The organism is Clostridium sp. AF29-8BH, assembly GCF_003478145.1.
Taxonomy (GTDB): domain Bacteria; phylum Bacillota; class Clostridia; order Lachnospirales; family Lachnospiraceae; genus Otoolea; species Otoolea fessa.
On record NZ_QUEL01000021.1, the window covers coordinates 1 to 55,259 of the forward strand.

Sequence of the window (55,259 nt, forward strand, 5' to 3'; positions counted from 1 at the left end):
TGTTAGAGATCAAAGGTGTGGGAATCAGGACAGTGTCAGGATTCCTTGCAGAAGTAGGTGATATCAGCCGCTTCAACAATCCGAAGGAACTGCAGAAACTTGCAGGATTGGCATTGGTTGAAAATAGTTTGGGAAAGCACAAGGGCGAGACAACAATAAGCAGACGAGGGCGAAAGAGACTTATATATCTACTCTTTGAGGTTGCAATGTCACTTGTGTCGAAGAACCAGGAGTTCAGGGAACTCCATAATTATTACACAACCAGAAGACTAAATCCATTGAAGAAAATGCAGTCACTTATGGCAATTGCAGCCAAGCTGATACGAGTCTTTTATGCCATGCTGACGAAAGGTGTGGATTATGATCCGAAAAAGATGGTCAGTGACATCAAGAAACCAGCAGTTTATCTACAGGCTGCGTAAGAAAGATAAGTAACTGTAATGGAGGCTGTCATGTGGACAGCCACTGAATCAAGCGGAATGTAACAGATAACGTCCACTGTTCACAGTGCTGGAACAGGAAGCGAGTCAGTAATCAATAATACAAAGAATGAGCCAGTAGTCGGCAGAAATCATCACCAAGGGGCATGACCCCGTAAAGGAGCATAGCTGACACCCTGGTTATGGGTAGGCAGAACGAAGGAAGTTAGGACCTCTGGAGACAGAGATGATCCTGGTGGATATAGGAGGTTAGCTGCCATAGAGGGAAGGGCATACGCAAGGCCAGTAAAGCGAAAATCAATGACGTTTTATTTCGTATACCATTCAACCGCTATTTCAGTACCTGATACATCGAAATGCTCATAGCTGTGGCTTATTCACTGAGATATGAAAGGTTGAAAAACCTTGAATTTTCAATAAAAAACACTTGATTATATGAGGAGGAGATCTGTATGCGACTGGAAGAACATCCTGTCCTAGATTTTGACCGGGGAGAAGAGGTCGTTTTTTACTATAACGGTCAGCCCATCACCGGCTTTACCCACGAAACCATCGCCGCCGCCCTGCATGCGGCTGGCATCCGCACACTGGGACACAGTCCCCAGCTGCACCGTCCAAGAGGTCTTTTTTGTGCCATCGGCAACTGTTCCTCTTGTTTCATGACTGTAGACGGTGAGCCAAATGTCCGCGTCTGCGTGACCCGCGTAAAGGCCGGCATGAAAGTGGAAGAACAGCACGGAAAGGGGGTTGTCCTATGATCAAACAGACCGAAATTCTCGTCATCGGAGGCGGACCGGCGGGTCTCTCTGCTGCCTGTGCCGCCGCCGAGCTGGGAGCCAGCGTCCTCTTATGTGAGCGCGATTACCTCCCCGGCGGTCAGTTAGTCAAACAGACGCACAAATTTTTTGGTTCCGAAAAACAATATGCCGGAGAACGCGGCATCCACATCGGAAACCTGCTGATAGAAAAAGCGAAACACCATCCAAATATTGAAATTTTGACAGAAGCAACCGTGCTGGGAATCTATGAGGACGGCATCGTTACTGTTTTTTATCACGGAAAACACATGAAAATCCGCCCATCCAAAATCATTCTCGCCACCGGCGCTTCTGAAAAGTTTCTGGAATTTCCCGGCAATGATCTTCCCGGTATCTACGGTGCCGGTGCCGTGCAGACCCTCATGAATGTCGCCGGCGTCAAACCGGCTGAACGTGTTTTAATGGTCGGTGCAGGCAATATCGGTCTGATTGTCTCCTATCAGCTGATGCAGGCAGGGGTTGAGGTTGCCGGCATTATCGAAGCCGCCCCCAAAATCGGCGGTTATCTGGTCCATGCCTCGAAAATCCGCCGCGCCGGTGTTCCTATCCGGACTGGCTATACGATCGAAAAAGCGTATGGAACCGATGCCCTTGAGGGCGTTGTCATCGTACAGGTTGACTCCCAGTTCCAGCCTGTCCCCGGCACGGAAGAGACGATTCCCTGCGATACGCTCTGTCTGGCAGTCGGACTGGCTCCGCTGACCGAGCTTTGCTGGCAGGCTGGCTGTGATATGGCATTTATCCGCGAATTATCCGGGCATATCCCGCTGACCGATGAAAACCTGGAAACCTCGGTTCCGGGCGTCTATGCAGCCGGCGATGTTTCCGGAATCGAAGAAGCCTCTTCCGCTATGGTGGAAGGCCGTCTCGCCGGATGTGCCGCTGCCGAAAGCCTCGGCTATGAGCCTGTCCGGGCGGCAGCCGAAAAGGAAGCTGCCCGTTCGGAGCTTTCTGAACTGCGCTCCGGTCCTGCCGGTGCCAGAATTTTAAGCGGTCTGGAAAAAGCCCGTAAACTTCGCCTGGAGCATGACATATGCAGGAAAGGAGGCGCATCCGTATGTTAATTCAGACAGGAATCCCGGATAAAGAAGCCATTGAAGCAGTTACGCCGGATGAAACACGTTTTTTAAAGGGCGCCGTTGCCATCGCAGAGTGTTTTCAGAAAATCCCCTGCAATCCCTGTACAAAGGCCTGTGTAAAAAAAGCAATCCACATCGAGCCGGATATCAACGAGACACCCAAAATTGATTTTGATGTCTGCAATGGCTGCGGTGCCTGTATGCTGAAGTGCCCGGGTCTTGCCATTTTCATCGTTGATAAAACATACAGCCCGACCGAAGCCCTCGTAAAGCTTCCGTTTGAATTTCTGCCGCTTCCTAAAAAAGGAGAGCTTGCCTGCGGTCTGAACCGCTCCGGCGAAGCACTCGGCTGGTTCCCGGTCGTACAGCTCATCCAGGGCGGCGCTAAAAATAAAACCAACATTGTCTGTCTGGCGGTTCCGAAGGAACTTGCATGGACGTTCGGGCAATCAAAGTAGGGGGGTATCAAAATGGATGATAAAAACACAATCCTCTGCCGATGTGAAGATTTAACCCGCGAGGACATTTTAAAATGTATTCAGGATGGTTACCGCACCATCGACGAAATTAAACGTGTAACCCGTGCTGGAATGGGTCCCTGTCAGGGACGTACCTGCCGGATGTTGATCGCACAGGAACTCTCTTCCTATTATAAACTTCCTCTGGAAGAGGTCCTGATGCCAACCTTCCGCCCTCCTGTCAAACCTATCAGCATGGGCGCTCTGGCAGACGCCTGGGAAGAAACCGTCCGGGACGGGGATGAAGGTTCTTACGGATCCTACGATCCATCTGCTACAAAAGGAGGTGGCTGCGAATGAAAAAAGCCTACGATGTCATCATTATCGGCGGAGGCATTATTGGATGTGCCACCGCATTTGAACTCGCCAAGCGTGGAATCACAGACATCCTCCTGATTGAGAAACGCTTTCTGACCTCCGGCGCAACGGGCCGCTGCGGCGCCGGTATCCGCCAGCAGTGGGGATCCGAGCTGAACGCGCGGATCGCTCTGGAAAGTACCCATATCTTTGAACATCTGGAAGAATATACCGGCTATACGCGCAGCTGCGGTCTCCATCAGGGCGGCTATCTTCTGGTTGCTTATACAGAAAAAGAATGGGCACAATTTCAGGAAAACCTCAAAGTCCAGCATAAGCTCGGCATTGATTCCCGCGCCGTCGATTTAAAAGAAGCAAAAGAGATTGTTCCATACCTGAATACCGACGGTATGTTTGGCGCTACCTTCTGCCAGAAGGATGGTCACGCAGATCCGTTCCAGTGTACACAGGCCTACGCACAGGGTGCCAAACGGATGGGTGTTGAATTTCTGACCTACACCGAGGTCACCGGGCTTCAAACGAAAGCCGGACGCATCCACGCCGTTGAGACAACAAACGGAACCTTTGAAGCCAGAACCGTCATCAACTGTGCCAACGTCCATGCGCCAGAGCTGGCTAAAATGGTTGGTGAGGATATTCCTGTTACCTCGGAACGCCATCAGGCGCTGGTAACCGAGCCGGTTGCACCTCTCATCGACTGCATGGTCATGTCCTTCCACCGTTCCTATTATGTCCAGCAGACACCGCATGGAAGCTTCGTCATGGGCATCGGCCCCCACGAAGCCCCCAGCTACAATTTCAATTCTTCCTGGCAGTTTCTGGAAAAGAACTGTGCTGTCATGTGTGAGGCACTTCCGATTCTGCGGAAACTGAAAGTGGTCCGCCAGTGGGCTGGACAGTACGATTTAAGCCCGGACTGCAACCCTGTCATCGACGAGGCGGCTGAGGCAAAAGGATTTTACAGCGTCTGTGGGTTCTCCGGACACGGTTTCATGGTCTCCCCCCGCATTGCCATCCTCATGGCAAACCATCTCGCCGGGCAGGAGGACAGCATGGATATCAAGTTATTCAGCAAAGAACGCTACAAAACCGGCAAGCTCCTCCTGGAGCCGGCGGTTGTATAGATATAGCATAAACGCAAAAATCGGCAGTAAACGAACCAATTTTCGTTTACTGCCGATGCTTTTACGCCTCTTTCGTCCCTTTATTCTTTCGATCCAGAATAACCAGAACCACAATCAGCGCTGCGAATCCCACGCCGGTTCCCACCCAGCCATTGGCGGTAATTCCGGCTGCCAGATAACCGAGGAAACAGCACGCTGCTACGCACAGCACATACGGGATCTGGGTCGATACGTGGTTGATGTGGTGGCACTGGGCGCCAGCCGACGCAAGGATGGTCGTATCCGAGATCGGGGAAACATGGTCGCCGCAGACCGCACCTGCCAGAATCGAAGCCGTCACGATCGTAAGTGTTCATATTTTCAGCGCCGACCACCGCAAATGCAATCGGAAGCAGAATACCGAAGGTACCCCAGGACGTACCGGTCGAGAACGCCAGCCCCGCCGCGATGACGAACATCAGGGCCGGCATCAGGGAGCCGACCAGCGCATTGCCGCCCACTACCTCTTTGACATAGCCGCCGATGTTTAAGTAATCCGCACTGCAGATACCAGACAGAGTCCAGGCAAGGCACAGAATCATGATCGCCGGGATCATTGCCTTGACGCCGATCGTGAAGGATTCACAGAACTCATTGAACCGGATGACACGGCGAATCATGTAAAATACAAAGATAAACACCAGTGTGAAGAAGGAACCAAGCACCAGGCTCAGTGCCGAATCACAGTTGGCGAACGCCTCGACCAGACCAACGCCGTCCAGGATGCCGCCTGTATACAGCATACCGCTGACGCAGAACGCAATCAGAACCAGGATCGGAAGAATCAGATCGATAACCTTTCCGTTGCCGGAGATCTCCATCGCCTCCGCCTCGACCGTCGTCTCTTTTCCAGTCTTTTTCACCTGTTCTTCATAGCGTTTCATCGCCGCGAAATCAAAATCGCCTGCTACCAAAAAGAGCATGAAGCAGATCGTGAGAAGCGCATACAGATTAAACGGAATCGTGTGAAGGAACAGACTGAAGCCGTCCACTCCGCTGTCCTCCGGAAGCGAAGAACCGACCGCTGCCGCCCAGCTTGAGATCGGCGCGATGATACAGATCGGCGCCGCCGTCGCATCGATGATGTAGGCTAACTTCGCACGTGTGATCTTGTGCTTGTCCGTCACCGGACGCATAACCGTGCCGACGGTCAGGCAGTTAAAATAGTCATCCACGAAAATCAGCATTCCGAGGAACATGGTTGCAAACAGTGCGCCCTTCTTCGTGCGGATCGCGTGGGACGCCCACTCACCATAAGCCTTCGACGCACCAGACTTTGTGATCAGTGCTACCACGATGCCGAGAAATGCCAGGAAAAGCAGAATGTTGACATTGCCCCCGATCTTCTCGCCCATGATCGCGATCATGGTTTCCACCGCATGAAGCGGATTTGGACCCGTAAATAAAAACGCGCCCGACATAATACCTATCAGCAGAGACAGGTACACCTCTTTCGTAATCAATGCAAGCGCAATGGCTACGATAGGCGGTATTAAAGAAAAAATCGTACCGCTCATAATTACCCCCTTATGGATTATCTGTACACATTCGGGCAAATTCTGCCCGTTTTTGAGCATACTATACTTACATAATAAATGCCCCCGGGCACTTTGTCCAGCGTCCGGGGACATTTTTTCATATTTTCTCTCTTTTTACTTTCTTTTCCTGCTTTTTACTCTGTTTTCTCCAGCTCTGCCAGTTCCAGAGCTGTCGCCTCGTATTTGGCAAGAATAACATTCTGAATCATGTCTCTGGTTTCCGAATTAATCGGGTGGGCAATATCCCGGTATTCTCCATCCGCAGCCTTACGGCTCGGCATAGCAATAAAAAGTCCTTTCTCTCCCTCAATAACCTTGATATCATGAACCACAAATTCATTGTCAAGTGTGATGGATACGATGGCTTTCATCTTACCTTCCTTCTCTATCCGCCGCACTCTTACGTCTGTAATCTGCATACCCATTTACCCCTTCCGTCTGTTCTTTGATGTACCCTATAATGTAAACCGCTCGTTCTTCTCAATGACAATCTTTACATCTTCCGGCGTACCGATGTGCGTCGTGTTGGCGCGGATCGTATCACGGCTCTCTACAATACAATTCTCAATCACTGTATTGTCCCCGATGTAAACATCATTTAAAATAACAGAATTCCGGATGATACAGTTATTGCCTACATATACCTTCTTAAACAGAACCGAGTTCTCCACCGTACCATTTAAGATACAGCCGCTGGATACCAGGCTGTTCTTGACATTTGCACCCGGATTGTATTTTGCCGGCGGAAGATCATCTACCTTGGAGTAGATCTCCGGGTATTCCTTGAAGAAATAGTGGCGTACATCCGGTTTTAGGAAATCCATGTTCGTCTTGTAGTACGAATCAACCGAAGCGATGTTGCTCCAGTAAGTTCCTAACTTATACGCGTAAATGCGTTTGAGGTTCTTATATCTGACTAAAATATCGGTAACAAAATCATACCGATCCTCTGCTGCACAGCGCTCCAGAAGTTCGATGAGCTGACGGCGGCGGATTACATAGATACCGCAGGAGATCATGCTGGAGGTCGCCAGCATCGGTTTTTCCTCAAAATCTGTGATACGTCCGTCATCGTTTAACTTCACCAGACCGAAGCGGGTAACGTCCTCCTCCGGAGGCATCTCCTTGCATACTACGGTAATATCCGCTTTCTTTTCAATATGATACTCCAGTACCTTGCCGTAATCCAATTTATAGACACAGTCGCCGCCTGCAATGACCACATACGGCTCATGGCTCTTCTTTAAGAAATCGAGGTTCTGATACAGCGCATCTGCGGTACCGCGGTACCAGTCGCTGCTCTCTGCCGTGATCGTCGGTGTGAATACATACATGCCGCCCTGCTTACGTCCGAAATCCCACCACTTGGAAGAACTCAAGTGCTCATTCAGGGAACGGGAGTTGTACTGCGTCAGTACCGCCACACTCTGGATGTGGGAATTGCTCATATTGCTCAGAGCAAAATCGACACTGCGGTAGCTGCCTGCGATAGGCATCGCTGCGATGGCTCTCTTATTGGATAATTCTCTCATTCTCTTGCTGTTGCCGCCAGCTAAAACAATCCCGATCGCTCTCATTGTATTCCACCTGCCTTTATGATATAATCGCCGCTCTCCAGCTCGCCGCCGTGATAATCTTCTGCCGTCGTCACGCCGGAAATCGCTGTGTTCCGTCCTATCTTCACTCCATCCGGTATCACGGAGCGCTCTCCGATCGTTACCAGATCGAACTGATATACCTTCTTGTCGTACTTGCTCTCGGCATATTCTCCGACGCCGACCTCGGCATTCTCACCGATGGTAACGTCCTCCGCCACGATCGCCTTATCCACAACCGTGCCAGCGCCGATCGTCGTGCCCTTCATGATGATCGAATCACGGATCACCGCACCTTCTCCGATCGTAACGCCTGCTCCGATGACCGAGTTAATGACTTCGCCGTATACCTCGGTGCCCTCGCCGATGATACTGCGCTCTATCTTAGACTGCTCCGATATAAATTGTGGGGGAATAATATCGCTCTTCGTGTAAATCTTCCAGTATTCTTCATACAGGTTGAACTCCGGAATGATGTCGATCAGTTCCATGTTTGCCTCCCAGTAGGAGCCAAGGGTTCCGACATCTTTCCAGTAGCCGTTGTACTCGTATGCGAAGATACGTTTTCCAGCTGCATGGCAATACGGGATAATGTGCTTTCCAAAGTCACATCCAGGCTCGTCCGAGAGCTTGATGAGCGCTTCCTTGAGCACCTTCCAGCTGAATATGTAAATACCCATGGAAGCTAAATTGCTGCGCGGATTCGCCGGTTTCTCCTCAAACTCCGTAATGCGGTTGTTGTCATCGGTTATAACGATACCGAAACGGCTTGCCTCCTCCATCGGAACCTGCATCGCCGCGATCGTCACATCCGCATTGTTTGCTTTGTGGTATTCCAGCATTACCTCGTAGTCCATCTTGTAGATGTGGTCGCCGGACAAAATCAGCACATACTCTGGATTGTACGTTTCCATGTATTCCAGATTCTGGTAGATCGCGTTCGCCGTACCGGTGTACCAATCGCTTCCTTTGCTCCGCTCATACGGCGGAAGTACCGTCACACCACCTACGTTGCGGTCCAGATCCCACGGAATACCGATTCCAATATGTGCATTCAGCCGCAGCGGCTGATACTGGGTCAGAACGCCTACCGTGTCCACTCCCGAATTGATACAGTTACTTAACGGAAAATCGATGATTCGATACTTTCCTCCGAAAGAAACCGCAGGTTTTGCTACTTTTTGAGTTAAGACACCCAGACGACTGCCCTGTCCGCCTGCTAACAGCATAGCTATCATTTCCTTTTTAATCACGATATCACCCCTCGATGCTCACATATAATGTGTATTTTAAACCTGTTTTTATTATAACATACTTCACGAAAATAGTGAACAAATTTTTAATAGAATTTGTCCCAATTTTGTACATTTTCCGACATTTTTCGTTCCTTTTACATAATATTTTCGTAATTCCGGGATGTGGAATCTACCTTTGATTTTCCCATGGATAACCCCGCGCTTCGCTTGGATATGCAGATGCAGTATTAAGTTCCCGTCATTTTGCTGCCCAGTGAAAAAGACTGATAATTTTTTCCTTCTATCCCCCCAGATTTTCCCTCCGTCCCTTGAATCTACAAGAAAAATACAGTATAATGAAAGTTAAACACGGTCTGCACACTGCAGGGCAGTCCGCATGAGAAAGTTTATTTTGCAAAATAAGGAGTTTACTGAGATGAATTTAACCACTGTAAGAGAAATTTACCGTTCCAGAGAGACGTATCTGGACAAAGAAGTTCAGATCGGCGGCTGGGTACGAAGCGTGCGCGGTTCCAAGAACTTTGGCTTCATCGTTGTGAGCGATGGCAGCTACTTTGAGACGCTTCAGGTTGTTTACCATGATACAATGCCGAACTTTGCGGAGATCTCCAAGTTAAACGTAGGCGCATCCATTATCGTAAAAGGTACCCTGGTTGCGACCCCGGAGGCAAAGCAGCCGTTCGAGATTCAGGCGACCGAGGTAGCCGTTGAGGGACCGTCCGCTTCGGATTATCCGCTTCAGAAGAAACGCCACAGCCTTGAGTATCTGCGTACCATCTCCACCTGCGTCCGAGAACCAACACCTTCCAGGCTGTGTTCCGTGTACGTTCCCTGGCAGCTTACGCGATCCATCAGTATTTCCAGGAGCGCGATTTCGTGTATGTCCACACTCCACTGATTACCGCAAGTGACTGCGAGGGCGCCGGTGAGATGTTCCAGGTTACCACGATGGATCTGAACAATGTTCCGAAAAAGGATGACGGCACGGTTGACTACTCCCAGGATTTCTTCGGAAAACCGACCAACTTAACCGTCAGCGGTCAGTTAAACGGCGAGACCTACGCGATGGCATTCCGCAATATCTACACCTTCGGACCGACCTTCCGCGCAGAGAACTCCAACACGACCCGTCATGCAGCTGAGTTCTGGATGATCGAGCCGGAGATGGCATTTGCGGATCTGAACGACAACATGGAAGTTGCCGAGGATATGTTAAAATATGTCATCCGCTACATCTTAGAGCACGCACCGGAAGAGATGAATTTCTTCAACCAGTTCATCGACAAGGGACTCCTTGACCGCTTAAACCACGTATTAAATTCCGAGTTCGGTCATGTAACCTACACCGAGGCTGTCCGCATCCTCGAAGAGCACAACGACGAATTCGACTACAAGGTATTCTGGGGCTGTGACTTACAGACCGAGCATGAGCGCTACTTAACCGAGAAGATCTTCCAGAAACCGGTCTTCGTTACCGATTATCCGAAGGAGATCAAGGCATTCTACATGAAGATGAACGAGGACGGCAAGACCGTTGCAGCGATGGACTGTCTCGTACCGGGCATCGGCGAGATCATCGGCGGCAGCCAGAGAGAGGACAACTTAGAGAAGTTAGAGGCGCGTATGGACGAGCTTGGACTCAAAAAGGAGGACTACGGTTTCTATCTGGATCTGCGTAAATACGGTTCCGCAAGACACTCCGGATTTGGTCTTGGATTCGAGCGCTGCGTGATGTACTTAACCGGCGTTTCCAACATCCGTGATGTCATCCCGTTCCCGAGAACCGTAAACAACTGTGAACTGTAAACAATAAGCAACTATGGGGCTGTCGCAAATACTGGAATCTGCTTTCTGCTATTTGCAGCAGTCCCTTTTCTATTATTATTTTAATATGTACATACGGAGTGACAGACTCCTGAAAGGGGGAGAGAATGTGAAATTTATCCATACCGGCGATATCCACTGGGGCATGTCCCCGGACAGCGACAAGCCTTGGAGCCGGGAGCGCAGCCGCGATATCCGCGATACGTTTACCGCCATCATCGCCAAGGCAAAGGAGCTGCGCGTGGACTGCCTGTTCATCGCGGGGGATCTGTTCCACCGCCAGCCGCTGCTGCGCGATCTGAAAGAGGTCAATTACCTGTTTTCCACGATCCCGCAGACACAGGTTATCATCATCGCGGGCAATCACGACCGGATCCGCAAAAATTCAGCCGTTTTAAGCTTTTCCTGGGCTTCCAACGTGACGTTTCTGGAAAGTGAGGATGTCTCATCCGTCTATTTTGAGGATATCAACACCGAGGTGACCGGCTTTTCTTACTATACTGCGGAGATCCCGGAGCCGCGCCTCGATGCTCTTGAAGCGCCGGAGGATGGAAAAATCCACATTCTGCTGGGGCACGGCGGCGACGCGAACCACGTCCCGATCGACCGGGCGGCGCTGGCTTCCTCCGGATTTTCATATATCGCACTGGGGCACATCCACAGGCCAGAGATCCTACTGGACAAAAAGATGGCATACTGTGGTTCCCCGGAGCCGCTTGATAAGACCGAGACCGGCAGGCACGGCATCCTTTACGGCGAGATCGACCCGGAAAGCGGTCAGGTAACGACACTGGACTTTATTCCGATGGCGAAGCTCCGCTACATCCCGCTCATCGTCCGCGTCACGCCGGATACGACCAACACGGAGCTGTACTTAAAAATCGCCCATGAGATCGAACAGCGCGGCAATGACAATATTTTCCGCTTCAAGGTGCAGGGCATGCGCGATCCCGATATTTCCTTCGATCTGGACGCCTTAAAGCTGCGTTTCCGCATCGCGGATATCATCGATGAGACGGAACCGCAATACGATTTTTCCGCCCTGTTTGCCGAGCATCCAAGCGATATGATCGGCTTTTACATCCAGGCACTGAAAAAACCGGACATGAGTCCGGTGGAGAAAAAGGCGCTGTTTTACGGCATCCACGCCCTGCTTCTCACCACCGATGAAAGGAGTTAGCTTCCATGCGTTTTCTTGATCTTTATATCAGTGGGTTTGGAAAATTTCATGACACAGCCGTCTCCTTTGAGGACGGGTTAAACGTCATTTACGGTAAAAATGAAGCTGGCAAATCCACGATCCACACCTTTATCCGCGGCATGCTCTTCGGCATCGAGCGTCAGAGGGGGCGCGCCGCCAGAAACGACATCTACAGCAAATATGAGCCGTGGGAAAACAGCGGCACCTACGAGGGGCAGCTCCGGCTTGAATCTGACGACGGCACCATTTACCGGATCGAGCGCTCGTTCCAGAAAAATAAGAAGGAATTTACCGTCATCAACGAGACGACCGGACGCGAGGAACCGGACGGCCGCGCCGTTTTGCAGGAAATTTTGGGCGGCATGAGTGAAACCATGTACAACAACACCATCAGCATCAGCCAGTTAAAGAGTGCGACCGATGAAGGCATGGTTTCAGAACTGAAAAACTATATTGCTAACATGAATACCTCTGGCAATATGGCGCTCAATATCACTAAGGCAACCGCCTATCTGAAAAATCAGCGCAAACAATTTGAATCCCAGTTAAGCCCGGAGGCTTCGGTCAACTATACCTCCCTTCTTAGCGAGATCCGCGCGCTGGAACGCGAGCTTTCTTCGCCAAAATATGAGAATCAGTTACAGGAATACTCAAAGCTGCGTGACTCGGTTCGAAATGAACTGGAACATCAGAAAATAGAAAAAGAAGATTTATCCGACCGGCTGCAGAAGAGCCGTCAGGTACTGGATGAGTTTTCCTTTACGGACGAGGCGTCCATCGAGGCGTACCGCAGTCAGGCTGAAACACTCTACCAGGACTATCAGCATGCACAGGCGTCTTCCTCCAGCAAGGGATCCCGGTTTTTCCAGGTGTTTTTCTTTGTCGCAGCAGCAATTTGCGCTATCTGCGCGGCATACTGCGGATATCTGGCGTTCTTCCCGCTTCCGTCCCCATGGCTGGGAGCTGGTCCCACCGCCCTCATCTTTGGAGGCGCCGCCCTTGTGCTTCTCATGCTGGGAATCTGCGTCACACGGCACCGGAGCCGCCGCAGGCAGGAGGCGGAGAAAAGTGCCTCTGTTTTATCGGAGATTTTGCGCCGCCACCTGGGCGAATCCGAGATTTCGGATGAATCCATGAAGCTTTTATCCCAGCGGTTGGACCGCTTCATCACGCTCTGCCACGCCGTTACAAACTCGGAGGATTCACTGGTAAAACGTTCCGAACAGATCTCGGCGCTGATGGCAAAGCAGAATGACTGCAGCCTTGTCATCGAGGAACAACAGCGCGTCCAGTGGGAGTTAGAGAAAAAGCTGGAGCACCTATCCGCCTGCAAAGATCGGGCAGCGGCGCTCAAACACATTTTAAATGAAAATGAGCGCATCCATCAGGAGATCGCCTCCGTGGATCTGGCGCTTGATACCTTAAAAGAGCTTTCCACCACCATCCGGGATTCTTTCGGCCTGTACTTAAATAAGACTGCGTCCGACCTGATCGCCGGAATTACCGGCGGAATTTATTCCAGCATCAGCATCGATGAGAACTTGAATGCGTTTTTAAATACCCGCCGGAAGCTGATCCCGCTTGAACAGGTCAGCAGCGGCACCGCCGACCAGATCTATCTGGCGCTGCGCCTCGCCGCCGCCCACTTTATCCAGGGCGATGCAGACCGGCTGCCGCTCATCTTTGACGACAGCTTCGTCCTCTACGACGACGAGCGCCTGAGAACCGTCCTCAAATGGCTGCCAACCGCCTATTCCGGGCAGATTCTTGTATTTACTTGTCATGAGAGGGAGATGCGGGTGCTGAAGGAAGAAGGAGCTGCGGTGCATGAAGTGCGGTTGTAGGACTCTTTTCGTACATAACCGTGACATTGCCTGTTTCCTATGACATTAAAAAGAACGCCATTTTCTGACATGTATTGGTCCGGAAATGACGTTCTTTTTGTTTCTATTTTAAAGGTCTATTTTTAGTCCCGTATTCCCGCCCGATACTTCGCCAGCAGCTTATTGATACGTCCAGTCGGATTTAACAGCTCGCTTAAGGAGGCATCGTGGTTCAGGTTATCGATGATGAGCGCGATGTATTTGCTCATATCGACGCTGATATAGTACGGTCTGGAGAGAAGCTCCGGTGTCTGGTATACCAGGTTGGTGGTCAGGACGCGGTCGATCAGACCGTTCTCATAGTACTCGTCAAACTTCTGCAGTCCGTTGGTAAACAGACCGAAGGTCGCGCATACGAATACCTTTCTCGCCTTGCGGCTCTTTAATTCCTTCGCTACATCTAACATGCTCTCGCCAGAGGAGATCATATCATCGATGATCAGGACATCCTTGCCCTCTACGCTGGATCCCAAGAACTCATGGGCAACGATCGGGTTGCGTCCGTTGACGATCCTGGTGTAATCGCGGCGTTTGTAGAACATACCCATGTCAAGTCCCAGCACGTTGGAGAAGAAGACAGCGCGGGACATACCGCCCTCATCCGGGCTGATGACCATCATGTGATCGCTATCGATCTCCAGCTCTTTCTCATTTTTCAGCAGATATTTGATAAACTGGTAAATCGGCTGAACGGTCTCAAAACCCTTGAGCGGAATCGCGTTCTGGACACGCGGATCGTGTGCGTCAAAGGTAATGATATTCTCAACGCCCATATCTACCAGCTCCTCCAGTGCCAGCGCGCAGTCTAAGGACTCACGGCCGGAGCGCTTATGCTGGCGGCTCTCATACAGGAACGGCATGATTACGTTGATACGGCGTGCCTTTCCGCCTGCTGCCGCAATGACACGTTTCAGATCCTGATAATGATCATCCGGGGACATATGGTTTACCATGCCGCACAGAGAATATGTCTGGCTGTAGTTGCAGACATCCACGATCAGATACAGATCATCGCCGCGCACCGACGCCTTGATCTCGCCCTTTGCCTCGCCGGAACCAAATCTCGGTGTGTTTGCCCCGATGATGTAGGAGTCTCTCTGATAACCTGAAAATGCGATCGACGTCTTGTGCTCGCTTTCGCGCTCATTTCTCCAGTCCACCAGATATTTGTCTACCTTGCCTACCAGTTCCTCACATCCCTTTAATGGAATCAGTCCCAGCGGACCTACCGGTATCGTCTCAATGATTTTCTCTTCGTACAGCATTTTCCATTTTCCTCCAGCCTGTTTACTCTCTGTTAATTCGTTTTTTTGCATATGTTAGCGCATTCTAACGTCTCTTTTATATCATTATGTCCCTTATAAGTCAACCCATTACCGGTTTTCCAGCTTTTTTCGTATCCGGATATCCTCGCCGTAGAGCGGAATGATCTGATACTGGCTTATGATCCGTGACATGACGCGGTCGGTAAACTCGTCGCGCATCTCATTGACCGGCAGATTGGTGGAAATGATCGTGCCTTTCTTCCGGTTTAAGCGCTCGTTGACCACATAGAAGAGCTGGGAAGTCGTAAACGTATTCACCAGTTCCGTCCCCAGATCGTCGATGATCAGCAGATCGCACTCTAATAAATACTGGGAGCGGTCGCGATCCTCATCGGTCGCATCATTTGCGAAGCGGTCCCTTGAAAATATCTCATACATCTCCACCGCTGGGAGATACACGACGCTGAAACAACGCTCAATCAGCTCTTTCGCGATGCAGTTGCTTAAAAACGTCTTTCCGAGCCCCGTTTTTCCGGTAAATAAGATATTTCCCTTTTCTTCTTTAAATCCGTCCACATAGCGGTGGCAGAACGCCGTCACCTGCTCCATATACGCGCGGGCAGTCTTGCCGCTACGCGGATCGATCTTCGTGTCATCAAAATAATCATAGGAAAAATGAGAAAAATTCTCCCGCTCCAGCACTTCCCGGATATTCGACTGGGCGTATAACAGATCGATCTCCCGCTGACGGAAACAGTGGCATTTTATGCCGTCTTTGTACCCGGTATCCTTACAGTCCGGACAATTATACTGCATCTCCAGATAGTCCGCCGGATAGCCGTAGGCGCTCATCAGCACCTGACGCTGCTCTTTCAGGTCTGCGATTGTCCCTCGCAAACGTTTCACCGCGTCCGCATCGCCCGCCAGAAGCTCTTTCGCGCTCTTGACCGCCGCGGCGGCGATCGCATCGTTCATCTCCCGGACCGCCGGTATTTTCTCATAGACCTCGTCAACCCGCGCGTCCAGCTCATGTTTCTTCTGAAGCTGTGTCCGGTTATAAACACGCATGATCGATTCATACTGCGAATTACTGAGTGCCATCGTCCCCTCCTGTCTTCTGCGCTCCGTTTATCATGCTCCATACCATCTCGTCGTAATCATATCCGTGTTCCTCTAGATTGTGGAACCGGTTGGAAGAACGGCTGCTGCCTGCAGACGCCTGCCGGCGCTTCGCCCCGCCTTCTTCCTTCCGTTTTTTATCTAGCTCTGACACATCCCGGAAGCTCTTGACGCCGGCATTTTTCCAATCCCGCAGGATCTTGTCTGCATAGTCAAACGACGGTTTATGTATCTGCCGGATCGTGCGGCTGCACGCCTCGACGATCAGCTCGCGCGTGAAACCGTACTCCCAGAACCATTTTTCGATAAATTCACTCTCGACCTCCGCCGGACTCCGGTCCGAAAGCCCCATCGCCCGCATAACCGCGAATGAACCCTTCGTGTAGCCCCTGCCGCTCGCTTTCGCCTGTTCCACATCCTTGATGCCGCGCTTATGCCAGCCGAGCGCCACCTTTTCCATATAGCGCAGGCTGGTGTGGTGGTTCTGCACGCAGTACTCAATCAGGTATTCCAGCAATTCCCCGGAAAATCCCAGATTCGAATAGAGATTTCCAAGAATCTGGCAGTCCGTCGGTGTGAGCAGCTTGTTTAAATACTGCTGGGCAATATAGATGAGCTGCTTAAACGACTCATCCGAGGTCAGGCGTGACATATCGCAGGCTGCGGCTTCCCGCGCGGCAGTTTTTGCAGATGGCGCAAAGGAACCAGCGCCTGCCAGGGATTCCGTTGAAGCAAAAACCGGTGAAATTTGCTGTCCCGGCGTCTCCTGAAACGATCGCTGTGCCTCTTCACCGACTTCCGTTCCCAGCACCCCGGCTCTCTGCCAGTATGCCAGCGCGCGCTGCACGTCCGCCTCCGTGTGGTTGAGCGCGTCCGCGATCTGTCCGATCGAGACTTCCTCCTGCTGGTGGCGGAGCAGGTACAGATATACCTTCACATATTCTCCACTGGCTCCCGCCATATATGTATCAATAAATACGTCCGGAACCGGCGTCGCGCCCACCGCCAGCCGGTTTTTGAATCCTATTCCCATCGTCTAACTTCCCTCTTAGCCATTCTGTGTCCTCACATTTCCTGTTACCATTTATCTATCAGCAGCCTGCGGCTGTGTAAACCATTCAAACTGCTGTATTTTACTTTTATTTTGAAATGTTCTCTATTTGTTCCATCCAAATCTTCCTGTTTTCTTACTTTTCCACCGTTTTGATTTTGTTTCCGGACTTTTCCACAATTTTGCTCCGGACAAGACAGTTTTCATCCATTTATCACAGGTTCACTGCGTCTGTTCCTATCATAACATACCTTTTTTTAAAAAGAAATACTCCTAATTATGGTTCGCGGCCGACACTTTTAGACCAATTTTTCCACTATTTTGATTGTGGATAATGTGGATAATGTGGAAAAAGCCTTCAAAAATCCTCAAAAAACAACCCTTCATCCGACAAAATCCTTATTTTATCAACATTTTCGGCATTTCCCCATTTCCGCATTTAGGCGCAAAAAATCCACATAGTTCCTTTACATAATATGTTGAAAACTATGTGGATAATGTGGATAACTATATGTACACTCGGAGTGCATCTATTTCGCAAGGAGGTTTTCCCCTACATTTACAACGTCTCCGGCGCCCATGGTTATCAGCAGGTCACCCTGTGCACAATGTTCCATGACAAATTTTTCTATTTCATCGAACGTCGGCAGATACCAGGCTTCTTTTCCTTTTTCTTTTAGAAGTTTCACGATATCCTCTGAGCTGATGCCGAGCGTGTCCGTCTCGCGCGCCGCGTAGATATCCGCCAGAATGACTTTATCTGCCAGTGAGAGCGCCTCGGCAAACTGCGGCAGAAATGCCTTCGTCCGCGTGTAGGTGTGCGGCTGGAAAATACACCAGAGTGTCTTGTGTGGATAGTTCTGCGCCGTCTTTAAGGTAGCCTCGATCTCATGCGGATGATGCGCATAGTCGTCGATGATGGTAAATCCATTTACCTCACCCTTCTTTTCGAACCGGCGGTTGGTTCCGGTAAAATGTGCCAGTCCCACGCGGATGGCGTCCATGGAGATGCCATTTTCCAGGGAAACTGCAATAGCTGCCAGCGCATTATATACATTGTGCTCACCTGCCACACCGAGCGTCAGGCGCTCTTTCTTCTCGCCGCCGATATAAAGGTCGAAGGACGGATGCGCGTAAGCGTCATACTGGATATCACCAGCGCTGTAATCGTTGCCGCGGCTGTGACCAAAAGTAATAACCTTGCCTTTTGCCGCTTCTATGATCTCCTGATAGTTCTCGATATCGCCGTTGATAACAACCGCGCCCTGAGCCGGTACGCGCTCGGCAAACAGCTTGAAGGAGCGGCGGATATCCGCCAGATCCTTGAAGAAATCGAGATGGTCTTCTTCTATATTAAGAATGACCGCCATCGTCGGGTAGAAGGATAGGAAGCTGTTGGTATACTCACACGCCTCCGTCACGAAAAATTCCGGTCCGCCGACGCGGATGTTGCCGCCGATCGCCGGAAGGATGCCGCCGACCGAGATCGTCGGGTCATTTTTCGCCTGCAAGAAAATCTCCGTCACCATTGAAGTGGTTGTCGTTTTGCCGTGTGTTCCGGCAATCGCGATCGCATTTTTATAGTTCCGCATCATCTCGCCCAAGAGTTCCGCACGGGTCAGCATCGGGATGCCGCGCCGTTTTACTTCCTGAAATTCCGGGTTATCCGGGTGAATCGCCGCCGTGTAGACTACCACATCGATGCCATCCTGGATATTCTCCGCTTTCTGTCCGATATATACCTTCGCGCCGCGCGCCTCCAGGTTATCGGTCAGCTCCGAACGGTGTGCGTCCGAGCCGGACACAGTGAATCCCTCGTCCATCAAAATCTCTGCCAGTCCGCTCATGCTGATACCGCCGATTCCGATGAAATGGACGGATTCTGGTTTATTAAAATCAATCTGATATACATTCTCACTCATATTTGTGCATTCCTTCCCCGCCGCAGGCGGTTTTTGTTTTCGCAGACGCCATAGAAAAACGATATGGAACCGCGAGGCATTGTGTTTTCACGTCCTTTTAATTTAACTTCTTTTACATGAAATTGTCAATATAAGGCAAAAAAAAATAAAAGATACACGCCAGCCATCGCACTGCGATCCGTCTGTAACATGCATCTTTTATATCATTTAAGTTATGTCTTTTTCTTAGCGTCCCGTTGCCAGACACTTGCCGAACAGCATGGTTTTATAACGGTTTAACGCCGCCAGAAGAATGCTTCCCAGCACGCCGATTGCCAGCACCTCGCCGATCCCGACGGTCAGCATCATGAACGGAATCAGATCCTCAGAGCCGTATGCAAACCGGAGCACCCACGGTACAATGATCGTGTTGGCCAGGATCGGCGGTACACATACTAAAACCTTGCTTCTGCGAAGCGCATAGGAGCCGACTGCCCCGATCAGGGTTGCCAGGCTTCCGAATACGATATCCAGTCCGGCTGCCCCGCAGAACAGATTGGATAAAAAGCATCCGACAAAGAGTCCCGGAATCGCTGCCGGGGTAAAGAACGGCAGGATGCAGAGTGCTTCCGAAATACGGAACTGCACTGGTCCGAAGCTGATCGGTTGGAATGCCATCGTCAGCGCTACGTAGATGGCCGCGATCGCCGCGCCATACGCCAGAAAATACGTGTTTTTCAGGTTGTTTTCTTTCATATTCAATTCTCCTTTAGTTTTGTTTTACGAGTGGAAGGTCACGAACACTCGATTCATTTTACGCCGGGAATCGGCGGCAGCCCTGTAAGACCTTGTTTTTATGGGCTTTGCAACGGGTATGAGTATAACATAGAGCAGATAGAAATACAAGTTTTCTTTTCGCTTATCGCCACTGCAAGTTCTGCCACTGGCCACACGGAACACGGGCAAAAATTTTTTCTCTATTTCTCTATCACTCTGCCATAAAAAAGCACTTTCCCTTTCTTTCTATCTCCTGTATAATAGAATCTACATGATTTTGTGCCGGATGCTGCACAGACAGTTGAATCATTCGGGAGATATTGCATTTGCACATTTGACTCAGCTCCCCGACACTCGTCAACCCCATTTCATCATCACAAAGGAAGTATGTATTTTATGAAAGCACTCTATGAACGCTGGACAGCCATCAGCCTGCCTAAACGAATTCTGGGCGGCATGATTCTCGGCGCTGTCCTGGGAATGATGATTCCGCAGGCAGTCGGACTCTCAATCCTTGGAAATCTATTTGTCAACGCATTAAAGGGCATCGCGCCCCTGCTCGTATTTTTCCTTGTTATCAGTTCCCTCTGTCAGGCAAAGCAGAGCCACGGCGGCATCATCCGCACCGTTGTCTGCCTTTACCTGTTCAACACACTGCTCGGCTCTGTGATCGCGGTCGTCGCAAGTAAACTGTTCCCGATCACCCTGACACTTGCACAGGCTGCAGAAGAAACCTCTGCCCCGCAGGGAATTGCAGAAGTTATGCAGACACTTTTATTAAATGTCGTAAGGAATCCGATCACCTCCATCGCAGAGGCAAACTACATCGGTATCCTGGCGTGGGCGGTTCTCTTCGGCGTGGCGATGCGCGGCGCCAGCGAACGCACGAAAGAAATTATGGACAATTTTGCGGCGGCACTGTCCAAGGTTGTTACCTGGATCATCAACTTTGCCCCGTTCGGTATTCTCGGACTTGTGTTTGACACTGTATCCACCAACGGTTTACAGGTATTTACCGAATATGGACGGCTTCTCGCTGTGCTGGTTGGCTCGATGCTGTTTATCTACTTCGTAACCAACCCGATTCTCGTATACTGGTGCATCCGCCAAAACCCGTTCCCGCTGATTTTCAAGTGTCTGAAACGAAGCGCGGTCACCGCCTTCTTTACCCGGAGCTCAGCGGCAAATATCCCGATCAACATGAAAGTCTGCGAGGAAATGGGACTGGACAAAAATACCTACTCCGTTACCATCCCGCTCGGTGCGACCATCAATATGAACGGTGCGGCTGTTACCATCACCGTCATGACGCTGGCGGCAGCCAATACGCTGGGAATTCCGGTGGATATTCCGACCGCCATCATTTTAAGCGTCCTGTCGGCACTTTCCGCCTGCGGCGCATCCGGTGTTGCCGGTGGTTCCCTGCTCTTAATTCCGCTTGCCTGCTCCTTGTTTGGCATCTCCAGCGATGTGGCCATGCAGGTCATCGGTGTCGGATTTATCATCGGCGTGGTGCAGGATTCCGTCGAGACCGCCCTCAACTCCTCCTGTGATCTTCTGCTTTCCGCAGCGGCACAGTTTAGGGAGTGGAGAAAAGAAGGACGGGAGATTACCTATTAAAATTATATTATATGCATATTGAAATCAATTTTTCCATATGCTATAATGCCAATAGGCAAACGAATGACAGTACTCACAGAGTACACAAAAAGCCCCCGGTGTGTGCTGACACCGGGGGCTCGCCTTTTTTGAAAAGGAGGCTTAAACCTTTGCTACCTACTCATCTCCATCCAGCCACTTACAAATATAGTAAGCCACAATGCTGGCTATCACAGAGAGCACGAATGACAGTATTCCTCCCACACAGTACACCCCCTTTCCGCACCTGTCTAGGGGTGGTAGCTGTATCAGTATAACACAGAAATTAATCACTCGCACTATATTTGTGCTTCTGCATCTTTTTTAATTGCATTTTAAAAGCGGCTTGATTTTTTCCAGCCGCTTTTATCTTATTTATTCTTCTTATAGATAATCCACAACCCCCGCAATAACAATTCATCATCTAATTCTATCTGATGCCGGCACAGCGGAATGATTTTTCTGGCAAGACCGCCGGTGGCTACAACGGTGGCTTTCTGGCCGAGTTCCTCTTCAATCCGATCTACCATGCCGTCGATGCAGGACGCATTGCCATAGAGAGCGCCGCTCTGCATACATTCAACCGTATTCTTGCCGATCAGGCGCTTTGGCGGGTCAAGGCTGATGCGCGGAAGCTGGGCAGTCCGGCTGGTCAGGGAATTCATCGATACACCTATTCCCGGCAGAATCATGCCGCCGATGTACTGCTTGTTCTCATTCACCACGCAGATGGTGGTTGCCGTTCCCATATCGATCAGAATGAGCGGCACCGGATACCGGTTGATTCCCGCGACGGCACCGACGATCAGATCGGTACCGACGGAGGATGGATTGTCCATCAGCACTTCCAGACCGATATTCATATCCACGTTGACAACCAGGGCTTCCTGCCCCGTCACCTTGCGGATCGCCTCCCGCATCAGGGATGTAACCGGCGGTACCACCGAACCGATGATCGCGCCGGTGATTTCGCTTACCTTGATTTCCCGCAGCTCCAGCACCATTTTCAGGGAAATCGCATAGTCAAGCTCTGTTTTCCCACTGTCTGTCGCCATCCGCTCGGTAAAGAGGATTTTCCCATCCGCAATACAACCGAGAACCACATTCGTATTTCCGATATCCAATGCCAAAATCATACTGTCTTACCCCCTGCTTTTTTCCAGAGCCGGTACAAATTTTGCCCGGTAAAGCGCTGCACCGACTGCACCGGTGAGGATTGTGGACGATACCATCTCGCATACTGCATTGATTCCTACGAAACCGCATACGAACAGGATGATATTTTTTCCGCCGATCAGCCCCTGCATATATTCGGTATTGCCAAACAGAACGACTAAAGCCGTCATAAAGAAAACTGTATTTAAAAACGCGGAACAGAATCCGGTTACCAGACTTGCCATGTACGCATCAGTCTGCGGCGTACAAACTGGAAAATGTAGCCTAACAGAAGACCATCCAGCATACGCGGAACGAATCTCTGTACAAATGCCAAAAACGGGTTAATGCTGAAAAGCATCGCGCCCATCGCACTGCTGCCGCCGATGCCGATGCACTGTAAAAAGCTGGTCATGCCGAAGACTGCACCGATCGCTGCGCCGCCTGCCGGTCCCAGTGTGATCGCCGCGATCGCAACCGGAATCACATTAAATGTAATCGCCAGCGGCCCAATATTCAGATATCCGAGGGGAGTGTACGCCATCAACAGAAGAATGCCGGTCATAAGACCTAAGATGACAAGTTTAGATGTGTTGTTTGTTGTGTTCATGAAATTTTCCTCCTTGTTATTATTCCCGTTCGAAAAACCTGCTGCACCTTTTGTTCACCAGACTGCCGCTTACCTGCGCCAATATCATGTGCATAAAATCCTTACAAATTCCGTTCTTTCCGGCGATACCATCCAGAAAAGCTGCGAGCCAGGGCATTTTAATTCCCCGTCTCTTCCGGTATGATTCTCCATCTCAGATACAGATCCGTATGCAGATACGCACATTCCGGCAGAAGTTTCTTCTGCCGCTTTCCGCGGATTTGCTGCCAGCACGTTCAGTGCCTGTTTTCTATGGGATACAATACAACTGCTGCCGCCTGTCCCTGTTCACATCCAGTGAAAACCAGGCCAGTCAGCAGACACTTCCACACTATATCACATCACTTTTCAACATACAACCAACAATTCTACCAGAATATGTACTGTTTTTTATTGTCTTTTCACAAAATAGATATTTCTTTCCTCTCCTGTTATATGCGCTTACCAAAGAATCTGGCAGAGAACGGAAGCCAAAAAGGGTTTACAATTTTTCCTCCAGATGCTATGCTGTTCGAAAATGACCCAGAAAACCAGAGTACAAACCGAAAGGATATATATTATGTTAACTGGAAAAACGATTATTTTGGGAGTAACCGGCGGAATCGCCGCATACAAGGCGGCGAACCTTGCCAGCCTTTTAAAGAAACAGCACGCGGATGTACACGTGATTATGACTAAAAATGCGATGGAATTTATCACACCGCTTACCTTTGAGACCCTGACCGTCAATAAATGCCTGACGGACACCTTTGACCGGAATTTTAAATTTGAAGTGGAACACATCGAGCTGGCGAAAAAAGCGGATCTGGCGATCATCGCCCCGGCGACTGCCAATGTCTGTGCCAAACTGGCACACGGACTTGCCGATGATATGCTGACGACCACGCTCTTAGCCTGCCAGTGCCCGCGCATCATTGCTCCGGCGATGAACACACGGATGTATGAGAATCCGATCACACAGGACAACCTGCACCTGTTAAGGCATTACGGCTTTACCATCATCGAACCGGCAAGCGGTCTGCTCGCCTGCGGCGATTCTGGAAAGGGCAAATTTCCGGATGAGGGGCTGATCCTGGAATATATTCTCCGCGCGATCGCCTACCCGAAGGATCTCGCTGGAAAGAAGATCCTTGTGACCGCCGGTCCGACCCAGGAAGCGGTCGATCCGGTGCGCTACCTCACGAACCATTCGACCGGAAAAATGGGCTATGCGCTGGCACGGATGGCGATGCTGCGCGGTGCTGACGTGACACTCGTCACCGGCGAAACTTCACTGACTCCGCCTCCATTTGTCAATACTGTCCACATCAAAAGCGCACACGACCTCTTTGAGGCAGTCACCTCCCGGAGTGAGGAACAGGACATTATCATCAAGGCGGCAGCCGTCGCTGACTACCGTCCGGCAGTCGTTTCTGATGAAAAGGTCAAGAAATCCGACGGCGATCTGAGCCTGGCGCTGGAGCGCACTGAGGACACTTTAAGCTACCTCGGCGCACACAAACGTCCGGGACAGCTGCTCTGCGGCTTCGCGATGGAGACCTCCCAGCTCGAGGAACGCGCCCGCGGCAAGCTGGAACGCAAAAATCTGGATCTGATCGCTGCCAACAACTTAAAGGTAGCCGGCGCCGGATTTGGCACCGATACGAACGTCATCACGCTGATCGATAAGCAGCAGACCCGCCATCTGGAGCAGATGAGTAAGGAAGCGGCGGCAATGGAGATATTGACTGTTTTACGCGATATGATGAAATAGATTTTGATTGAAATAGATAGAGAAAGAGGAAGCAACCGAGGTTGATGGACGGATGCCTCCTCTTTCATTGAATATGGAATATATCATAAGCGTTATTTTTAGAATGTGGCTATTTAAAACGAATCCGCCATACTCCTATGATCAAGATAATTTCAGAAAGCAATCGCAATACTTTCGTGATTCGATAAGCTGTATCCTCTTTTATCTCTGGACTCTCCTGCAAGTATTTGCATTCAATAAAAGCCCTTGCCGCAATTTCTCCAAAAACTGCCAGCGCTAAAAATAAAGAAAAGCCTGCCATGCCTTTTGCATAACTGTACAATGACAGTAAGAATAAAATAGAGACGCCTATATTGTATAATGTCAGCCAGAATTTTTTCTTCATATCGATCACCTCTCGATTCAATCCAAGTGTAACAGAGTCTTTTATTAAGCAAAAATGTTCTAATGACGAGGCCATACTCCTACCACCAAAATAAGACCACAAAGATATCCGAGTGTTTTTGCGATCCGATAGGTTTTATCCTTTTTGATTTCCGGATTCTCTCGTAAAAATTTCCATTCAAATTTTGCCTCTATAATACTTGCTGCCAATACCGGTATCGCTAAACATAAGGTCACCGTTGTCAAGCCTTGAAGAGACGTGTACAGTAACAATAAAAGTACCACCGAACCGCCTAAATGGTATAATATCAGCCAGAATTTTTTCTTCATATCGATCACCTCTCGATTCACTATCCTGACAGGGCTGAAATCTCACAAAACAGCAACCTCTCTTTATTTTTGCAAAACCAGACATGTCTCTTATTTATTCTAATAATATCAGATTTATGTTCCAAAATATATAGACATTTTCTTACTTTTCTTACAAAATAGTTACAAAAATAACTTTACCAAAATGAAAAGGTACTTTTATAAATGAGAATATCCGCCCTCTTTTAATATCTGCTCTCGAATATCCCTTGCCTTTGGATATCCTTCTTCCATAAGCTGGATGGACATTTCATTCAGCGCTTGTCGATGTTATTTTCATTCCAAATCACCCTATTTTTTGTTCGAACGGCTATATAATTGTTTTGGTGAAATAATAAAGCCGTTCGGCTATGTCAACATTTTTCAGTTTTACTCTATACTCGCTTCTTGCCCCTGCGTAATCAGTTCCGCGATCAATCTCGCCCCATTCACAATATCCCCCACCTCGCATACTCCCGCACGGAATGAACATCGTACATACCGCAGGAAAGCACCGCGCATGGGATTCCGTGCTGCATCATCGTGTTTCCGTCGCTGCCGCCGAAGGTGCTGCCGAATTTCGGCTCGATTCCCAGGGTGCGGCAGGCCCCGGCAAAATGAACTGCCACCGGCGAGTCCGGTTCCAGATGGAAGGCTTTGACATGGAGGCGGTGTGTGAAGGAAAGCTCTGCCCCCGCCTCTTTGACGGCGGTTTCAAAGACATGGCGGACATCTTCCAGGGTCTCTATCGCCTTTTCATGGCTGTAGCTGCGGATCTCGCCCCGGCAGGTGCAGAGTTCCGGCACTGCATTCACGACCGAGCCGCCCGAAATCATCCCCACATTCAGGGTTGTCTCCTCATCCACATGTCCCAGCCGTAACGCGGCGATCGCGCGGGCCGCAGTCTGGATCGCATGAATGCCTTTCTCCGGCTCAAATCCAGCGTGCGCTGCGCGCCCCTTGACTGCCGCCTCAAAGGAAAGGATCGTCGGTGCCTGCAGGATCGCTGTCCCGACTGGTCCAGTTACATCCAAAACGTAAGATTCCTTCGCTTTCATCTGGCTGAAATCGAACTCCGAGCTTCCTCTTGTAAACGGCTCTTCCGCCGCCGCAAAGAGGATCTCGATATCCCGGTGCGGGATTTCTGCCTCCTGCACGGCACGGATGCCTTCTAAGATGGCGATTACCCCGGTCAGATCGTCCGCGCCAAGCACGGTGGTTCCATCCGAAGTGATGGTTCCGTCCTCATGAAAAACCGGCTTCTTTCCGATTCCCGGCGCGACCGTGTCCATATGCCCGGACAGCAGGATCGGCGTGCCAGACATCCCGCCCTTTAACGTTCCAAACAGATTTCCCGCATTGCCTCCGATTTTCTCGGCTGTGTCATCTTCCTTTGCCTGGATTCCCAGCTCTGCGAGCTTTTCCTTCAAGCGATCCGCCATCTCGCGTTCCCCGAAACTTTCTGAGTCGATCCGCGCCAGCTCATCAAATTCAGCGCGGATGCGGGCTTCGTTTATCTGGATTCTATCTGGATCAGCCATGGGTGAGTCCTCCTGTAAAAAAAATTATTTGCCTATCATTTCTATTTGTTTATGCCCCTTATTATATACCCAGACAATACATTTGTGAAGCAGATTGATTTTACCTTTCACTTTAAGTCCTAAAATGATCTGACCAATCTCTTTCTATTTCCATATCCGCTTTTCCTCTATATTTTTCTCAAAAATTTGATATACTAAATATACTAAAAACAGCAAGATTCATTTCCACTTTTACAATGATGCAGTTGAGTATAAAGCATACAACAAATAAATAGAACATTGATAAACACCATCTGACCCACACACTTTGAAACAGAAAAAGGAGAAATGACCATGTGTACAGCCGCAACCTACAAAACCGCCGATTTCTACTTCGGCAGAACCTTAGATTATGAATTTTCTTACGGGGACGAAGTAACCGTCACACCTCGCAACTATCCACTTACTTTCCGCCACGCAAGCGCGGTTTCGACCCACTATGCCATCATCGGCATGGCACATGTGGCGGGGGATTATCCGCTTTATTATGATGCTTTTAATGAGAAGGGGCTTTGCATGGCGGGACTGAATTTCGTCGGCAATGCCTCCTACCAGAAGCCGCAGGAGGATCATGACAACATCGCACAGTTTGAGTTCATCCCCTGGATTCTCAGCCAGTGTGCGTCCGTGAAAGAGGCTCGCGTCCGCCTCGCCCAGATGGTACTGACCGACACTCCATTCAACGAGCAGTTTGCCCCGGCGCAGCTTCACTGGATTCTTGCCGATAAAAATGAATGCATCGTCATCGAGCCGATGGCGGACGGACTGCATATCTACGACAATCCGGTGGGTGTCCTGACAAACAATCCGCCGTTCCCGCAGCAGCTGTTCTCCCTCAACAATTACATGAACCTGTCCCCGAAGCAGCCGCAGAATACATTTTCTGCCGATCTGCCGCTTACAACCTACAGCCGCGGCATGGGTGCCCTCGGACTTCCGGGAGACCTCTCCTCCGCCTCCCGGTTTGCACGGGTCGCTTTTACAAAATCAAATGCCCGCTCCGGCGCATCCGAACCAGAAAGTGTCAGCCAATTTTTCCATATCCTAGGTTCGGTTGACCAGCAGCGCGGATGCTGCGAGGTCTCCGATGGAAAATATGAAATCACACTCTACACCTCCTGCTGCAATGCGGATAAGGGGATTTACTACTACACGACATATGAAAACCATCAGATCACGGCAGTGGATATGAACCGGGAGAACCTGGACGGGGAGACGCTTTCGCGGTTTCCGCTGGTGCAGGGGGAGCAGATTCGATGGGAGAACTGATCTTCTCTGCTTCCAGCTTGCCCCATCCTCGTTGCAAAAACTGACAATATTGGCACCGGAGAGACAACATTTCTCTTCCCATTCGCCTTGTTTTCTAGTATACTGATAAATATGCATCTGAAATCACTGGAAATTGTCCGTTTGAGGAAGATTGTCCATTACCGCATATCAATATCATTTGGAGGATTTTAAAATGTCTGAAATCACAGGACGCAACGTCGGCAAAACCTGCCGCACACATTACAGAGGTACTTTTAACGATGGCACACAGTTCGATTCTTCCTACGATCGCGGCGAACCGCTGGAGTTTGTCTGCGGCGCCGGTCAGATGATCAAGGGCTTCGACGCCGCTGTCGCTGATATGGAAGTCGGCGAGGTAAAGGAGATCCACCTGATGCCGGAGGAAGCTTACGGCATGCCGGATCCGAACGCAATTCTGGAGCTTGAGATTGCCAAACTGCCGGGTTCCGAGGAACTGCAGGTAGGTCAGCAGGTTTACTTAACCAACCAGATGGGACAGCCGTTCCCGGTAAAGGTTATCGCAAAGGATGAAGTAAATATCACGTTTGACGCCAATCATGAGATGGCTGGTAAGGAGCTGAACTTCAAGATCGAATTAGTTGAAGTAAAGTAATTACTATTATTTATGGTAAATACCATGGAAAGTGAACGTACTATCCAAACACATTGCGGCTATGGAAATTTTTCATACTTCATAAAATGCCACGCCGCTGCATTCTGTGTTGCTGCCCACCTACATACAAACAGCAACACAACTGCCCTTACATTATAACAACACGCGCCGTCAGCGCCCATCCCGGGAGCTGGCGGTATTTTTTTCTTGACAACTTCTCATTTCCCTATATAATTATCTATGGTAATTATCGCAAGCAACTATTTGATAAGGAGACTTTCTATATGACCATCGAAACAATCAAGCGGATGTTGGACGCCTGTTATCAGGGCAAGCGGATCCGGGATATGCTTCCGCCGCTGCCGAAGGGAGTCACTTCCTCCTATATTCAATATCTGGATGTCATCCAGTCGCTGGAACGAAACGGCGTCCACGTGAAAATATCGGACATCAGCGATGCGCTGAACCTGCCGCGCCCCGGCGTGACCCGGACCGTCAAGGAGATGGAGACGGGTGGTTATCTGCAAAAGAAAACCTCGCCGGACGACAGACGCATCACCTACATTTCCATCACCGAAGCGGGCAGGGCGCTCTCACAGACGTATGACGCCGAATATTTCAGCGCGCTCGCCCCATCTTTAGATATCATCTCTGAGGAAGATGCCCGCCAGATGGTTCAGACGATGGAGACATTTTATCAGATTATGTGCAAACGGAGGGATTCCCATGAATAATGATAAAGCTGATTTTACACAAGGCAGTATTCTGAAAAAACTGATTGCCTTCATGATTCCGGTACTCGGTACACTGATTCTGCAGGCGGCATACGGCGCGGTCGATCTGCTGGTGGTTGGACGGTTCGGTTCGACTTCCGGCCTTTCCGCTGTCTCCACCGGCAGCCAGGTCTTAAACCTCGTCACCTTCGTCGTAATCCAGTTCGCTATGGGTATCACGGTTTTGATCGCCCGCTATCTCGGTGAAAAGAAACCGCAGCAGATCGGCGCGGTTGTCGGCGGAGCTTCGATCGTGTTTACGCTCATTTCCGCCGTTTTATTCGTCGTCATGGTCTTTTTTGCCCGCCCGATCGCCATTCTCATGCAGGCGCCCGAGGAGGCGGTGGATCTGACCGCCAGCTACATCCGCATCTGCGGAGGCGGCATTTTCTTCATCGTCGCCTACAACCTGCTGTCCGCCATCTTCCGCGGGCTCGGTGACAGCCAGTCGCCGCTTCTCTTTGTCCTGGTTGCCTGCATCGTCAATGTGATCGGCGACCTCGCACTGGTAGCTGGTCTTCATATGGACGCCGCCGGCGCCGCCATCGCGACCGTCTCCGCGCAGGCGCTCAGCGTCGTATTTGCTATTCTTCTTTTAATTAAGAAAAAACTGCCATTTACGATCACCCGGCATGATTTCCGGTTCAACACCCAGTGCCCGAAATTTCTTTCCATCGGCCTGCCGCTCGCGCTCCAGGAATTTTTAACCCAGCTTTCCTTCTTAGCCCTGTGCGCGTTCGTCAACCGCCTGGGACTGGAGGCATCCTCCGGTTACGGTGTAGCCTGCAAGATCGTCAATTTCGCCATGCTCGTCCCGAGCGCCCTGATGCAGTCGATGGCTTCCTTCGTCTCCCAAAACGTAGGGGCAGGGAAAGTCAAGCGTGCCAAGCACACCCTTTTTACGGGAATCGGCGTCGGTCTGTGCGTCGGCTGTATCGTCTTTACCCTGGTTCTCCTAAAGGGCGATATCCTGTCCGGCTTCTTCTCGACGGATGCGGCGGTCATCCAGAACAGCTATGATTACCTGAAAGGATTCGCACTTGAGTCCATCGTGACCGCGGTTCTGTTCAGCATGATCGGATATTTCAACGGAAATAACCAGACACTCTGGGTTATGACACAGGGACTCATCCAGACGCTTCTGGTGCGTCTCCCGCTAGCGTATTTCATGAGTATCCAGCCGGACGCCAGCCTGACGAAAATCGGTCTCGCAGCCCCGGTTTCTACGATCGTCGGCATTGTACTAAATATCGGATATTATATCTACTGGACCCGGAAACAGCAGCACCCGCCAGTGGAAGAAATCATATAAAAACATAGGAACTGCTCCGTAACAGGCAGGCACTTTCAGAGCGAAGGTGTCTGCCTGTTATCATTACGGTACTTTCGGTTCCAAAAGTGCCTACCCGTGAATAATTGCGTTGTTCACAAAAACTTCACAGAAAATTAGCACTCACCTCTTGACAGTGCTAATTATGTGTGTTATATTACAGCTAGAACAAAGGAAAGGACAAGGAAATGAATGAGTTCCCCTTTTCCTCCCAATGTTTTTACATAGATGATAACTACAAAGACATTTACAGATAACTAAAAGGAGAGATGACTTATGTATATGCCGAGTATTTTTAATAATAGTGTATTTGATAACTTTGATAACTGGATGGATTTTTCCTTCCCGAGCTTTAACCAGAGACTGTATGGCGCTTCCTCTTCCCAGCTGATGAAGACGGATGTCAAGGAAACCGATAAGGATTATGAAGTTTCCATCGACCTGCCGGGATTTAAGAAAGACGAACTTCAGATTGAGCTGAAAGATGGCTATCTGACCGTCAGCGGTTCGAAAGAAGTTACATCGAAAGATATGCCGGAGGAGAATCAGAAAGATGCAACGACCGCAGAAGCAGATGCTTCCAAGAAGGACGCTAAAGCCGAGCAGAAAACCGTTAAATATATCCGCCAGGAACGCTACAGCGGCAATGTAAGCAGAAGCTTCTACGTCGGCGAGAACTTGGAAGAAAAGGATATCCATGCCAAATTTGAAAATGGCACTCTGACCCTGACCTTCCCGAAAGAGCTGGAAAAGAAAGCGGTTGAAGAGAAGCATTTCGTTTCCATCGAAGGTTAATAATCAGATAGGCAGCTGCGGCTCACACATTGTGTTGCCAGCAGCCAGATAGCTTCAGAAGCTGTCGCAGGAATGCGGCAGCTTCTATCATACCCAATCTTTTATCATAACAATAATTGAAACTTAAATCACTGCATCTACGGAGGTGATAATCAATGGCAGAGAAAAGAGACTATTATGACATACTGGGGATAAAGCGGGACGCCAGTGCGGAGACGATCAAAAAGGCATTCCGGAAACTTGCCAAAAAGTATCACCCGGATTCCAATGCCGGTAATCCCCAGGCAGAGCAGATGTTTAAGGATGTCAACGAAGCCTATTCGATCTTAAGTGATCCAGAAAAAAAGAAACTCTACGATCGCTTCGGTCACGCCGCATTTGACCCGAACAGCGCCGCATACGGCGGAGCTGGCAGTGCCGGCGCTTCTGGAAATGGTCCATTTGGCTCCGGCTTTGGCGGTACCGGTCAGGGCGGTGCCTGGCACTATCAGAGCGTCCGGGCGGTTATGCAGAATACCATTTTACCGGGGATGACATGGACGATATGGGTGACATTTTTGGAGATATGTTTGGCGGCATGTTCCACGGCAAGAGTTCGGGCGGCAGTTCCCGCAGCCGACATTTCACGGGCGGTTCCGGGTTTGGCGGCTCTGGGACTCATTTTACCGGTGGTTCCAGTTTTGGCGGTTCTAGCGCTCATTTTGGCGGCGGGTCTGGCTTTGGCGGCTTCGGCGGCAGTCAGGGCTTTCACAGCGCCGATTTCCGTGAGAAAGGTTCTGACCTCACGTCCGATGTAACCATAAGCTTTGATGAAGCCGTATCCGGCTGCGAGAAGCTCATCACTCTGCAGAACCCACAGACCGGCAAGCGCCAGTCTTTACAGGTTCACATCCCAGCGGGCATCGATACCGGTAAATCTATCCGTCTGAAAGGAAAAGGCATGCCGGGAACGGGCGGCGGCGAGGCGGGCGATCTTCTTTTAAATATCACCGTCACCGCGAAACCGGGATGGGAGCGCAAGGAGATGGATGTTTACTCGACCGTCCGCATTCCGTTTACCACCGCAGTCTTCGGCGGTGAGGCGCTGGTTTCCACCCTGTACGGCAATGTCCTGTGCAAGATCGCAGCCGGGACGCAGTCGGGAACCAAGATTAAATTAAAGGGAAAAGGCATTGTTTCCATGAAGAATCCGTCCATCCATGGCAATCAGTACGTGACGGTCCAGATCGATGTCCCGAACCATCTGACCCCCGAGGCAGAACAGAAACTTCGCGAATTTGAACACGCCTGCGGACTGAACAAAAACAGTCAGGGCGGACCCAACGGCAGGAGCGCAGCTTGACGGCTCCTGCCGTTTTTTACTGAACGTCTGTAAAGCCAAAAATATCATAGAATTTTCGCCATATTATTTTCATATATATGGCTGTGGTTTTCATAAATATGATATTTTAATTGTAAATAATCCATAATTTCATCACCTTTTAATTGTCATGAAATTACCGCAGCTATATATTCAACATTCTTTCACACTTTATGCCTATCTTTCTTATCTATTTTATCTGTTTTTACCTCACTTTCATTTCTTTTTTTAGATATTTTGCAATAAATACCTTGTGTTTTTTATTCGTTTTATGTTATAGTAAACACATAATTGCATCGAAAAATATAACGCATTTTATTTCACATTTATGAAAGGAGTTTATACCTTATGAGCAGACTCGTTATACCTACTAACAGCGAGGCTCAGAATGTCGTAGAAGGGCTTTACAAAGATCTGGAACGGCGCATCATCGCCAGCCCGCCAGGTCTTTGTCCTGTCGACCTGACCGCTGCATTTTTAAAAATGTGCCATGCACAGACCTGCGGCAAATGCGTTCCCTGCCGAATCGGTCTCACACAGCTCTCCAATCTTCTGGAAGACATCCTAAACGGAAAAGGAACCATGAAGCATTTAACCATGCTGGAGGAAACAGCCCGTGTCATCGAAAGCACGGCTGACTGTGCCATCGGCTATACCGCTGCCCAGATGGTTTTAAAAGGACTGGACGGCTTCAAAGAGGATTTTATGGAACATATCTTACACAACCGCTGCCGCAGTAATCTTGATCAGCCGGTTCCCTGCGTAGCTCTGTGCCCGGCCGGAGTTGATATTCCGGGTTACATCGCCCTGACCGGCGAAGGACGCTATGCCGATGCAGTCCGCCTGATCCGCAAGGACAACCCATTCCCAACCGCCTGTGCGCTGGTATGCGAGCACCCATGCGAGTCCCGCTGCCGCCGCAACATGCTGGATAATTCTATCAATATCCGCGGTATCAAACGTGTAGCTGTGGATATGGCAGGATATGTACCAGCACCGGCCTGTCCAACCTCCACCGGCAAGCGCATCGCGATCATCGGCGGCGGCCCCAGCGGCCTGAGCGCTGCTTATTATCTGCAGCTGATGGGACATCAGACCACTGTATTTGAAAAACGCAAGAAACTCGGCGGCATGCTGCTGTACGGAATTCCAAGCTACCGCCTGCCACGAGAGCGCCTGCAGGATGATATCAATGTCATTCTGGAAACCGGTGTGGAAGTCCGTCTTGAAACTTCGGTCGGAAACGATCCAGGACAGCTGTCTCTGGATGAACTCCGCAAAGAATATGATGCTATCTACATCGCCATCGGCGCTCATAGTGATAAAAAGATTGGTATTGAGGGAGAAGATGCCGGCGGTGTTATCTCAGCCGTCGAATTCTTACGTGCCATCGGTGACGGCAAATATCCGGATCTTACCGGCAAGAAGGTCTGTGTCATCGGCGGCGGCAACGTAGCCATGGACGTAGCCCGTTCTTCTGTCCGTCTGGGTGCAGACAAGGTGGCAGTTGCCTACAGACGCCGCAAAGCTGATATGACCGCCCTTCCGGAAGAGGTTGAAAGTGCCATGGCTGAAGGCGTAGAGATCATGGAACTTTACGCACCGGAGCGGATTGAAGCAGACGAGGACGGCCAGGTAAAAACTCTCTGGGTAAGCCAGCAGATGCCGGGAGAAATCCGCGGCGGACGTCCTTCACCGAAGGCTATCGGCACCGACTCTATCTCGGTTGAATGTGATATCGTCATCGCAGCTGTGGGTCAGGGTATCGAAAGCCGTTACTTCGTAGAACAGGGTATCGACGCAAAATGGGGCATCATCCAGGCAACCGGATGGACCTCCATTCAGAATATGCCGGGTATTTTCGCCGGAGGCGACTGTGCAACCGGACCGGCAACCGTGATCCGTGCAATCGCTGCCGGCAAGGTAGCCGCAGCCAACATCGACCAGTATCTCGGCTACAACCACGAGATTACCTGCGATGTGAAGATTCCGGAACCGGATCTCTCCGACCGTACTCCTTGCGGACGTGTCAACCTGACAGAGCGTCCTGCCGGAGAACGCAAATGTGACTTTACACTTACCGAATGCGGCATGAGCCTCAAGGAGGCTGGTCAGGAAGCCAGACGCTGCCTGCGCTGTGATCACTTCGGTTATGGAAACTTCAAAGGAGGGCGGACCACATCATGGTAAATACGAATCTTGTATCCATCAAAATTAATAATATACCACTGCAGGTTCCAGAAGGAACCCGAATTCTGGACGCCTGCCGCGACAATGGTTTTCACGTTCCTTATCTTTGCTATCTGAAAGATATCAACGAGATCGGTGCCTGCCGTGTCTGCGTTGTAGAAGTGAAGGGAATCCACCATCTTGTTACTTCCTGCAACAACCAGGTTCAGGAAGGCATGGAGATTCTCACAAACTCTCCCAGAGTCCGTGAAGCCCGCAAGATCAACGTGGAACTGCTTCTTTCCCAGCATCACACCAACTGTCCCACCTGTGTGCGCAGTTCCAACTGTGAATTAAAACAGGTGGCAAGTGATCTGAACCTGACCGTTGACCGTTATAAAAACGAATATCCGGAAATGATCTGGACTTCTACTTTCCCACTGATCCGTGATGCAGGAAAATGTATTAAATGCATGCGCTGCGTCCAGATCTGCGACAAAATCCAGACCTTAAATATCTGGGATGTGTCCGGAACCGGTTCCCATACAACCGTCGATGTTTCCCACAATCTGGAAATCAAAGAATCCGACTGTTCTCTCTGCGGACAGTGCGTTACCCACTGCCCGACGGCCGCTCTCCAGGAGCGGGATGATGTGGAAGCCATCAATGGTATCCACGGTGAACTGGCAAATGATGACAAGGTAACCGTAGCGGTTGTCGCTCCGGCTGTCCGTGCCGCATGGGGTGAAGAATTTGGTCTTTCCCCGGAATTTGCTACTGACAGACGTTTCGTATCCACCTTAAAATCCGTTGGATTTGACTATGTATTCGATGTTGACTTTGCAGCCGATCTGACCATCATGGAGGAAAGCAACGAGCTTTTAGCCCGCTTACAGCAGCCGGATAAATACAGCTGGCCTATGTTCACCTCCTGCTGCCCTGGCTGGGTCAGCTTTGCAAAGAGCCAGTATCCGGAGCTTCTGCCGCAGCTTTCCACTGCCAAGTCCCCGCAGCAGATGTTCGGTGCTGTCATCAAAACTTATTTTGCACAGAAAAAAGGCATTGCACCGGAAAATATCACCTGTGTTTCCATCATGCCGTGTATGTCCAAGAAGCGTGAACTGACTCTTCCGGGCATGGACAGCGCCGGAACCGGACAGGATATTGATTATGTTCTGACCACCCGTGAAATCTGCCGTCTCATCAAGGCCGATCACATCGATGTATCCAGACTTCCGGAGTGCGACTTTGACGATCCTCTCGGCGAAGCAACCGGAGCCGGTGTTATCTTCGGTGCCAGCGGCGGCGTACTGGAGGCAGCTCTTCGTACCGCTTACCACACCGTAACCGGTGAAAATCCGGAGATCGGCGAACAGAGTCCGCTGAAGGTTCTGCGCCAGATCAGCTCCTTTAAGGAACTGGAGATCGATATCAAGGGTGTGAAGCTGCACTGTGCAGCTCTCAGCAGCCTAGGAGAGGCCAGACGCCTCATTCAGGCGATGAAACGCGGCGAATGCCACTATGATTTCGTTGAAGTCATGGCATGTCCAGGCGGATGCATCAACGGCGGCGGCCAGCCGATCCGCCCATCCTTCCAGAATAAGCCGAAGGACTGCGCAGACCGCGACCAGTGCCTGCGCGGCTACGACGCCCGCAGCGCCATCCGGTTCAGCCATGAAAACAAGGCGGTTCAGACACTGTATGACGAGTATCTTGAAGCTCCGTTATCCGATCGTGCACATCATCTGCTGCATGTGGAGGAATATTAATATATCCAAACAGTCACACAACAAAACCCCAGAGAGTTGCCGCTCTCTGGGGTTTTGTGTCATTCACAGATGACCAATCTGAGGCTAGTTACCAACTACTTACTCTATCTTTTCTTCTAGCCTCTCAGCTCTCTTCAATCTCCTCCATCTCCGGAATTGCCGAGATTCCGCCGCGGCGTTCGACGCACAGACTTGCCACTGCGTTGCCGACCCTGCCAAACTGAATCATCTGCGCCCGGGTCAGGTGTTCCGGCGAGGTTTCTTCCTGCAGATAGGAGGCGAGAAAACCTCCCCAGAAGGAATCACCAGCGCCGGTTGTATCGACCGCATGGGAGGAAAAGCCCTCCGCTTTTACGATTCCATTTTCATTGCCGATCAGGGCGCCATCTCTTCCGAGCGTCACTGCCACCAGGTGCACGCCCTGACGGAGCAGATACTGAATCGCTTCCTCCGGGTCCTGATACGGGGTCAGAAGCGAGGTTTCTTCATCCGAAATCTTCATCATATCTACATAGGGAATCAGCGACTGCATCCGAAGCTGTGCGGTCTCCGGATCACTCCAGAGCGCCGCCCGGTAGTTCGGATCGTAGGAAATCACCGCACCGCTGTTTCTAGCAATATTGATCGCCTCATAGGTTGCCGTCCGGGATGGATCATCGGTCAGCGACAGGGAACCGACATGAAATACTCTCGTATTTTCCAGGATCTCCGGATCGATCTCTTTCATGCACAGATTCGTATCTGCCCCCGGCTTTCTCGCAAAGGCAAATTCGCGCTCCCCGTTTTCTTTCAGGCTTACAAATGCAAGCGTGGTAAAATACTTCTCATCCTGAATCAGGTTGTCCGTATTGATACCTGCCCGGATCAGGGTTTCCTTCAGGAAATCGCCGTGCATATCCTTACCCACCTTGCCAATAAATGCTGTCTTCCTTCCAAATTTCGCAGCCGCCGCCAGCAGATTGGCCGGCGCACCTCCCGGATTCTGCTCAAACAAACGCATTCCCTGCTGTGAAACGCCTGCTGGAGTAAAATCAATCAGAAGCTCTCCCAGCGCTGTGATGTCTGTTTTTATTCTCATACGAATCATCCTCCGTATTACAAGTTATATCAATGGTGCCGCCATCCAGCCCTCTCACAGGCGGACAGCCACATCCGTTCGTCTCTCACAAGGAATTTTACTTCCGAATCGCGATATTTGCAAATTCTACTTTCGCGTCCTGCGCCAGCAGACCGAGCTCGTACTCCGGTTTCCGGAAAATACGATAGGTAAACGCCACCTGCTCGCCCACGAACACCTCAACCATATCATGATCGACCGAAATCTTTACATCAATTGCCTGTCCATCTTTAATCTCAAAGGTCTTCTCAGCCACCCGAACGCCATCCGGTCCCGGTTCGGTTGCCTTCGGAACTGCCTGACAGGACTGCTCCCAGAACGGGTCAACTCCCATCGGCAGGGACAGAAGGGATACTCGCTGCATCGCCACATCAAACTCTAAGAACAGGCAGCCGCTTGCCTCCCAGTCGGATTTCAACAGGATTCCGAAGGAATCATTCGCTTCTTTCGGGATCACCGTGCCGGTAAACAGGAACTTTTCTTCCGGCTGCTCCAGGAAACCATACGCGGTTGTCCCGCATCCATCCAGCTCAACCGTTGTATCTCCATACAGCTTGTATTCTCCCATGACCGGAAGGTATTTCCAGTCAACTTTCTCTTTAAAGCAGTTTACATATTCTTCCGGAAGCTTCACGTCCAGCTGTCCGTCTGCCGTTGCAACGACCTCATGCGGAATACAGAACGTGCCGCCCCAGTACCACTCGCCGCGATCGCTGTTTTCTGCACGGTCATGCGCCCAGGCAAAGTAGAAACGGCGCCCGTTGTCATCCTGCATGGATTTAGCTGCATAGAAGCGGCGTCCGCCGATGCCGTCTTTCTTCGGCTTTTTCCACGGTCCAAACGGAGATTTGGAAGTGCGGTAAATCGTGTTGACAAACTCGGAAAAGCGGGAATAGGAAAGATACCAGGTATCGCCTATCTTGTACATCTCGCTGCATTCCGGACAATTCGTATTGCCTGCCGAATACAACGGACCATAATACTCCCAGTTCACCAGATCCTTCGAGCGGTACAGGACGATACAGCCGCGTCTTGTCACCGGCATATCAAGCCGTCTCGCCGAGATCAGAATCCAGTAGCATTTATCTTCCTCATTATAAAATACATACGGATCACGCCAGTCCAGCTTTTCATATAACTCTATCATCGGCGTGATAACCGGGTTTGCCGCATCCTTCGTCCAGGTAATACCATCCTCGCTCGTCGCATGGCAGATCGTCTGCTGATATTCTGCCGTCAGGCAGTAACCCGTATAGAATGCGTGATATTTTCCTTCGCCGTAGATAACTGAGCCTGTCCACACGCCGGACGCATCCGGTTCATCGCCCTCGCCCGGATAGAGTGCCGTCGGCAGCTCCTCCCAGTGCACCAGATCCTCTGAAACTGAGTGGCTCCAGGTAGTACGCAGTCTCGCCGGATATACCGTGGTTCCTGGCGGGGATGTCAGTGAAAAAATATGATATTTACCTTCATGATAAAACGGAATCGCATCACCGGTCGAATCCGCAAATGACATTTTTCTGAAAAAATCCATTCTTCTCTCCTTGCCTTTCTAAATGTGCTTTTGGAATTATTTCTTTTTTCTGAGGAGTGCCAGATTGCCCTTCTGGGAATCCAGTACAACCGCGCAGGCAATGATCAGACCCTTTACAATCAGCTGCCAGTAGGAGCTGACACCGATCAGATTCAGACCATTGGAAATAATACCGATTACCATCGCACCAAATACTGTGCCGCTGATACGTCCGCGTCCGCCTGCCATCGAGGTTCCGCCGAGGACACAGGCTGCGATCGCATCCATCTCATAGCCACTTCCGACGGACGGCTGTCCGGAATACATTCTCGATGCCAGAACCAGACCTGCAAACGCCGCCAGGGCGCCCGACAATGTAAACACGATGATCTCGACTTTCTTGATCGGAACACCAGAGAGACGCGCCGCCTCACGGTTTCCGCCGATTGCATACACATAGGTACCAAATTTTGTTTTAGAAAGCAGAAAACTAAATACGATAATTAAAATAACCATATAGACAACCGGCAGCGGAATAATGTTAAACAGATAACCCGTTCCGATTGCAATGAAAAACTTATCCGTAATACGGGTGGACTGTCCGCCCGAATATACATACGCGATACCGTTGCAGACATTCATCATTGCCATCGTAATGATAAATGCCGGAACACGGAATTTCGATACAACCATACCATCAATCAGACCAGCCACAACACCGATGATGATGCCAGCCGCAATCGCCACGCCAATCGGAAGTCCCTGATTAACTACAAATCCTACGGTCAGAGTTCCACTCATCGCTACGATCGCGCCAACTGCCAGATCGATGTGTCCGAGAATAATAATCAACGTCATTCCCAGTGCAATGTATGTATTAATGGAAATCTGTCTGAGCACTGAAATGATATTGCTCGGTGTCAAAAATTTATCGGTTGCCAGTGCGACTACCACACATAAGATAACCAGCACTCCAATAATTCCTGTATTTCCGGTAAATACCGAGAGTACCGAATTGCCTGCTGTACTTTTCTTTCCGTTCATCACTCTTCGCCTCCTGCTGCATACTGCATGATTCTCTCCTGATCCAGTTCTTCTCTTCCGAGCATTCCCGTCATTTTTCCCGCCTTGATGACACATACGTTATCGCACATATTGATGATCTCCGGCAGCTCGCTGGATACCATGATAACGGCGATACCCGCCTTCGCCAGCTCATTAATAACGGAATAAATCTCAAACTTCGCATTGACATCGACGCCTCTCGTCGGCTCGTCCAGAATCAGGACATCCGGCTTGATTGCCAGCCATTTTCCAAGGACAATCTTCTGCTGGTTTCCGCCGGAAAGACTTCCCGCTTCCACCAGTTCCACCCGGTCTGCCACTGCTTTGATATGAAGCTTTTCTTTATAATAATCAATCACTTCCTGACATTTCCGGTCGCTGATGGCAATTCCGTTAATATAAGAGTCAATCGATGCCAGCGTGAGGTTAAAACCGACCGTATTGCCAAGGACAAGTCCCTGTTTTTTCCGATCCTCCGGCACCAGTCCGATGCCCGCCTTGATTGCCTGGATCGGTGTCGTGAAGCGGACTTCCTTTCCATTTAAAAGAATGGTTCCGCTCTGGTATTTTCTGGCTCCAAAGATACATTCCATGATCTCGCTTCGTCCGGCTCCGACCAGACCCGCAAATCCCAGGATCTCTCCCTTTCTTACCCGGAAGCTGATATCTGAGAACACACCCTCACAGGTTAAATTCTTCACTTCCAATGCCGTTTCTGCATGTTCCAGATCGTTGTAATCTCTGGCATAGAAGCTCTCTAACTCCCGTCCTACCATCATGGCTACCAGCTCGTTCGCATTCGTCTCCGATGTTTTTTTTGTTCCCACATAGGCGCCATCGCGGATGATGGTAACTCGATCCGAGATCCGGAACAGTTCTTCCATACGGTGGGAAATATATATAATGCTTACCTGTTTTGCTTTTAATCTCTCAATGATTCCAAATAACTGTTCTACCTCGTCATTGGAAAGGGAGGACGTCGGCTCGTCCATGACGATGATCCGTCCGTCGAAGGATACCGCCTTTACAATCTCAACCATCTGCTGCTGGGCGATCGTCAAAGATTCTACCAGCGTATCCGGGTGGATATTGACCCCGAGGTTTGCCAGCATCTCGCCTGCCCGGCGGTTCGTCTCCCGCATATCCACGGTGCCGAATTTCGTCTTGATTTCCCGTCCCAGGAACAGGTTCTGCGCGACCGTCAGATACGGAACCAGGACGATCTCCTGATGTATGATTCCGATTCCTTTCTCCTGGGCGTCCGAAACACCATTTATCTCAACTTCCTGACCATTAATCTTGATTGTCCCGCTGTCCGGTTTATAAATTCCTCCAAGGACCTTGATAAGCGTTGATTTACCCGCTCCATTTTCTCCCAGAAGCGCATGAACCTCGCCCATTTCCAGGGAAAAATTGATCCCTGACAATGCATAGATCCCGGAAAAACTTTTCTTGATATCTATCATTTCCAGAATTGTTTTTCCCATAGAACCCTCCGTTTTTTAGAAATGCGGCAATGAACCCCATCGCCGCATTTTCCATGTTTTATTTTATTTCACGTAACTGTTAAGCTTCCTCGCAGTTCATTACTGCCAGTCGTTCAGAGTCTTCTCTGCCTCTTCTTTCTCTACCAGATGGGAATCCAGATATACTTTCTTCTCATCGATTGCGGTATCGCCGCCTACATATTTCTCAGCTGCGTCAAATGCATATTCTGCAATCTGAAGCGGAACCTGGCATGCAACTGCGGTGAACTCACCGTCTAAGAGTGCCTGTTTTCCATCCGGGGATGCATCGATGCTATATACACCGATCTCGCCGGTCTTGTTTGCTGCCTTGATAGCTGCTGCCGCACCCAGGGCAGACGGGTCATTGATACAGAAGAATGCTTCCAGATCCGGGTTTGCTGTGATGATATCCTCAGCCAGTCCCATCGACTGATCCAGCGCTGCACCGCCATCCTGCTGTGCTACAATCTCAAATTTATCTTTCTGATCGCCAAGACCCTCAAGGAAACCATTGACACGATCCACGCAGCTTTCATTGGACGGGAAATCCAGAACTGCAATCTTTGCGCCATCCGGATAATCTTTCGTCATCTGCTCGCCCACTAACTGGCCTGCCATATATGCGTTGGTTCCAACGAACTGTGTCACGAACTGTTCGATATCATCATCGATGACCGCGGTATCTACGTTGAAAATCGGAATACCCGCATCTGCAATCTCAGCCAGTCCGGAGGTAATACCTGCGGAGTCAACCGGGATAACAAATACTGCATCGTAACCGCTGTTTGCACAGTCAGATAACTGGCTGAGCTGCTTGTTTAAATCATAATCCGGATCCAGGCAGGTATAGGAAATGCCGTTTTCCTTGCACAGCTCGCTGAGCTTTGCATCAATGGAACTCTGGAAAGTATTGTTTAAAGTATTCGTACAGAATGCAAACGATAAATCGCTGGTCTTTGCCTCAGCCCCCTGCGTATCTGCCGCTGCCTCAGAAGCATCGGCTGCCGCTGTTGTATCGGTACTGCTGGAAGAGCCGCATCCTGCCAGCATTGCTGCCATCATGCAAACCGAAAGACCTGCTGCTGTAAATCTAAGACTTTTTTTCATAAATCTGATCCTCCTCTTACTTCATCACTGTTTAGTGCATTTCAAACGGATTGTTATAGTTTTCTTTTTACGTAAAAATTTTTCTCTCTGGAAGGAGTCTCCCTGTCTGATATCTAGATATTACTCTATTCCATGCCCTTTCGTCAATACTCTTGTGGCATATTGCACTAATTTCAGCGATATATTCATCCTGTTTTATTGATATTTATGCACTTCTACCGCTCTTTCTAATTTTTTACGTAAATTATATTTACCTTATCGTTTTGCTCCTATTTTTGTGCTATAATCAAAAAAACAGAAACACAAAACTGCGGCAAATCCAAATCCAGCCGCGCAGGAACCGCCGGACTAAATCCGTACCAGCAAGGGGGAGTTTTATGACCATCAAAGAAATCGCCGCAAAGGCAGGCGTCTCCATCGCCACCGTTTCCCATGTTATCAACCATACGCGCTATGTCAGCCCGGAACTGGTGGATAAAATCGAAGCTATTATTGAAGAAAGTGGATATTCTGAAAAAATCAAAAAAAAGGTGCGTAAAATCCGCAGCGGACGCAGTTCACAGATTGTCGCTGTCTTTCCAAATATCAAGAGCGCGCTCTACTGCGATCTGTGCAATCAGCTGCAGTCCTACGCGACCAGCCAGGGCTATCAGTTTTACACCGCCGTCACCAACGACAACCTGGAAGAGGAGAAAAGCATCCTGCAAAACTTAATCTCCAGTGCCAAGACCATCGGCATCTTTCTCTCCCCGGCAAGCAGCAATCCGGCTACCTATTCATTTCTCTATGAATCCGGTATCCCGTTTGTATGTGTCGAACGATTCATTGATGACGATGTCACTCCGCGGATCCTTTTTGATTACACCAAAGCATTTCACTCCGCTACTTCCTATTTTTTTGAGAGCGGACACGAAAATGTGCTGTTTCTGGTAGAAAAAACAGACAGCCTCGCCAAACAGGACAAGATTGCCGGATATGAGCGGGCGCTTCTCTCCGCCAACCATACCCTGAGCAGTTCCTGCATCGCGGAGATCAATCTGTATCAGTCCAGTGATACCATCAGCCTGAATATTCAGAAAAGCATCACCCGGTATCTCCCCACCGCTATCATCGCCGGTGGAAACCGGCTGACTATGTTTCTTCTCAAGGCGCTGCGGGAGCTGGGAAAAGACTGTCCGCGCGATATTTCCATCATCGGATTTGACGATATGCTCTGGTGCGAGCTGACCGCCCCACCGCTATCCTGCATCCACCGGGACATCGACCAGATGGCAGAACTCGCCTCGCAGGCACTCTTTGACGAGATCAACCACCTCTCCGGCGCACCTTTGACCCGCTACGCAGATGTAGAGCTGATTTTGCGTGATTCCACCCGGATCATCGACAACGGTCCGCTCGGTGAACACGCCGTCTCCCCGGACAGCATTCGCCTCTCCAAGGAGGAAAAACAGCTTTTGCGAACTGGAAATTACCGCGTCGCCATCTCCTTCCACTACACTGGAACTGCCTGGGCTGCCCTGCATCAGAAAGGCATCCGGGATGAACTGGAACAGTACGGAATCGATATTATTTCCACCATGGACGCCCATTTTGATCCTGCCCTCCAGAATATGCAGCTCGAAAGCATCAAAATGCAACACCCGGACGCCGTCATCGCCATCCCCACCGACGATGTCCAGACGGGCCCGGCATTTCAGGAATTATCCAAAATGACGCGGCTGGTCTTTTTAAGCAATGTCCCGCAGAATTTCAGCCGGAACAATTACGTCTCCTGTATCTCCGTCAATGAGCGGGAAAATGGCACCAATACAGGGCGCATGATCGGTGAATATCTGAAAGAAAAACCGCATGCCAAAGTCGGCTTCATCATCCACGGCGCCATGTTTTACGGCACTACTGAGCGTGATAACTGTGCCGAAAAAATATTAAGGGAATCCTATCCCGACATTGAAATCACTGCCAGAAAGGGATTTATTCAAATTGAAAATGCCTACAAGGTATGCTATGAGATGATAAACGAGCACCCGGATATCCAGGCGCTCTATGTGAGCTGGGACCGCCCCGCCCTGCTCGCCATCAAGGCCCTAAAAGCTTTGAACCGGACAGATATTGCTGTCTTTACCACAGATCTGGATTTTGAGATTGCAGAAGAAATGAATCAAGGATTTGTAAAAGGACTCAGCACCCAGAGACCATATGACCAGGGAAAAGCGGCCGCTCTTGCAGTCGCCAAATCCCTGGTCAGTGATAACGTTCCTAAATATATTGGAGTGCAGCCCTATGTAGTTCATGAAAAACAGCTGAAACGTGCCTGGAAGGATATTTTCTTTGAGGCACTGCCGGAGGAGCTGGGGTAAAAAAGCTCACCGCTTCAGCAGCTCCGGCGCCATCTCCTGAAACAGCTTCGCGAGCGCCATCGCCGCCCGCGAGCGGTATTTTCCAGCGGGCCAGGCGAGCGCCAGATCGAGGAAAATACCATCTTTCCCGATCCGCAGATAGCGGAACTCATCCCGCATGATGCGGCAGGAACGGTAAGTAAATGCGAGTCCGACTCCCTCCCGCGCCATCGCCGCAGCGAAGGAGGCGGAGAGGTAGGTGTCGAGTCCCAGCGGTTCCACGCCAGCCTCGCGCAGGGAGCGGCGGCCAGTCCGTCCGAGGACGGTGCTGGGCGGTCCCAGAATATACTCAAATGGTGCGGTGTCCTTTAGGTCGATCCACATCTGTTCCGGCTCCGATTCACATGGCTTCGCAAACGCCATGACCGGGTGGTCGGCGGTGGTGGCGATCATGATCTCATCCCGCATCAGGAAATCCACACCGTGTTTGATCCGAACCGGTGGCGCGGCTATCAGCGCCAGATCTAAAAGTCCCTCTAAAATCTTATTTTCCAGATCAATACTGTCCATCTCACAGATCTCCACATGAACTCGTGGATACAGGGCATGGAATTTTTTCAGGACCGGCGGCAGCAGGTAGGTCCCCCGGTAGGTACTGATGCCGAAAATGACAGTGCCGCCCTTTAAATTTTCAATATCCGAAGCCTCGCTGCGCGCCTCCTGGTACTGCTGTAAAATCTGTCTGGCATGGAAAATAAATGCCTCCCCGGCAGAGGTTGGACGAACCCCGCGGGCAGTACGGACGAAAATCGGCGTCCCCAGATCCTGTTCAAACAGGCGGACCGCCTGACTTAAGCTCGACTGCGCCATAAACAGTTTTTCAGCTGCGCGGGAGATGCTTCCCTCGTTAGCGACGGTTACGATATAGTCTAGTTCCTTTAAATCCATGAGAATCCCCCTCACGAGATATCGGAATTTCCGATATCTGGTATAACAAATCTTGCCTTTCTCCTATAACAAAAATAGTATAAGATAAAAACAAGCAAAAATCAATGGCAGAGACTGAAGCAGCGGCTGGAAAATCGAATAGGAATCCGGCGAGGGAACACAGCTTTGAAAAAGCCTCTGTGGACGATTATAAATAGGAGGAATAAGCAAGATGAAACAGGATTTAATGAAGGGTGTTATCGACATGCACGTTCACACGAATCCAGATCTGCGTCTGCGGGCGTATGATGATTTCGAACTGATGGAGGCGGCGATCCGGGTTGGGGCACGCGCTATCGTCATCAAGACACATCAGGGAACCACGATGGATCGGGCGTATCTGTGCAACCGCCACAACGAGATTGTACACGGGAAAACGAACAATTTTACGATGTTTGGCAGTATTACCTTAAATAAGGTAGTCGGCGGCATCAATCCGAAGGCAGTCGATGTGGCGCTTCGCCTGGGAGCAAAGGTGGTATGGCTTCCGACCCAGTCGGCGAAGAACCATATGCAAAAGATGAACCAGGATCTGAGCCAGAGCGTGGAGGTCGTAAAAGATGGAAAGATTGTGCCGGAGCTTCGTTCCGTGCTGGAACTGATCCGCGACCACAATGCGGTACTGGGAACCGCTCACATCGCACCGGAGGAGATTTTCACAGTTGTGGAAGCTGCACGGGATATGGGAGTAAAAAACATCGTTGTAACCCATCCTGAATGGTGGATTGTAGGCATGAGTCATGAGGATCAGCTTCGCCTGGTAAAGGATTATGACGTTATCTTAGAGCGCTGCTATGCACAGAACATGGGCGGCGGAAAGTATAAGAGCAATCTGGCAGACAACCTGGAACTCATCAAAGAGGTTGGCTATAAAAATGTCATGGTTGATACCGATGGCGGCCAGACAGAAAACCCGCATTGGGAGCTGGCGCTGGCAGAATATATGCAGTATCTGGTAGATCATGGAATTCCGGAAGAACACGTGTACCATATGACACACACTATTCCGGCAAAACTGTTGGGCATCGAAGAATAGGGGGACGCATCATATGTTAAGTGCAGTTTTGGTGGCATCCATTGCGGTTGCCGTTATATTGGGATATAAAACGAAAATCAATACGGGATTTTTCTGTATTGCCTTTGCATACCTGATTGGTTGTTTTGGCATGGGATTGAAAACAAAAGAACTGATTGGCTTCTGGCCGGTCAGCACCATGTTCGTCATCCTGTCAGTATCACTGTTTTACAACTTTGCAGCTGTGAATGGAACCCTTGAAAAAATGTCGGCCAGTCTTCTCTATATGTGCCGTAAGTTTCCGGGCATGCTTCCTTTTGCATTATTTTTTGTAGCAGTTGTACTTTCTGTTATGGGCGCTGCATACTTTACCGTTCTGGCATTCCTGGCACCGATTACCATCCTTATCTGTGAGGAAGCAAAGATGGACAAGCTGACCGGTGCGGTGGCGATCAACTGCGGTGCACTGGCAGGCGGAAACTTCCCCACAGCTTCGCTGGGCGTCGTATTCCGCGGTCTGATTGATACTGCTTATGAAGCAGAACCGGCATTTGAAGCAACGAATTCCTTTGTAGATGAAATGAAAATTTTTGGTTTCGCGATTGTATTTTCCCTGATTCTGATTGCAATTTTCCGCTTCGGTTTCAAGAGCAACCGCGGTATTGGAAAAGGCGTAACGTTCAATCGCCCGGAGCCGTTTGACAAGAAACAGAAAACAACCTTGCATTTAATGATTCTGATGATGGTGATTGTCCTGGTATTCCCGCTCTTAAAGATGGCCGTTCCTGGCAATGAACTGATTGGAAAAATTGCCGGAAAGGTTGATGTAGGACTGGTGGCATTCTGCTTTACCATCATCGCACTGCTCTTTGATCTGGCACCGCAGAAGGAAGTTATCGCACGTGTGCCGTGGAACACCATCCTCATGATTGCCGGAGCCGGCATGCTTATCGCCGTTGCAGTTCAGGCCGGTACCATTGATGCATTATCTGCATGGATTGGTTCCAATGTTCCGACAGCCCTGATTCCGCTGGCATTCAGCTTTGTAGGCGCATTTATGAGTTTCTTCAGCTCTACAACCGGTGTTGTAGCACCGGCCCTGTTCCCGCTGATTCCGGGACTTGCGGCAGCAACCGGATTAAATCCGGCAGCACTCTTTGCCTGCACGATTCTTGGTGCACAGAGCAGTGCGATCAGCCCGTTCTCATCCGGCGGCAGCCTGATTCTTGGTTCCTGCGGAAACGAGGAAGACCGAAATCACCTGTTCAACCGCCTGCTTTTTGTGGCAGTGCCGATCAGCGTTATCTGCTGTGCGGTATATAACCTGATTGTGGCAGTTGTTCTGTAAGTGAAATTTAATTGAGAAGTTGTTTGTTCGAAAAGCTGTCAGCCTGTTCTGGCAGCTTTCGATAAAATATGAAGATTGGAAGTAACTGTTCAGTAGGTCTGCGCATTTACTGCGCGTGACTGTGAAGGTACTGAACAGTTACGATTGGGAAAATCAAGAAGGAGGATAAAGAAATGAGTCATAAAATTACAGTATTTCGCGGCGATGGTATCGGTCCGGAGTTAGTTGATAATGTGTTAAAGATTTTAAAAGCGGCAGATGCACCGCTGGAATATGAAATTTTCAATGTTGGTGAGGATGAGTGGAAACGCAACGGTGCTTTGATTCCAGAGGAAGCTTATGCTTCCTTCGAGCGCACCAAAGTACTCTTAAAATCCCCGATTACGACTCCGGTTGGAAAAGGATTCCGCTCCCTGAATGTAACACTTCGCGGACAGTATGACCTGTATGCCAATATCCGCCCGGTTAAGTCCAACGCGGCAGTAAAAACTCCATTTGAGAATGTGGATATCGTGATTTTCCGCGAAAATACAGAAGGTCTTTATGTTGGTGTAGAGGAGCAGGTAAATCCGGATACGGTTCATGCAATTAAGATTGTTACAAGACAGGCAAGCGAGCGCATTATCCGCGATGCATTCGAGTATGCGAAAAAGAACGGACGCAAGAAAGTAACCTGTATTCATAAGGCAAATATCCTGAAAATGTCCGATGGCATGTTCCTTTCCATTTTCAAAGAGATTGCAAAGGAATATCCGGAGATTGAAGGTGATGATAAAATCATCGATAACACCTGCATGCAGCTTGTCATGAATCCAAACCAGTTTGATGTTATGGTAATGCAGAACCTGTACGGAGATATTCTTTCGGACCTGTGCAGCGGCCTGATCGGAGGCCTGGGACTCGTTCCATCCAGCAATATCGGTTCTGACTATGCTATGTTTGAGGCCGTACATGGCAGTGCACCGGATATTGCAGGCAAGCACCTGGCAAACCCGACCGCATTCCTGTGGTCTGCCTGCATGATGTTAGAGTACTTAGGTGAAAATGAGACCGCCGGACGCATCCGCAAGGCTGTGGATGAGGTTCTGGCAGAAGGCAAGCACCTGACAAGAGATCTGCATGGAACTGCAACCACCGAGGAATATGTGGACGCAGTGATTGCGAGACTGTAAAACTTCATACACGCACAGCAAAAGCCCCGGAATTTTTTGATTCCGGGGCTTTAATATATTATATTGTGCTAAACACTAAGCTTTTGCAATCTCCTGAAGGATCGCAATAATTACTTCTTCCATCCGATAGAAAGATTCCACATCTGCTTTTTCATGCGGTGTATGAACATCATAAAGATTTGCACCACAGGAAATCATATCGATATGATCTCCCAGTTTTTCTGCCAGATATCCACATTCGATTCCGGCATGAATTCCTGTGAAAACAGCATCTTTTCCAGAATACTCACGGTATGTCTTCGCACAAATATCACGAAGTTTAGATTCTTTACGATATTCCCACTGCGGATAATCACCATGGAAGGTGCAGTTCATTTCCAGTGCCTTCGATAATATCTGCATTTTTTCTTTTAACTGTGCTTTTTCTAATTTTACAGAGCTTCTTCCGGAACACAGGAACTCAAGTGTTCCATCCTGAATCGTCATACTGCCTATATTAGAAGATGTCTGTACCATTTCCACATTTTCTCTGGTTCGGCTGATAACGCCGCACGGAAGAAACGTAATTGCCTCGATAATCAAATTCACCGTTTCCTTTGTAAACACAGTTACCTCTTTTTTCTGCTCTTCCTTCTCCAGGCGGAATGACAGGTTTTCTGTTTCAGAAAACTGTGCTTTCAGCATTTCTTCCAATTTAGAGAGTTCTTTTAATAATGCCTCTTCGTCCTGACTTGATGTGTGCATAACAATCGTTCCCTTAGATGCAATTGCATTTGCTTTTCCAGGCGCATCCAGCGAAGAAATACGTGCAAATGGAGCAATATGATAAAGAATTCTTCCCACAAGCTGAATTGCATTTGCTTTTCCAAGAGCTATATCCAGACCCGAATGTCCTCCGCTTAATCCACATAATGTCAATGTATATGCAATATCTTCCGTTGAGCCCGTATATTTCAGCGGAAGAGAAAGATCGGTTCTGACTCCTCCTGCACAGCTTGTAAAGAAAACACCTTCTTCTTCTGCATCCAAATTAATCAGATAGCTTCCTTTGACATCTGTAAGTTCCAGATGCTTAACTCCCTCTAGGCCCACTTCTTCACTGGAAGTAATTAAAATCTCCAGGGCCGGAAGCGGCAGATCATTTCGATCCAGCAAATCCATTGCATAAGCAACTGCCAGTCCGTTATCAGCACCAAGAGAGGTTCCATCCGCTGATTTCAAATAACCATCTTCTTCCACAACATGGATACCATCTTCGTACTTATGAGTGCTATCTGCGCTCTTTTCATAGACAATGTCCATATGACCCTGCACAATAACCGTTGGTCCCTTATATCCAGGAATCGTTGACGGTTTCCGAATCAGCACATTATGATGGGCATCCCGTTCTGCCTGCAGGCCTCTGGCTTTTGCAAAATCGAGCAGATACTGGCTGATCGCTTCCTCGTCACCGGTTTGTCTCGGAATACGGCAGATATCTTTAAAATATTGAAGCAGCTTTTCATTTTTAGATTGTCTTTCCATAAATATAATCTCCCCGTACATACAATTTGATACGAAAATTTAGGATAAACGCTTTTGAGATAATAGGGCGCTGACAATTCTGACAGCGCCCTTTCCCAATTAGAGGTATTATTTAGGTATGTTTACTACCATTGTAATGATTAATATCCTTCAACGCCAAGTGCTTTACAGAATTTTCTTGCTTCCGGATCTACATAGATTCCGTTTTCTTCCAACTTATAGCCATCCAGAAGAATCGTCGGTTTAGAAACAATACCATCTGTATGAGCAGCAGCATCCCAGCAAGCTCCCATTAAGCTGGCTCCCTGACTTCCGATACCCATCTCGATACATCCAAAGAGTCTCTCATCCTCAACAATACGTCCGGTAGGTTTGGTTACGCCCGGGTTAAAGCCGATGGAATAATGAGCCAGACGGAACATATTCGGGTCATTAAATTTATTCAGCCATTTTTCGAAGATAGCAGCATCTTTTCCGCCTTCTATTTTTGTTACAACACCTTTTTCCAGGGTCAGCTCTACATTGCTGTTAAGAAGACCTAATGTATCCGGTGGGAACAGAGCAGAATCAAAAATTAATTTACCATTGATAGTCTCCTCTACCGGACACCAGCTTACCTGACCGCCTAACATAACCGGATAGCCCTTCTTGGTTGCTCTCTGTCCAGAATGTTTAACGCCGCGTCCCTGATTGTAGCCAACTAAATTTGTTCCATTCTTATCCGTAACAATTACTTCATTTGAGCGATGAACTTTATCTGTCAGATACTCACCAAATTCAATCAGGACATCATAGTCAACACGGCCAACCGTATTTACCAGCATGATAACATCCATACCATTTAAGCAAGTAAATCTTGCACCATTCTCCATTGCTTTTCTAAAGCAAGGAGTATGCATAGAGCAATAGTATGCTAACTCAATCCATACATCTGCATGCACTACTGCATCTGCAACCGGGCGAATCGGTTCTTCATACGCTTTTCCGGAAGTCGGATAGTGAATAATAACCGGATTTGCACCAACTGAATATGCTGCACCTGCAACCGCCTCAACCACACGGAAATCTGCAGATGTATCAGCGGTGATAACTACATTTTCACCCTCTTTTACAAGCATGAAATCACGTACCAGTTTTAAAGCAGCACTTGTTACTTCAAATGATAAGTAAGTGTTTGACATTTCTACGCCAACCGGATATTCCATAATAAGTTCCTCCTATAATATATATTTTTATTTATTAAGTTTCTTTCCAAGGTTCATCGTGGAGCTGAAGAAGCTGTACAGGGCGGCACCGGTAATGAATCCGGCACCCAGAATATACAGTTTACTCTGTCCAAGATCACCATATTTCTTAACTACAATGTAACGAATCAAAAGACCAACGAGTACTGTAATACCAGCCATCGGAGAAGCAATCAGAAGACCGGTCGCAAATAAAACACCTAACTGACGGCCTGAACCGCCGATTGCCTGAAGAAGTGCTCCCGGGATAGCCCAGATAATCAGGTTCTTTGCTACTGCCATATTAGTTCCTGCATCAATAGTTGCCACATATACAGCATCAACCGGTGCGAGCATTCCTTTTTCAAAATATGCTTTGTAAGTAAAGAGAACAACCAGAATTGCAATTACAGCACTGACCATTTTTGCAATATACTGCTGTCTTCTTCCTTCCATCTCAAACGGAACATCTTCACCGTTGCCTCTGACAATATAACCAGATTTCAGGTCATATGCCATATCAGCAAAGGCCGGTCCGGTTGCGGAAGTAAAGCCAACCAGGATTGCCAGCTGTGCCGGCGGGAATCCAAACAGCATTCCAAGAATCAGGAAAATGAAAGCTGTTGCAAATGCCGGGAACCATCCGGAGTGCATGGCGGAGATACCAACAATCAGCTCGGAAATGATTGCAGAAAGTGCTGCAAAGATAATCCACCATACGAACATTCCAGCACTCATATCTGCCGAAAATCCACACATAATTGCCATAACAATGGATACCAGAATATATGCGCCAAAACCTTCTGCAAGGGAGAACTTCATGCTCTTTAAGCTTCTGGTAAATTCTTTCTTTTCTACCTTTCCAGTTGCAGCCTCAGCTGCTGCCGCTTCTTTTTCTTTCTTGCTCTTTTTCTGAAGAATCAGAATCATCTGGATAAGAGCAACGAATCCGGCACCAATCATGACACCATGAGGTACATAGTAATCGCCAAGTTTGATGTTGAAGAATTTCGGAGTGTATTCGGAAATCAGAAGGCCCACGCCAAATGCACCAAGAGCCCACATATTTCCAATCCAGCCTACGCCCAGGATATCGGTCGGAATACCAAAAATCTTTCCAACGATTCCGCCAACCATACCAATCATAAGGATAACGGAGTTCTTTCCCTTTTCAGCAACTGCCAGCATAGCCTCTGCTGCTGCAATACCGGGTGCCCATGCTTCTTTTGCCGGGAACATCTCTGTATCAAACACCTTATAAAGAATCGTTGCATCAATGATTACTGCTAATGAAGCACCTACCATCATTGGAATAACCAGATCATGTCTTCCTAACAGATAAGGAATACCGATGGATAAGAAAATACCGTTTGAAGCAGCGAACGTTGCACCTGACATAGCTGTCTGGACAAGGTTCTGGGTATTAATATCTTTATATTTCTGGAATATCTTCAACGGAATTCTGGCAATAATAATTGCAAACAGTGCACCGATGATGGATGTATTTGTACTGATTCCCAATCTGGCAATTAACTCGAGACCAATGATTGAACCAATCACAGAAACTAAAATATTTAACAACATAATAGCTGGATCCCATGCAGATGGGTGTTTTTTATTCATAAATTTCCTCCTTTCTTTTGTCATGCAATGAATGAATTCAGATTAGTATACTTTTTTGAAATTCACGAAAAATATTTTTCTTTGTCTTGATCTTAGCATATAAATCAAATAAAATGAAATTATGTTATTTTATAAAGTGATAAATCTGTATTATACAGACTGTAGTCTGAATTTTGGTCTACGAATTCAAGAATGCCCAGGTATTCTTGCTACTAGATGTGCGTTATTTCATATCTGATATAGCCCGCCACCCACGAAATCGCCTTATACAGATATTCACGCAGAAAGGAGAGAGTATATCTGTGTTAAATTATAAGCTCAGTACCTTTTTAGAGCTCTGTGAAACGAAAAATTATACCAAAACCGCTG

General features: G+C 49.3%; 45 protein-coding genes and 3 pseudogenes. 23 read left to right on the forward strand and 25 right to left on the reverse strand.

Annotated features, from left to right (window positions below; genetic code table 11):
* From DWZ16_RS11840 to DWZ16_RS11865, 6 genes are all read left to right on the forward strand, one after another.
* Positions 1–422: transposase (locus DWZ16_RS11840; protein WP_147353423.1), on the forward strand; the 422-nt coding region annotated here is incomplete at its 5' end.
* Between the two features lie 470 nt (positions 423–892).
* A complete protein-coding gene (locus tag DWZ16_RS11845; RefSeq protein WP_118522915.1) occupies positions 893–1,198 on the forward strand; it encodes a (2Fe-2S)-binding protein in 306 nt (101 codons plus the stop codon).
* On the forward strand, positions 1,198–2,322 hold the full coding sequence (locus DWZ16_RS11850; RefSeq protein WP_118467738.1) for an NAD(P)/FAD-dependent oxidoreductase: 1,125 nt from the start codon (positions 1,198–1,200) through the stop codon (positions 2,320–2,322). The genes DWZ16_RS11845 and DWZ16_RS11850 overlap by 1 nt, the downstream gene beginning before the upstream one ends.
* A complete protein-coding gene (locus DWZ16_RS11855; protein WP_118522916.1) occupies positions 2,316–2,795 on the forward strand; it encodes a 4Fe-4S binding protein in 480 nt (159 codons plus the stop codon). The genes DWZ16_RS11850 and DWZ16_RS11855 overlap by 7 nt, the downstream gene beginning before the upstream one ends.
* A gap of 12 nt (positions 2,796–2,807) precedes the next feature.
* Positions 2,808–3,155, forward strand: a complete 348-nt coding sequence (locus DWZ16_RS11860) for a (2Fe-2S)-binding protein (RefSeq protein WP_118522917.1) — start codon at positions 2,808–2,810, stop codon at positions 3,153–3,155.
* Entirely contained in the window at positions 3,152–4,297 is a 1,146-nt protein-coding gene (locus DWZ16_RS11865; RefSeq protein ID WP_022359572.1) for an NAD(P)/FAD-dependent oxidoreductase, read from the forward strand. Before DWZ16_RS11860 ends, DWZ16_RS11865 begins: the two co-directional genes overlap by 4 nt.
* Positions 4,298–4,358: 61 nt before the next feature.
* Here the strand turns inward: DWZ16_RS11865 and DWZ16_RS16960 are convergent, their stop codons facing one another.
* From DWZ16_RS16960 to DWZ16_RS11885, 5 genes and pseudogenes are all read right to left on the reverse strand, one after another.
* Complete coding sequence (locus DWZ16_RS16960; protein WP_412694342.1) at positions 4,359–4,637, reverse strand: Na+/H+ antiporter NhaC family protein; 279 nt, start codon at positions 4,635–4,637, stop codon at positions 4,359–4,361.
* 91 nt (positions 4,638–4,728) lie between these two features.
* Positions 4,729–5,967 (reverse strand): annotated as a pseudogene (locus DWZ16_RS11870) (Na+/H+ antiporter NhaC family protein); the annotation flags it as partial.
* A 41-nt stretch (positions 5,968–6,008) separates the two neighbouring features.
* Positions 6,009–6,293 carry a septation regulator SpoVG gene (gene spoVG / locus DWZ16_RS11875; RefSeq protein WP_118522935.1) on the reverse strand — a complete coding sequence of 95 codons (285 nt, stop codon included), beginning with the start codon at positions 6,291–6,293 and terminating at the stop codon, positions 6,009–6,011.
* A 36-nt stretch (positions 6,294–6,329) separates the two neighbouring features.
* A complete protein-coding gene (gene glgD, locus DWZ16_RS11880; RefSeq protein ID WP_022359575.1) occupies positions 6,330–7,451 on the reverse strand; it encodes a glucose-1-phosphate adenylyltransferase subunit GlgD in 1,122 nt (373 codons plus the stop codon).
* A complete protein-coding gene (locus DWZ16_RS11885) occupies positions 7,448–8,722 on the reverse strand; it encodes a glucose-1-phosphate adenylyltransferase (protein WP_107001700.1) in 1,275 nt (424 codons plus the stop codon). The genes glgD and DWZ16_RS11885 overlap by 4 nt, the downstream gene beginning before the upstream one ends.
* A 418-nt stretch (positions 8,723–9,140) precedes the next feature.
* Here DWZ16_RS11885 and asnS point away from each other — a divergent pair.
* From asnS to DWZ16_RS11900, 3 genes and pseudogenes are all read left to right on the forward strand, one after another.
* A pseudogene (gene asnS, locus DWZ16_RS11890) lies at positions 9,141–10,531 on the forward strand (asparagine--tRNA ligase).
* A 127-nt stretch (positions 10,532–10,658) separates the two neighbouring features.
* A complete protein-coding gene (locus DWZ16_RS11895) occupies positions 10,659–11,729 on the forward strand; it encodes a metallophosphoesterase family protein (RefSeq protein WP_118522918.1) in 1,071 nt (356 codons plus the stop codon).
* Positions 11,730–11,734: 5 nt separating this feature from the next.
* Positions 11,735–13,594 (forward strand): ATP-binding protein, encoded by a 1,860-nt coding sequence (locus tag DWZ16_RS11900; protein WP_118522919.1) that lies wholly within the window; start codon positions 11,735–11,737, stop codon positions 13,592–13,594.
* 122 nt (positions 13,595–13,716) lie between these two features.
* On the opposite strand, the gene DWZ16_RS11905 is transcribed toward DWZ16_RS11900, so the two are convergent.
* From DWZ16_RS11905 to DWZ16_RS11925, 5 genes are all read right to left on the reverse strand, one after another.
* Positions 13,717–14,898: a ribose-phosphate pyrophosphokinase gene (locus DWZ16_RS11905; protein WP_022359580.1), complete on the reverse strand. Its 1,182-nt coding sequence runs from the start codon at positions 14,896–14,898 to the stop codon at positions 13,717–13,719.
* Between the two features lie 108 nt (positions 14,899–15,006).
* Complete coding sequence (locus DWZ16_RS11910; RefSeq protein WP_118482233.1) at positions 15,007–15,999, reverse strand: ATP-binding protein; 993 nt, start codon at positions 15,997–15,999, stop codon at positions 15,007–15,009.
* Positions 15,986–17,050, reverse strand: coding sequence for a DnaD domain protein (locus DWZ16_RS11915; protein WP_118522920.1), 1,065 nt, complete (start codon positions 17,048–17,050; stop codon positions 15,986–15,988). The genes DWZ16_RS11910 and DWZ16_RS11915 overlap by 14 nt, the downstream gene beginning before the upstream one ends.
* A gap of 548 nt (positions 17,051–17,598) precedes the next feature.
* Entirely contained in the window at positions 17,599–18,990 is a 1,392-nt protein-coding gene (gene murC / locus DWZ16_RS11920; RefSeq protein WP_118522921.1) for a UDP-N-acetylmuramate--L-alanine ligase, read from the reverse strand.
* 225 nt (positions 18,991–19,215) lie between these two features.
* Positions 19,216–19,725 (reverse strand): QueT transporter family protein, encoded by a 510-nt coding sequence (locus tag DWZ16_RS11925; protein ID WP_107001712.1) that lies wholly within the window; start codon positions 19,723–19,725, stop codon positions 19,216–19,218.
* Positions 19,726–20,142: 417 nt separating this feature from the next.
* Here DWZ16_RS11925 and sstT point away from each other — a divergent pair, with 417 nt between their 5' ends.
* Positions 20,143–21,366, forward strand: coding sequence for a serine/threonine transporter SstT (gene sstT / locus DWZ16_RS11930; protein ID WP_118522922.1), 1,224 nt, complete (start codon positions 20,143–20,145; stop codon positions 21,364–21,366).
* Between the two features lie 389 nt (positions 21,367–21,755).
* Here sstT and DWZ16_RS11935 read toward each other — a convergent pair whose 3' ends face one another.
* From DWZ16_RS11935 to DWZ16_RS16280, 3 genes are read right to left on the reverse strand one after another with little or no spacing between them, the layout of a single operon-like run.
* A complete protein-coding gene (locus DWZ16_RS11935; RefSeq protein ID WP_118522923.1) occupies positions 21,756–22,520 on the reverse strand; it encodes a type III pantothenate kinase in 765 nt (254 codons plus the stop codon).
* A 6-nt stretch (positions 22,521–22,526) separates the two neighbouring features.
* Positions 22,527–22,784 (reverse strand): hypothetical protein, encoded by a 258-nt coding sequence (locus DWZ16_RS16275; RefSeq protein ID WP_243022017.1) that lies wholly within the window; start codon positions 22,782–22,784, stop codon positions 22,527–22,529.
* A complete protein-coding gene (locus tag DWZ16_RS16280; protein ID WP_243022018.1) occupies positions 22,769–23,149 on the reverse strand; it encodes an ECF transporter S component in 381 nt (126 codons plus the stop codon). The genes DWZ16_RS16275 and DWZ16_RS16280 overlap by 16 nt, the downstream gene beginning before the upstream one ends.
* Before the next feature lie 598 nt (positions 23,150–23,747).
* Between DWZ16_RS16280 and coaBC the strand changes: the two genes are divergently transcribed.
* Positions 23,748–24,941, forward strand: a complete 1,194-nt coding sequence (gene coaBC / locus DWZ16_RS11950; protein ID WP_118522924.1) for a bifunctional phosphopantothenoylcysteine decarboxylase/phosphopantothenate--cysteine ligase CoaBC — start codon at positions 23,748–23,750, stop codon at positions 24,939–24,941.
* Positions 24,942–25,050: 109 nt separating this feature from the next.
* Here coaBC and DWZ16_RS11955 read toward each other — a convergent pair whose 3' ends face one another.
* From DWZ16_RS11955 to DWZ16_RS11965, 3 genes are all read right to left on the reverse strand, one after another.
* Positions 25,051–25,326: a hypothetical protein gene (locus tag DWZ16_RS11955; protein ID WP_107001717.1), complete on the reverse strand. Its 276-nt coding sequence runs from the start codon at positions 25,324–25,326 to the stop codon at positions 25,051–25,053.
* A 59-nt stretch (positions 25,327–25,385) separates the two neighbouring features.
* Entirely contained in the window at positions 25,386–25,655 is a 270-nt protein-coding gene (locus DWZ16_RS11960) for a hypothetical protein (RefSeq protein WP_118492978.1), read from the reverse strand.
* Positions 25,656–26,122: 467 nt separating this feature from the next.
* The gene (locus DWZ16_RS11965; RefSeq protein WP_243022019.1) at positions 26,123–27,214 is read right to left on the reverse strand and encodes a M20/M25/M40 family metallo-hydrolase; all 1,092 of its coding nucleotides are present in this window, start codon (positions 27,212–27,214) and stop codon (positions 26,123–26,125) included.
* Between the two features lie 333 nt (positions 27,215–27,547).
* Here DWZ16_RS11965 and bsh point away from each other — a divergent pair, with 333 nt between their 5' ends.
* The 8 genes and pseudogenes from bsh (at position 27,548) to DWZ16_RS12010 (ending at position 37,352) form a co-directional block, all read left to right on the forward strand.
* Positions 27,548–28,522: a choloylglycine hydrolase gene (bsh, locus tag DWZ16_RS11970; RefSeq protein WP_118522925.1), complete on the forward strand. Its 975-nt coding sequence runs from the start codon at positions 27,548–27,550 to the stop codon at positions 28,520–28,522.
* A 193-nt stretch (positions 28,523–28,715) separates the two neighbouring features.
* Positions 28,716–29,156 carry an FKBP-type peptidyl-prolyl cis-trans isomerase gene (locus DWZ16_RS11975; protein ID WP_022359593.1) on the forward strand — a complete coding sequence of 147 codons (441 nt, stop codon included), beginning with the start codon at positions 28,716–28,718 and terminating at the stop codon, positions 29,154–29,156.
* A gap of 284 nt (positions 29,157–29,440) precedes the next feature.
* Complete coding sequence (locus tag DWZ16_RS11980) at positions 29,441–29,890, forward strand: MarR family winged helix-turn-helix transcriptional regulator (RefSeq protein ID WP_118522926.1); 450 nt, start codon at positions 29,441–29,443, stop codon at positions 29,888–29,890.
* Positions 29,883–31,241: an MATE family efflux transporter gene (locus DWZ16_RS11985; protein WP_118522927.1), complete on the forward strand. Its 1,359-nt coding sequence runs from the start codon at positions 29,883–29,885 to the stop codon at positions 31,239–31,241. Before DWZ16_RS11980 ends, DWZ16_RS11985 begins: the two co-directional genes overlap by 8 nt.
* Positions 31,242–31,535: 294 nt before the next feature.
* A complete protein-coding gene (locus tag DWZ16_RS11990) occupies positions 31,536–32,054 on the forward strand; it encodes an Hsp20/alpha crystallin family protein (protein ID WP_022360671.1) in 519 nt (172 codons plus the stop codon).
* Between the two features lie 155 nt (positions 32,055–32,209).
* Positions 32,210–33,396 (forward strand): annotated as a pseudogene (locus DWZ16_RS12000) (J domain-containing protein).
* A gap of 366 nt (positions 33,397–33,762) precedes the next feature.
* Entirely contained in the window at positions 33,763–35,604 is a 1,842-nt protein-coding gene (locus DWZ16_RS12005) for an NAD(P)-binding protein (RefSeq protein ID WP_118522930.1), read from the forward strand.
* A complete protein-coding gene (locus tag DWZ16_RS12010; RefSeq protein ID WP_118522931.1) occupies positions 35,598–37,352 on the forward strand; it encodes a [FeFe] hydrogenase, group A in 1,755 nt (584 codons plus the stop codon). Before DWZ16_RS12005 ends, DWZ16_RS12010 begins: the two co-directional genes overlap by 7 nt.
* Before the next feature lie 124 nt (positions 37,353–37,476).
* Here DWZ16_RS12010 and DWZ16_RS12015 read toward each other — a convergent pair whose 3' ends face one another.
* The 5 genes from DWZ16_RS12015 to DWZ16_RS12035 all read right to left on the reverse strand — a co-directional run bounded on the left by DWZ16_RS12015 (position 37,477) and on the right by DWZ16_RS12035 (position 43,662).
* Positions 37,477–38,430: a carbohydrate kinase family protein gene (locus DWZ16_RS12015; protein WP_182427361.1), complete on the reverse strand. Its 954-nt coding sequence runs from the start codon at positions 38,428–38,430 to the stop codon at positions 37,477–37,479.
* A gap of 97 nt (positions 38,431–38,527) precedes the next feature.
* Entirely contained in the window at positions 38,528–40,003 is a 1,476-nt protein-coding gene (locus DWZ16_RS12020; protein WP_118522932.1) for a glycoside hydrolase family 32 protein, read from the reverse strand.
* A 36-nt stretch (positions 40,004–40,039) separates the two neighbouring features.
* Positions 40,040–41,026 (reverse strand): ABC transporter permease, encoded by a 987-nt coding sequence (locus DWZ16_RS12025; RefSeq protein ID WP_107001726.1) that lies wholly within the window; start codon positions 41,024–41,026, stop codon positions 40,040–40,042.
* A complete protein-coding gene (locus tag DWZ16_RS12030) occupies positions 41,026–42,534 on the reverse strand; it encodes a sugar ABC transporter ATP-binding protein (protein WP_118522933.1) in 1,509 nt (502 codons plus the stop codon). Before DWZ16_RS12030 ends, DWZ16_RS12025 begins: the two co-directional genes overlap by 1 nt.
* Before the next feature lie 99 nt (positions 42,535–42,633).
* Positions 42,634–43,662, reverse strand: a complete 1,029-nt coding sequence (locus tag DWZ16_RS12035) for a sugar ABC transporter substrate-binding protein (RefSeq protein WP_107001728.1) — start codon at positions 43,660–43,662, stop codon at positions 42,634–42,636.
* A 377-nt stretch (positions 43,663–44,039) separates the two neighbouring features.
* On the opposite strand from DWZ16_RS12035, the gene DWZ16_RS12040 reads away from it, so the two are divergent.
* Positions 44,040–46,019, forward strand: coding sequence for a LacI family DNA-binding transcriptional regulator (locus tag DWZ16_RS12040; protein WP_118522934.1), 1,980 nt, complete (start codon positions 44,040–44,042; stop codon positions 46,017–46,019).
* A 6-nt stretch (positions 46,020–46,025) separates the two neighbouring features.
* On the opposite strand, the gene DWZ16_RS12045 is transcribed toward DWZ16_RS12040, so the two are convergent.
* The gene (locus DWZ16_RS12045; protein WP_022360660.1) at positions 46,026–46,946 is read right to left on the reverse strand and encodes a LysR family transcriptional regulator; all 921 of its coding nucleotides are present in this window, start codon (positions 46,944–46,946) and stop codon (positions 46,026–46,028) included.
* Positions 46,947–47,157: 211 nt separating this feature from the next.
* On the opposite strand from DWZ16_RS12045, the gene DWZ16_RS12050 reads away from it, so the two are divergent.
* From DWZ16_RS12050 to DWZ16_RS12060, 3 genes are all read left to right on the forward strand, one after another.
* Positions 47,158–48,021, forward strand: a complete 864-nt coding sequence (locus tag DWZ16_RS12050; RefSeq protein WP_022360659.1) for a DUF6282 family protein — start codon at positions 47,158–47,160, stop codon at positions 48,019–48,021.
* Positions 48,022–48,034: 13 nt separating this feature from the next.
* Complete coding sequence (locus DWZ16_RS12055) at positions 48,035–49,348, forward strand: SLC13 family permease (RefSeq protein WP_107001732.1); 1,314 nt, start codon at positions 48,035–48,037, stop codon at positions 49,346–49,348.
* A gap of 173 nt (positions 49,349–49,521) precedes the next feature.
* The gene (locus DWZ16_RS12060) at positions 49,522–50,520 is read left to right on the forward strand and encodes an isocitrate/isopropylmalate dehydrogenase family protein (protein ID WP_022360657.1); all 999 of its coding nucleotides are present in this window, start codon (positions 49,522–49,524) and stop codon (positions 50,518–50,520) included.
* Between the two features lie 75 nt (positions 50,521–50,595).
* On the opposite strand, the gene pepD is transcribed toward DWZ16_RS12060, so the two are convergent.
* From pepD to DWZ16_RS12075, 3 genes are all read right to left on the reverse strand, one after another.
* The gene (pepD, locus tag DWZ16_RS12065) at positions 50,596–52,044 is read right to left on the reverse strand and encodes a beta-Ala-His dipeptidase (RefSeq protein ID WP_182426687.1); all 1,449 of its coding nucleotides are present in this window, start codon (positions 52,042–52,044) and stop codon (positions 50,596–50,598) included.
* 140 nt (positions 52,045–52,184) lie between these two features.
* Positions 52,185–53,249: an aminopeptidase gene (locus DWZ16_RS12070; protein ID WP_022360655.1), complete on the reverse strand. Its 1,065-nt coding sequence runs from the start codon at positions 53,247–53,249 to the stop codon at positions 52,185–52,187.
* A gap of 27 nt (positions 53,250–53,276) precedes the next feature.
* The gene (locus tag DWZ16_RS12075; protein ID WP_227589784.1) at positions 53,277–54,890 is read right to left on the reverse strand and encodes an OPT/YSL family transporter; all 1,614 of its coding nucleotides are present in this window, start codon (positions 54,888–54,890) and stop codon (positions 53,277–53,279) included.
* Between the last annotated feature and the right edge of the window lie 369 nt (positions 54,891–55,259).

Excerpts from the sequence above, each read along its gene's own strand:
- DWZ16_RS11905 (WP_022359580.1), bottom strand. The coding sequence starts at position 14,898 with ATGCTGTACGAAGAGAAAATCATTGAGACGATACCGGTAGGTCCGCTG.
- DWZ16_RS11975 (WP_022359593.1), top strand. The coding sequence starts at position 28,716 with ATGTCTGAAATCACAGGACGCAACGTCGGCAAAACCTGCCGCACACAT.
- DWZ16_RS12015 (WP_182427361.1), bottom strand. The coding sequence starts at position 38,430 with ATGAGAATAAAAACAGACATCACAGCGCTGGGAGAGCTTCTGATTGAT.
- DWZ16_RS11935 (WP_118522923.1), bottom strand. The coding sequence starts at position 22,520 with ATGATTTTGGCATTGGATATCGGAAATACGAATGTGGTTCTCGGTTGT.
- DWZ16_RS11910 (WP_118482233.1), bottom strand. The coding sequence starts at position 15,999 with ATGGCACTCAGTAATTCGCAGTATGAATCGATCATGCGTGTTTATAAC.
- spoVG (WP_118522935.1), bottom strand. The coding sequence starts at position 6,293 with ATGCAGATTACAGACGTAAGAGTGCGGCGGATAGAGAAGGAAGGTAAG.
- DWZ16_RS11845 (WP_118522915.1), top strand. The coding sequence starts at position 893 with ATGCGACTGGAAGAACATCCTGTCCTAGATTTTGACCGGGGAGAAGAG.
- bsh (WP_118522925.1), top strand. The coding sequence starts at position 27,548 with ATGTGTACAGCCGCAACCTACAAAACCGCCGATTTCTACTTCGGCAGA.
- DWZ16_RS12045 (WP_022360660.1), bottom strand. The coding sequence starts at position 46,946 with ATGGATTTAAAGGAACTAGACTATATCGTAACCGTCGCTAACGAGGGA.
- DWZ16_RS11855 (WP_118522916.1), top strand. The coding sequence starts at position 2,316 with ATGTTAATTCAGACAGGAATCCCGGATAAAGAAGCCATTGAAGCAGTT.
- DWZ16_RS11860 (WP_118522917.1), top strand. The coding sequence starts at position 2,808 with ATGGATGATAAAAACACAATCCTCTGCCGATGTGAAGATTTAACCCGC.
- DWZ16_RS16275 (WP_243022017.1), bottom strand. The coding sequence starts at position 22,784 with ATGGCAAGTCTGGTAACCGGATTCTGTTCCGCGTTTTTAAATACAGTT.
- DWZ16_RS11925 (WP_107001712.1), bottom strand. The coding sequence starts at position 19,725 with ATGAAAGAAAACAACCTGAAAAACACGTATTTTCTGGCGTATGGCGCG.
- DWZ16_RS12020 (WP_118522932.1), bottom strand. The coding sequence starts at position 40,003 with ATGGATTTTTTCAGAAAAATGTCATTTGCGGATTCGACCGGTGATGCG.
- pepD (WP_182426687.1), bottom strand. The coding sequence starts at position 52,044 with ATGGAAAGACAATCTAAAAATGAAAAGCTGCTTCAATATTTTAAAGAT.
- DWZ16_RS12025 (WP_107001726.1), bottom strand. The coding sequence starts at position 41,026 with ATGAACGGAAAGAAAAGTACAGCAGGCAATTCGGTACTCTCGGTATTT.
- DWZ16_RS11865 (WP_022359572.1), top strand. The coding sequence starts at position 3,152 with ATGAAAAAAGCCTACGATGTCATCATTATCGGCGGAGGCATTATTGGA.
- DWZ16_RS11980 (WP_118522926.1), top strand. The coding sequence starts at position 29,441 with ATGACCATCGAAACAATCAAGCGGATGTTGGACGCCTGTTATCAGGGC.
- DWZ16_RS12035 (WP_107001728.1), bottom strand. The coding sequence starts at position 43,662 with ATGAAAAAAAGTCTTAGATTTACAGCAGCAGGTCTTTCGGTTTGCATG.
- glgD (WP_022359575.1), bottom strand. The coding sequence starts at position 7,451 with ATGAGAGCGATCGGGATTGTTTTAGCTGGCGGCAACAGCAAGAGAATG.
- murC (WP_118522921.1), bottom strand. The coding sequence starts at position 18,990 with ATGAGTGAGAATGTATATCAGATTGATTTTAATAAACCAGAATCCGTC.
- DWZ16_RS11900 (WP_118522919.1), top strand. The coding sequence starts at position 11,735 with ATGCGTTTTCTTGATCTTTATATCAGTGGGTTTGGAAAATTTCATGAC.
- sstT (WP_118522922.1), top strand. The coding sequence starts at position 20,143 with ATGAAAGCACTCTATGAACGCTGGACAGCCATCAGCCTGCCTAAACGA.
- DWZ16_RS12010 (WP_118522931.1), top strand. The coding sequence starts at position 35,598 with ATGGTAAATACGAATCTTGTATCCATCAAAATTAATAATATACCACTG.
- DWZ16_RS12040 (WP_118522934.1), top strand. The coding sequence starts at position 44,040 with ATGACCATCAAAGAAATCGCCGCAAAGGCAGGCGTCTCCATCGCCACC.
- DWZ16_RS11960 (WP_118492978.1), bottom strand. The coding sequence starts at position 25,655 with ATGAAGAAAAAATTCTGGCTGATATTATACCATTTAGGCGGTTCGGTG.
- DWZ16_RS12005 (WP_118522930.1), top strand. The coding sequence starts at position 33,763 with ATGAGCAGACTCGTTATACCTACTAACAGCGAGGCTCAGAATGTCGTA.
- DWZ16_RS11955 (WP_107001717.1), bottom strand. The coding sequence starts at position 25,326 with ATGAAGAAAAAATTCTGGCTGACATTATACAATATAGGCGTCTCTATT.
- DWZ16_RS12070 (WP_022360655.1), bottom strand. The coding sequence starts at position 53,249 with ATGGAATATCCGGTTGGCGTAGAAATGTCAAACACTTACTTATCATTT.
- DWZ16_RS12050 (WP_022360659.1), top strand. The coding sequence starts at position 47,158 with ATGAAACAGGATTTAATGAAGGGTGTTATCGACATGCACGTTCACACG.
- DWZ16_RS11985 (WP_118522927.1), top strand. The coding sequence starts at position 29,883 with ATGAATAATGATAAAGCTGATTTTACACAAGGCAGTATTCTGAAAAAA.
- DWZ16_RS16280 (WP_243022018.1), bottom strand. The coding sequence starts at position 23,149 with ATGAACACAACAAACAACACATCTAAACTTGTCATCTTAGGTCTTATG.
- DWZ16_RS11915 (WP_118522920.1), bottom strand. The coding sequence starts at position 17,050 with ATGGGAATAGGATTCAAAAACCGGCTGGCGGTGGGCGCGACGCCGGTT.
- DWZ16_RS12030 (WP_118522933.1), bottom strand. The coding sequence starts at position 42,534 with ATGGGAAAAACAATTCTGGAAATGATAGATATCAAGAAAAGTTTTTCC.
- DWZ16_RS12055 (WP_107001732.1), top strand. The coding sequence starts at position 48,035 with ATGTTAAGTGCAGTTTTGGTGGCATCCATTGCGGTTGCCGTTATATTG.
- DWZ16_RS11965 (WP_243022019.1), bottom strand. The coding sequence starts at position 27,214 with ATGGCTGATCCAGATAGAATCCAGATAAACGAAGCCCGCATCCGCGCT.
- DWZ16_RS11990 (WP_022360671.1), top strand. The coding sequence starts at position 31,536 with ATGTATATGCCGAGTATTTTTAATAATAGTGTATTTGATAACTTTGAT.
- DWZ16_RS12060 (WP_022360657.1), top strand. The coding sequence starts at position 49,522 with ATGAGTCATAAAATTACAGTATTTCGCGGCGATGGTATCGGTCCGGAG.
- DWZ16_RS12075 (WP_227589784.1), bottom strand. The coding sequence starts at position 54,890 with ATGAATAAAAAACACCCATCTGCATGGGATCCAGCTATTATGTTGTTA.
- coaBC (WP_118522924.1), top strand. The coding sequence starts at position 23,748 with ATGTTAACTGGAAAAACGATTATTTTGGGAGTAACCGGCGGAATCGCC.